The organism is Paenibacillus aurantiacus, from assembly GCF_042431225.1.
In the GTDB taxonomy this organism is placed as follows: Bacteria; Bacillota; Bacilli; order Paenibacillales; family Paenibacillaceae; genus Paenibacillus_Z; species Paenibacillus_Z aurantiacus.
The window spans coordinates 55,472-113,142 of sequence record NZ_JBHMDO010000024.1; the positions used below are offsets into that span (position 1 = coordinate 55,472).

At 54.4% G+C, this 57,671-nt stretch carries 53 protein-coding genes (2 of these 53 running past the window's edge); 9 read left to right on the top strand and 44 right to left on the bottom strand.

Annotated elements, in window-relative coordinates; translation table 11 throughout:
* Window positions 1-1,052: the 5' portion of a DNA polymerase IV gene (locus ACFFSY_RS14720; RefSeq protein WP_377495216.1), read on the bottom strand. Its footprint begins 220 nt before the window's first position; the window shows 1,052 of its 1,272 coding nt (coding positions 1-1,052); its start codon is at window positions 1,050-1,052; its stop codon lies off the left edge, out of view.
* 244 nt (window positions 1,053-1,296) lie between these two features.
* Here ACFFSY_RS14720 and cimA point away from each other — a divergent pair, with 244 nt between their 5' ends.
* Window positions 1,297-2,910 (top strand): citramalate synthase, encoded by a 1,614-nt coding sequence (gene cimA / locus ACFFSY_RS14725; protein ID WP_377495218.1) that lies wholly within the window; start codon window positions 1,297-1,299, stop codon window positions 2,908-2,910.
* 88 nt (window positions 2,911-2,998) lie between these two features.
* Here cimA and ACFFSY_RS14730 read toward each other — a convergent pair whose 3' ends face one another.
* Window positions 2,999-3,541, bottom strand: a complete 543-nt coding sequence (locus ACFFSY_RS14730; protein WP_377495220.1) for a TlpA family protein disulfide reductase — start codon at window positions 3,539-3,541, stop codon at window positions 2,999-3,001.
* A gap of 178 nt (window positions 3,542-3,719) precedes the next feature.
* Here ACFFSY_RS14730 and ACFFSY_RS14735 point away from each other — a divergent pair, with 178 nt between their 5' ends.
* On the top strand, window positions 3,720-4,973 hold the full coding sequence (locus tag ACFFSY_RS14735; protein WP_377495572.1) for an MFS transporter: 1,254 nt from the start codon (window positions 3,720-3,722) through the stop codon (window positions 4,971-4,973).
* A gap of 51 nt (window positions 4,974-5,024) precedes the next feature.
* On the top strand, window positions 5,025-5,501 hold the full coding sequence (locus ACFFSY_RS14740) for a M67 family metallopeptidase (RefSeq protein WP_377495223.1): 477 nt from the start codon (window positions 5,025-5,027) through the stop codon (window positions 5,499-5,501).
* Here the strand turns inward: ACFFSY_RS14740 and ACFFSY_RS14745 are convergent.
* Genes ACFFSY_RS14745 through ACFFSY_RS14755 form a run of 3 tightly spaced genes read right to left on the bottom strand, consistent with a single transcriptional unit; the run spans window position 5,475 to window position 8,721 of the window.
* Complete coding sequence (locus tag ACFFSY_RS14745; protein WP_377495225.1) at window positions 5,475-6,209, bottom strand: 3'-5' exonuclease; 735 nt, start codon at window positions 6,207-6,209, stop codon at window positions 5,475-5,477. The genes ACFFSY_RS14740 and ACFFSY_RS14745 overlap by 27 nt on opposite strands.
* Before the next feature lie 18 nt (window positions 6,210-6,227).
* Window positions 6,228-7,298 (bottom strand): DUF294 nucleotidyltransferase-like domain-containing protein, encoded by a 1,071-nt coding sequence (locus ACFFSY_RS14750; RefSeq protein WP_377495227.1) that lies wholly within the window; start codon window positions 7,296-7,298, stop codon window positions 6,228-6,230.
* A gap of 55 nt (window positions 7,299-7,353) precedes the next feature.
* Window positions 7,354-8,721: an ammonium transporter gene (locus ACFFSY_RS14755; protein WP_377495229.1), complete on the bottom strand. Its 1,368-nt coding sequence runs from the start codon at window positions 8,719-8,721 to the stop codon at window positions 7,354-7,356.
* 384 nt (window positions 8,722-9,105) lie between these two features.
* Here ACFFSY_RS14755 and ACFFSY_RS14760 point away from each other — a divergent pair, with 384 nt between their 5' ends.
* Both ACFFSY_RS14760 and ACFFSY_RS14765 read left to right on the top strand, forming a co-directional pair.
* Window positions 9,106-9,546 (top strand): MerR family transcriptional regulator, encoded by a 441-nt coding sequence (locus tag ACFFSY_RS14760; RefSeq protein WP_377495231.1) that lies wholly within the window; start codon window positions 9,106-9,108, stop codon window positions 9,544-9,546.
* 47 nt (window positions 9,547-9,593) lie between these two features.
* Complete coding sequence (locus ACFFSY_RS14765; RefSeq protein WP_377495233.1) at window positions 9,594-10,277, top strand: zinc metallopeptidase; 684 nt, start codon at window positions 9,594-9,596, stop codon at window positions 10,275-10,277.
* A gap of 71 nt (window positions 10,278-10,348) precedes the next feature.
* On the opposite strand, the gene ACFFSY_RS14770 is transcribed toward ACFFSY_RS14765, so the two are convergent.
* From ACFFSY_RS14770 to cymR, 14 genes are all read right to left on the bottom strand, one after another.
* Entirely contained in the window at window positions 10,349-12,388 is a 2,040-nt protein-coding gene (locus ACFFSY_RS14770) for a methyl-accepting chemotaxis protein (RefSeq protein WP_377495235.1), read from the bottom strand.
* A 332-nt stretch (window positions 12,389-12,720) separates the two neighbouring features.
* Window positions 12,721-13,974: a peptidase U32 family protein gene (locus ACFFSY_RS14775; RefSeq protein WP_377495237.1), complete on the bottom strand. Its 1,254-nt coding sequence runs from the start codon at window positions 13,972-13,974 to the stop codon at window positions 12,721-12,723.
* Window positions 13,975-14,024: 50 nt separating this feature from the next.
* Window positions 14,025-14,987, bottom strand: coding sequence for a peptidase U32 family protein (locus tag ACFFSY_RS14780; RefSeq protein WP_377495238.1), 963 nt, complete (start codon window positions 14,985-14,987; stop codon window positions 14,025-14,027).
* Between the two features lie 21 nt (window positions 14,988-15,008).
* Entirely contained in the window at window positions 15,009-16,136 is a 1,128-nt protein-coding gene (gene mltG, locus ACFFSY_RS14785) for an endolytic transglycosylase MltG (RefSeq protein WP_377495239.1), read from the bottom strand.
* A 154-nt stretch (window positions 16,137-16,290) separates the two neighbouring features.
* Complete coding sequence (locus tag ACFFSY_RS14790; RefSeq protein ID WP_377495241.1) at window positions 16,291-16,590, bottom strand: DUF1292 domain-containing protein; 300 nt, start codon at window positions 16,588-16,590, stop codon at window positions 16,291-16,293.
* Between the two features lie 33 nt (window positions 16,591-16,623).
* The gene (locus ACFFSY_RS14795) at window positions 16,624-16,926 is read right to left on the bottom strand and encodes a DUF1292 domain-containing protein (protein WP_377495243.1); all 303 of its coding nucleotides are present in this window, start codon (window positions 16,924-16,926) and stop codon (window positions 16,624-16,626) included.
* Window positions 16,927-16,934: 8 nt separating this feature from the next.
* Window positions 16,935-17,351 (bottom strand): Holliday junction resolvase RuvX, encoded by a 417-nt coding sequence (gene ruvX, locus ACFFSY_RS14800; protein WP_377495245.1) that lies wholly within the window; start codon window positions 17,349-17,351, stop codon window positions 16,935-16,937.
* Window positions 17,352-17,384: 33 nt separating this feature from the next.
* A complete protein-coding gene (locus ACFFSY_RS14805; protein ID WP_148930240.1) occupies window positions 17,385-17,648 on the bottom strand; it encodes an IreB family regulatory phosphoprotein in 264 nt (87 codons plus the stop codon).
* Window positions 17,649-17,697: 49 nt separating this feature from the next.
* Window positions 17,698-20,334 (bottom strand): alanine--tRNA ligase, encoded by a 2,637-nt coding sequence (gene alaS, locus ACFFSY_RS14810; RefSeq protein WP_377495248.1) that lies wholly within the window; start codon window positions 20,332-20,334, stop codon window positions 17,698-17,700.
* Between the two features lie 577 nt (window positions 20,335-20,911).
* The gene (locus ACFFSY_RS14815) at window positions 20,912-21,982 is read right to left on the bottom strand and encodes an AI-2E family transporter (protein WP_377495250.1); all 1,071 of its coding nucleotides are present in this window, start codon (window positions 21,980-21,982) and stop codon (window positions 20,912-20,914) included.
* 156 nt (window positions 21,983-22,138) lie between these two features.
* Window positions 22,139-22,336, bottom strand: coding sequence for a YrzR-like zinc ribbon domain (locus ACFFSY_RS14820; RefSeq protein ID WP_148930243.1), 198 nt, complete (start codon window positions 22,334-22,336; stop codon window positions 22,139-22,141).
* Window positions 22,333-22,881 carry a PRC-barrel domain-containing protein gene (locus tag ACFFSY_RS14825; RefSeq protein ID WP_377495252.1) on the bottom strand — a complete coding sequence of 183 codons (549 nt, stop codon included), beginning with the start codon at window positions 22,879-22,881 and terminating at the stop codon, window positions 22,333-22,335. The genes ACFFSY_RS14820 and ACFFSY_RS14825 overlap by 4 nt, the downstream gene beginning before the upstream one ends.
* A gap of 16 nt (window positions 22,882-22,897) precedes the next feature.
* On the bottom strand, window positions 22,898-24,052 hold the full coding sequence (locus ACFFSY_RS14830) for a cysteine desulfurase family protein (RefSeq protein ID WP_377495254.1): 1,155 nt from the start codon (window positions 24,050-24,052) through the stop codon (window positions 22,898-22,900).
* A 54-nt stretch (window positions 24,053-24,106) separates the two neighbouring features.
* Entirely contained in the window at window positions 24,107-24,526 is a 420-nt protein-coding gene (gene cymR, locus ACFFSY_RS14835; protein WP_377495256.1) for a cysteine metabolism transcriptional regulator CymR, read from the bottom strand.
* A 245-nt stretch (window positions 24,527-24,771) separates the two neighbouring features.
* Between cymR and mnmA the strand changes: the two genes are divergently transcribed.
* The gene (gene mnmA / locus ACFFSY_RS14840) at window positions 24,772-25,887 is read left to right on the top strand and encodes a tRNA 2-thiouridine(34) synthase MnmA (RefSeq protein WP_377495258.1); all 1,116 of its coding nucleotides are present in this window, start codon (window positions 24,772-24,774) and stop codon (window positions 25,885-25,887) included.
* 101 nt (window positions 25,888-25,988) lie between these two features.
* Here the strand turns inward: mnmA and ACFFSY_RS14845 are convergent, their stop codons facing one another.
* The 15 genes from ACFFSY_RS14845 to ACFFSY_RS14915 all read right to left on the bottom strand — a co-directional run bounded on the left by ACFFSY_RS14845 (window position 25,989) and on the right by ACFFSY_RS14915 (window position 45,478).
* Window positions 25,989-27,302: a hemolysin family protein gene (locus ACFFSY_RS14845; RefSeq protein WP_377495260.1), complete on the bottom strand. Its 1,314-nt coding sequence runs from the start codon at window positions 27,300-27,302 to the stop codon at window positions 25,989-25,991.
* 273 nt (window positions 27,303-27,575) lie between these two features.
* Window positions 27,576-28,886, bottom strand: coding sequence for a replication-associated recombination protein A (locus tag ACFFSY_RS14850; RefSeq protein ID WP_377495262.1), 1,311 nt, complete (start codon window positions 28,884-28,886; stop codon window positions 27,576-27,578).
* A gap of 221 nt (window positions 28,887-29,107) precedes the next feature.
* Window positions 29,108-30,454 (bottom strand): Nramp family divalent metal transporter, encoded by a 1,347-nt coding sequence (locus ACFFSY_RS14855; RefSeq protein WP_377495264.1) that lies wholly within the window; start codon window positions 30,452-30,454, stop codon window positions 29,108-29,110.
* Window positions 30,455-30,704: 250 nt separating this feature from the next.
* Window positions 30,705-31,460 carry a tRNA threonylcarbamoyladenosine dehydratase gene (locus tag ACFFSY_RS14860; protein WP_377495266.1) on the bottom strand — a complete coding sequence of 252 codons (756 nt, stop codon included), beginning with the start codon at window positions 31,458-31,460 and terminating at the stop codon, window positions 30,705-30,707.
* A gap of 100 nt (window positions 31,461-31,560) precedes the next feature.
* A complete protein-coding gene (gene aspS, locus ACFFSY_RS14865) occupies window positions 31,561-33,378 on the bottom strand; it encodes an aspartate--tRNA ligase (protein ID WP_377495268.1) in 1,818 nt (605 codons plus the stop codon).
* A gap of 40 nt (window positions 33,379-33,418) precedes the next feature.
* A complete protein-coding gene (hisS, locus tag ACFFSY_RS14870) occupies window positions 33,419-34,666 on the bottom strand; it encodes a histidine--tRNA ligase (RefSeq protein ID WP_377495270.1) in 1,248 nt (415 codons plus the stop codon).
* A gap of 985 nt (window positions 34,667-35,651) precedes the next feature.
* Window positions 35,652-35,903, bottom strand: coding sequence for a hypothetical protein (locus ACFFSY_RS14875; protein WP_377495272.1), 252 nt, complete (start codon window positions 35,901-35,903; stop codon window positions 35,652-35,654).
* A gap of 21 nt (window positions 35,904-35,924) precedes the next feature.
* A complete protein-coding gene (gene dtd / locus ACFFSY_RS14880; RefSeq protein WP_377495274.1) occupies window positions 35,925-36,368 on the bottom strand; it encodes a D-aminoacyl-tRNA deacylase in 444 nt (147 codons plus the stop codon).
* 23 nt (window positions 36,369-36,391) lie between these two features.
* Window positions 36,392-38,575, bottom strand: coding sequence for a RelA/SpoT family protein (locus tag ACFFSY_RS14885; protein ID WP_377495276.1), 2,184 nt, complete (start codon window positions 38,573-38,575; stop codon window positions 36,392-36,394).
* A 281-nt stretch (window positions 38,576-38,856) separates the two neighbouring features.
* Entirely contained in the window at window positions 38,857-39,369 is a 513-nt protein-coding gene (locus tag ACFFSY_RS14890) for an adenine phosphoribosyltransferase (RefSeq protein WP_377495278.1), read from the bottom strand.
* Entirely contained in the window at window positions 39,366-41,834 is a 2,469-nt protein-coding gene (recJ, locus tag ACFFSY_RS14895) for a single-stranded-DNA-specific exonuclease RecJ (RefSeq protein WP_377495280.1), read from the bottom strand. Before recJ ends, ACFFSY_RS14890 begins: the two co-directional genes overlap by 4 nt.
* Window positions 41,835-41,887: 53 nt before the next feature.
* Window positions 41,888-42,793, bottom strand: coding sequence for a cation diffusion facilitator family transporter (locus tag ACFFSY_RS14900; RefSeq protein ID WP_377495282.1), 906 nt, complete (start codon window positions 42,791-42,793; stop codon window positions 41,888-41,890).
* A gap of 94 nt (window positions 42,794-42,887) precedes the next feature.
* Window positions 42,888-43,817 carry a protein translocase subunit SecF gene (gene secF, locus ACFFSY_RS14905; protein WP_377495284.1) on the bottom strand — a complete coding sequence of 310 codons (930 nt, stop codon included), beginning with the start codon at window positions 43,815-43,817 and terminating at the stop codon, window positions 42,888-42,890.
* Window positions 43,807-45,072, bottom strand: coding sequence for a protein translocase subunit SecD (gene secD / locus ACFFSY_RS14910; RefSeq protein WP_377495286.1), 1,266 nt, complete (start codon window positions 45,070-45,072; stop codon window positions 43,807-43,809). Before secD ends, secF begins: the two co-directional genes overlap by 11 nt.
* 166 nt (window positions 45,073-45,238) lie before the next feature.
* Window positions 45,239-45,478, bottom strand: a complete 240-nt coding sequence (locus tag ACFFSY_RS14915; RefSeq protein WP_377495288.1) for a post-transcriptional regulator — start codon at window positions 45,476-45,478, stop codon at window positions 45,239-45,241.
* 168 nt (window positions 45,479-45,646) lie between these two features.
* Here ACFFSY_RS14915 and spoVB point away from each other — a divergent pair, with 168 nt between their 5' ends.
* Window positions 45,647-47,275, top strand: a complete 1,629-nt coding sequence (gene spoVB, locus ACFFSY_RS14920; RefSeq protein WP_377495290.1) for a stage V sporulation protein B — start codon at window positions 45,647-45,649, stop codon at window positions 47,273-47,275.
* 19 nt (window positions 47,276-47,294) lie between these two features.
* Here the strand turns inward: spoVB and ACFFSY_RS14925 are convergent, their stop codons facing one another.
* Window positions 47,295-47,996 carry a DUF421 domain-containing protein gene (locus ACFFSY_RS14925; RefSeq protein ID WP_446686135.1) on the bottom strand — a complete coding sequence of 234 codons (702 nt, stop codon included), beginning with the start codon at window positions 47,994-47,996 and terminating at the stop codon, window positions 47,295-47,297.
* Between the two features lie 258 nt (window positions 47,997-48,254).
* Here ACFFSY_RS14925 and ACFFSY_RS14930 point away from each other — a divergent pair, with 258 nt between their 5' ends.
* Entirely contained in the window at window positions 48,255-48,635 is a 381-nt protein-coding gene (locus ACFFSY_RS14930) for a TIGR04086 family membrane protein (protein WP_377495294.1), read from the top strand.
* A gap of 113 nt (window positions 48,636-48,748) precedes the next feature.
* Window positions 48,749-49,609 carry a phosphatase PAP2 family protein gene (locus tag ACFFSY_RS14935; protein ID WP_377495296.1) on the top strand — a complete coding sequence of 287 codons (861 nt, stop codon included), beginning with the start codon at window positions 48,749-48,751 and terminating at the stop codon, window positions 49,607-49,609.
* A gap of 127 nt (window positions 49,610-49,736) precedes the next feature.
* On the opposite strand, the gene yajC is transcribed toward ACFFSY_RS14935, so the two are convergent.
* From yajC to ACFFSY_RS14980, 9 genes are all read right to left on the bottom strand, one after another.
* Window positions 49,737-50,045: a preprotein translocase subunit YajC gene (gene yajC / locus ACFFSY_RS14940; protein WP_377495298.1), complete on the bottom strand. Its 309-nt coding sequence runs from the start codon at window positions 50,043-50,045 to the stop codon at window positions 49,737-49,739.
* Between the two features lie 15 nt (window positions 50,046-50,060).
* Complete coding sequence (gene tgt, locus ACFFSY_RS14945) at window positions 50,061-51,209, bottom strand: tRNA guanosine(34) transglycosylase Tgt (protein ID WP_377495300.1); 1,149 nt, start codon at window positions 51,207-51,209, stop codon at window positions 50,061-50,063.
* Between the two features lie 4 nt (window positions 51,210-51,213).
* Window positions 51,214-52,257 (bottom strand): tRNA preQ1(34) S-adenosylmethionine ribosyltransferase-isomerase QueA, encoded by a 1,044-nt coding sequence (gene queA, locus ACFFSY_RS14950; protein WP_377495302.1) that lies wholly within the window; start codon window positions 52,255-52,257, stop codon window positions 51,214-51,216.
* A gap of 8 nt (window positions 52,258-52,265) precedes the next feature.
* Window positions 52,266-54,413 carry a SpoIID/LytB domain-containing protein gene (locus tag ACFFSY_RS14955; protein ID WP_377495304.1) on the bottom strand — a complete coding sequence of 716 codons (2,148 nt, stop codon included), beginning with the start codon at window positions 54,411-54,413 and terminating at the stop codon, window positions 52,266-52,268.
* Window positions 54,414-54,491: 78 nt separating this feature from the next.
* Window positions 54,492-55,514: a Holliday junction branch migration DNA helicase RuvB gene (ruvB, locus tag ACFFSY_RS14960; RefSeq protein ID WP_377495306.1), complete on the bottom strand. Its 1,023-nt coding sequence runs from the start codon at window positions 55,512-55,514 to the stop codon at window positions 54,492-54,494.
* A gap of 20 nt (window positions 55,515-55,534) precedes the next feature.
* Window positions 55,535-56,167 (bottom strand): Holliday junction branch migration protein RuvA, encoded by a 633-nt coding sequence (ruvA, locus tag ACFFSY_RS14965; protein ID WP_377495308.1) that lies wholly within the window; start codon window positions 56,165-56,167, stop codon window positions 55,535-55,537.
* Window positions 56,164-56,667: a crossover junction endodeoxyribonuclease RuvC gene (gene ruvC / locus ACFFSY_RS14970; protein WP_377495310.1), complete on the bottom strand. Its 504-nt coding sequence runs from the start codon at window positions 56,665-56,667 to the stop codon at window positions 56,164-56,166. Before ruvC ends, ruvA begins: the two co-directional genes overlap by 4 nt.
* A gap of 144 nt (window positions 56,668-56,811) precedes the next feature.
* The gene (locus ACFFSY_RS14975; RefSeq protein WP_377495574.1) at window positions 56,812-57,492 is read right to left on the bottom strand and encodes a BofC C-terminal domain-containing protein; all 681 of its coding nucleotides are present in this window, start codon (window positions 57,490-57,492) and stop codon (window positions 56,812-56,814) included.
* Window positions 57,493-57,626: 134 nt separating this feature from the next.
* Window positions 57,627-57,671, bottom strand: the end of a protein-coding gene (locus ACFFSY_RS14980; protein WP_377495312.1) for a LysM peptidoglycan-binding domain-containing protein. Its footprint extends 2,358 nt past the window's final position; the window shows 45 of its 2,403 coding nt (coding positions 2,359-2,403); its start codon lies beyond the right edge, outside the window; the stop codon is at window positions 57,627-57,629.

Genomic DNA, 57,671 nt, shown 5'->3' on the forward strand with positions numbered 1-57,671 from the left:
CGGGGGCTCAAGTTCTGCAGCGTGACACCGAGCAAGCGAAGCGGCGCGCCTTCCCGCCAATGCTGGTCGAACAGCTTCGTCGCCTCCTTGTAGAGATCTGGCGTCGCGTCTGTCGGATTGCTCAATGTCGCAGAGCGCGTGATCGTCGACATATCCGGATTGCGCATCGTGATCTGCACGACCTTGGCCATCAGCTTCTGCCTCCGCATACGCCGGCCGGTCTGATCCGTCAAGTTCAGCAGAATACGATGGGCTTCCTCGCGCTTGGTCACGTCGCGCGGCATCGTCGTCGTGTGCCCGATTGATTTGTTCGGCTCACGCTGCTCATTCACCGGCGCGTGATCGATGCCATGCGCCGCGGCCTTCATCCAGACGCCGACGACGCCGAACTGTTTCGTCAGCAGGCCCTCATCCGCCGCGGCCAGCTGGCCGATCGTCCGGATGTTCAGCTTCCTTAGTTTGTCCGCCGTCTTGCGTCCGATACCGAATAACGTATCGCATGGCTTATCCCATAATAACTGCGGGACATCCCGAATACGCAGCACGGTGAAGCCGTTAGGCTTCTTCATATCGGAAGCCATCTTCGCGAGCAGCTTGTTCGGTGCGACGCCGATGGAGCAAGGAAGCTGCCACTCCTCTCTGATCCGCCGTTGAATTGCGCTCGCGATGTCCAGCGGCGCTCCGAAGCTCGAAGAACCGGTAATGTCCAGGTAGCATTCGTCGATCGAGGATGCTTCTACCAGGGGCGTATACTGTGAAGCGATGCTCAAGAAGCCTCGGGAATATTTGCGGTACAGGTCGAAATCCGGCTTGATCAGCATGAGGTCCGGGCACAGCTTCAAGCCTTCGCGCACCGTCATCCCCGTCTTGACGCCACGCTTGCGGGCTGCGTACGAGGAGGTGACGATGACTCCTTTCCGAAGCTCGGCGCTGCCGGCGACTGCGGTCGCCTTTCCTTTATATATGTCGGGCTGCTCCGCTTCATGAACGGAACAATAGAACGCATTCATATCGACATGGACGATGATTCGCCCCGTTCGTTTTTCCGTCATGATCCGATCCCATACCCTTTCAATTGCTGCTGAAATATATAAATCATACAATTGCCTGTAGTCTGGGTCAACCCGCCTCTATTCGTATAAAAGCGCTCCCATGCCGCTTATTCGCGCATTCGGAAAGCTGATATTTTCGCCGTTTTCGCGGTCGCGGATTCGTTTACGCCTGCTACATCTCATGCTATAATGATAAAATTATGAATTTATAGACAGTTTACATGAGGGAAGGAGCGTCCAAGCAATGGCACAGGCAATCTCCATATTCGACACAACGCTGCGGGACGGAACGCAAGGCGAAGGCATCAGCCTATCGGCCGATGACAAATTGAAAATCGCCCAGAAGCTCGATGCTCTAGGCGTTCATTATATCGAAGGCGGCAATCCGGGCAGCAATAGCAAGGATATCGAGTTTTTCCAGCGGGCGAAGAACCTTCGGATGAACGCGAAGCTGACGGCATTCGGCAGCACAAGACGCAAGAATAGCGTTGCCGAGCACGATACCAGCCTGATTCGCATCGTCGAATCCGGTGTTCCAGCCGCCACGCTGGTCGGCAAATCGTGGGATTTTCATGTGCATACCGCCCTCCAAACGACGCTGGAAGAAAATCTCGCGATGATCTACGATTCGTTCGCTTTCCTGAAGCGCAGCGGTGTCGAGGCGATCTACGACGCGGAGCACTTTTTCGACGGTTACAAGCATAACCCGGAATACGCCTTGGCCGCGCTGCGCAGCGCGCAGGATGCCGGAGCCGATTGGCTTGTGCTGTGCGACACGAACGGCGGCACGCTCCCTTCCGAAATTCACGAGATCGTCTCCCGCGTGCGCGCGGAGCTTACGGCGCCGATCGGCATACATACCCATAACGACTGCGAGCTGGCTGTCGCCAATACGCTTGCGGCCGTTCAAGCCGGCGCAAGACAAGTGCAAGGGACGATCAACGGGTACGGCGAACGGTGCGGCAACGCGAACCTGTGCTCGATCATCCCGAATCTGCAGCTCAAAATGAACTATCCTTGTCTGACGCCCGAGCAGCTCCAGTCGCTCACGGGCACGGCGCGATACATTAGTGAAATCGCAAATGCCCACATGCCGGTCGGCCAGCCATTCGTCGGCAACGCGGCGTTCGCGCATAAAGGCGGCATCCACGTCTCCGCGATCATGAAGGACTCCAAAACCTACGAGCATATCCAACCGCAGCTGGTCGGCAACAAGCAGCGCATTCTCGTATCCGAGCTAGCCGGCCAAAGCAATATTATCTCGAAGGCGCAGGAGCTTGGGCTGGATATTAACGCCAACAACGACAAGACGAAACAAATCATGGAGCAGATCAAGGAACTCGAGCATCAAGGCTACCAGTACGAAGGTGCCGACGCCTCGCTCGAGCTGCTGCTGAGAGACGCATTCGGCGAGTCGAAAGCCGTCTTCACGCTGGATTCCTTCAAAATGATCATGGAGAAATCTGCAGGCCAGATGAATGCCGAAGCAATCGTCAAGGTGAACGTCGACGGGCAATCGGTCTACACCGCCGCAGAAGGCAACGGGCCGGTCAACGCGCTCGACAATGCGCTGCGCAAAGCGCTCGTTCAGTTTTTCCCGAAAATCAACGCGATTCATCTGACCGATTACAAGGTGCGCGTTATTGATGAGAAGGACACCACCGCGGCCAAAGTCCGCGTGCTTATGGAATCGACCGATTTCACGAGTTCCTGGAGCACGGTCGGCGTCTCCAGCAACGTCATCGAAGCGAGCTGGGAGGCGCTTGTGGACAGCTTCCGGTATGCGCTGCTGAATATGGACAAAGTAGAACCGACGCAAGACGAGCCGCGCGAACGTTTCGGCCTAGTGAACCACTAATCGAATCGCCGCTTGAACGAACAACGCCCCGCCAACAAGAGTTATCTTGTTGCGCGAGGCGTTTTGTCATATTGGCAGCCCTTCCGGATTAATTGAGCCACTTCTCGATTTTATCTTTCCATTCTGCCCTCGTAATAACCCCTTGCACCCGCTCCCGCACGACGCCGTTCTGATCGATAATCAGGCTCGTCGGGAACGTATTGATTTTATACAGTTCGGTTGCCACGCCCTCGCGATCCATGAGAATCGGGAACGTCAACTTCTGTTGATCGACGAATTCGCGCGCTTGACGTTCTTTGTCCAGCTTGGTCGAATTGACCCCGAGCAGCACCATGCGATCCGCGTATTTCTCGGACAACTCCTGCAAATCCGGCGCCTCCAGCTCGCAAGGCCCACACCAAGATGCCCAAAAATTCAGCAGCGTCAACTTATCGCTCGTTCCGCCGATTGCGACCGATTGATCGTTCAAATCCGGCAGCGTCAGCGTTGGCGCCGTATAACCCGGCTTCGGCTTCGCTTCCGACGATACGGCCGCGCTGGCTGTCTCCGAGGCGCTCTTCGATTGATTCTGATACAATGCTGCACCGGTCAATACAAGAATGACGGCGAGCAGCAGCAGCGTTCTTCTCATGTCGAGCCTTCTTTCGTCTGGTTAATTGCTTGTTCCATCTTAAGGCCATGTTACCATGGCGAGGATGGAAGCTCAAGTTCGGGGACAGATTATACGATGATGACATTATGATGCGGGAGAGATGAACGTGGGAAATTCGACAACGGCAGCCGGAGGCGGTAATCGGAACAAACTGCGCATGTATGAGCCTGCCAAGGACCTGGCGAACGACGCCAAAAACGGAGGCGGTACAGGAGGCGGGAAGTGGAAAGAATATATCGCGTTTGCTTCCGTCCCACTTGTGCTGGTACTGGGCAATTCCATGCTCGTGCCGATTTTGCCGGATTTGCAGCGGCAGCTTGGCGTATCCGACTTTCAGTCGAGTCTCGTGATCACCTTGTTCTCCGTTGCCGCAGGACTCATTATTCCGATTACGGGCTATTTGTCGGACCGTTACTCGCGCAAGAAGATCATTCTCGCTTCGCTGGCGCTCTACGGGGTTGCCGGCATCGTCGCCGGGCTCGGCGCCTTGTGGCATTCATACGGGGTGCTGATTACAGCACGGGCCGTGCAGGGGATCGGAGCGGCCGGCACCTCGCCGATCGCGATGGCACTCGTCGGCGATATGTACAAGGACGGCGAAGAGAGCGAAGCGCTCGGACTGATCGAGGCATCCAACGGCACGGGCAAAGTCATTAGTCCCATCATTGGCTCTCTGCTGGCGCTGTGGACGTGGTACGCCCCGCTATTTGCGTTTCCATTCTTCTGCGCCGCCTCATTCGTGCTTATGTTGATGATCAAGGAACCGAAGAGCGACAAGAAACCGATGGCCGTCAGGACCTATGTCTCGAACGTCGCTGACGTTTTCAAGCAGAAAGGAAAGTGGCTAATCTCTTCCTTTCTTGCGGGCTCGCTTGGCCTGTTCATTTTGTTCGGCGTGCTGTTTCGTCTGTCGGATGTGCTGGAGAAGAAGCCTTACAATATCGACGGCGTGGCCAAAGGCGGCATCTTGGCGATTCCGCTGCTCGGCCTTGTCATTACGGCGTATATGACCGGTCACCACATCAAGAACAACGGCGTCTTGATGCGTAGACTCATGCTGCTCGGCCTTGCCATATTGACAGCCTCTCTCGTAGCCGCAGCGTTCTTCCATAAGAACGTATGGATCGTCATTGGACTTGCCAGCGTCGGAAGCGTAGGCACCGGCATGGTACTCCCCTGTTTGAATACGCTGATTACCGGGTCTGTCGATAGTCAGCACCGGGGCATGATTACCTCACTGTACAGCAGCCTGCGTTTCCTTGGCGTGGCTTTCGGACCGCCCATCTTCGGCTGGCTGGCCGGCAAATCCGATCTGTTATTGTATAGCGTTGTAGCCGGGCTTGCGCTCTGCGCGTTAGGTTTGGTGGCCGGCTTCGTCCATCCGCCCAAGACTGCAGGCGATGCCGCCTAACACTACTCTTATGTTATACTGGGGGGATATGAAACGGAAGGCGGATGGAATATGTTCGACTCCCCTTTGAAGGAAGATATCGCTCCATTACATCGTATCGTGATACATACTCAGACGTACGATCACATGCTGGACTATGCCAAGGACCGCCTGCCGAACGAAGCCTGCGGCGTGCTCGCGGGCTCTATGCTCGAGGAACATGGCGAAGCAATTATTCGGATATCGGCTATGTATCCCATTGCCAACGATGCGATGAACCCCGCCCGAGCTTTTGCCTTCAATCCGGAAGCTTGGGTGAACGCCTATTATCAGATGCAAAAAAACCGACAATCGCTTGTCGGTTTCTTCCATTCCCATCCTACCGCTCCGCCGTCCATGTCGCAAGCCGATCTCGCCGGGCTGCGGCATTCGGGCGCAGAGACGTATTGGATTCTCTCTTTTGAACAATCCGGACCGCCTTCGGTCTGCGTCTATCGCCAACGCCATGGATGCTGGACCGCCTCAATGTTTGCTCAAGTATGCGTATAAGTCGCCTAGCGTCTGGATGTTCCGCGACAAGATTCTTCGCAGGTAATGCTGCCACAGCCGCCCCGTCATCATGGAGTCTTCCAGGGCGTGATGCCGCTGCGTGATCGGAATGCCGCTCTCGATCAGCAGTTCGTCCAGTCCGTAACCGTCCCGGTTTGGCTCCAGCCACTTCGCTACCATCATCGTGTCGAGCACGCGATGCGTCAAGTTCACTTTCGACGTGCGCCACAGCGCCGCATTGAGAAATTGCTTGTCGTGGCCGCTAGCATGCGCGACCAAGATTCGTTTGCCGACGAACTCCATGAAATCATGCAGCACCTGCATGAGATCTGGAGCATCCTCCGCCATCTCGTTCGTAATCCCGGTCAGCTCCGTAATATGTCTGGGTACCCGCCGCTTCGGATTGACGAGACTGTAGAAGACGCGATCCTCGAACACTTCTCGCCCCTTCATCATAACGGCCCCGACAGAGATAATCTCGTCTCCGTTATAGGGATAGAAGCCCGTTGTCTCCAGATCGAATACAATGTACTCCGTCTCGTCCAACAGCTTTTCCATGGCGGACTGCTTGCGCTGCTCCTTGGACATGGAGCGGATAAACGCCATTTGCTGGGCATTCTGTGCCCCCAGCATCGAAGCAATCGCCGGCGTAATGCCCCCCATTTTGTACAAATGCCACATCCGCCCGACGCCCTTTTGCTCTTTCATGGTGTCCCCCCTTTCACGCTACGTTCTCCCGTCCATCTCCTTATGCACCCGGCGCTGAAGCTTCTTGCCGACACGCAGTCCGACCTTGAGCTCCTCGATCAAGTCCTTGGTCAACCGCCGCTTGGCGAGCTTGCCATTATTCGCGTAGATCGAACCTGTGAATCGTTCGGTCGTCATCAGCCGCAGCCGAAGGAAAAGCTTGAATGCTTCACGGTAAACCCGCATGTCGCCGTCCACAAATTTGCCTAGCCGGTGCAGCGCATCAATCCGGTCCAGCGTTGACGTCTCACGGAGCTCGGCTTGGATCGCCATCAGCCGGATCGCGTTAACCATAGGAATATAGGCGCCATATTTGACGTCCAGACTACCCGCATCCTCCCCATACTGCTCCTTTAACAGCTGACCGAATACACCGATGAGCACTTTATGCCGCATCGTGTTGCTCAGCATATGGACAGCCACCGCAGGATTACGCAGCAAATCGGAATAAAAATGATTTTTCAGCTCGTCCGCAAGCACACCTGCGCCGTAGACGCACCGGCCGTCCGCGATAATGAGCAAATAACGGACACGCTCCCAGTTCGGGTCCTCGAACCAGCCGTTCAACTTCTCTTTCCATTCAGACAATGGCATGTTCCAATCCGCGTTCGCACTTATGACGTTACCGTCGCAAGGCGGATAACCAATCTGCACCAACGCCTGGGTGATCACGCTCGCTAAATCAAAAAAGTAACTCCGAACGGCTTCCTGCTGCATGGAATTCGGTGGATCTTGATAAATGAGTCCGCTGTCTTGGTCGCTGGATAACGTCTGCTCTTCCCGACCGCCGCTGCCGAACAATAGATATGCATAAGGCACGGGAGGGGAACTGTTCCCCATCCGTGCCAATTGCAGTTCCGAAAGGACGACTGCGCGCTGGATCAGCGCGTCGTGTACGCCGTTCAGATGTTCATAAAATTGTTCGACCGGTTGTTCGAAGAGCAGCGATTCCATGTGCTCATGGAATTGATCGCGTAATCCGCGCAGCGTCTTGAAATCGTCGGCTTGACTGATCAATGTCAGCAATTGTGCGCAGACCGGATCGTTCATACTGCTCGCTCCCCTTTGGCCATATATCTCTACTTTCCCGATTTTACCATGGGAGTTACAGGTTTTGCTGCGCTTTCTTCATTTGCTCCGGATAGCCGTATGTGCCATGCTCGGAAAGGTCGAGACCGATGATTTCTTGCTCTTCCGTAACGCGGAAGCCCATGATCAGCTTCATCACGCCGAGGACCAGGAACGAAGCCGCAAGTACGAACGCGCCGCAAACGACAACAGATTCGAATTGTACCCACAGTTGATGCCAGTTGCCCGTGTCGATCAAGCCGCCGCGTCCGACGCCTACTTGCTCGGCAAGCGTCTGAGTAGCGAAAATTCCGTTAGCAAGCGTACCCCAAATACCGGCAACGCCGTGCACGGACAGCGCGTAGATCGGATCGTCGACTTTGATTTTCTCGAAGAACTTCACGCTGAATACGACAAGCACGCCGGCAACCAAACCGATTACAACAGCCGCCCAAGGATCAACGAAGGCGCAAGATGCAGTAATGGCGACCAAACCGGCCAATGCGCCATTCAGCATGGATGTAATATCCGCCTTACCTGCCACAAGCCAGGAAATCAACAGCGCCGCAACCGCTCCGCCTGCCGCACCAAGCTGGGTATTAAACGCAACATAGCCGAAGAAACCTTCGCCAACGCTAACTGCGCTGCCTGCGTTGAAACCAAACCAACCCACCCACAGAAGAAGAACCGACAATGCGCTGTATACTTGGTTGTGACCGAGAATTTCGTTCGCGGAGCCGTCTTTGTTAAATTTGCCAATGCGCGGTTTAAGAAGAACTGTAGCCGCGAAAGCCGCCAATGCGCCCGTTAAGTGTACGACTGTGGAGCCTGCATAGTCCTGCGCGCCGTCTTTCGCCAACCAGCCGCCGCCCCAGATCCAGTGCGCGACAACCGGATAAATAACCGCCGTGAACAGAACCGTGAATACGAGGTAGGAAGACAATTTCGCGCGTTCTGCGAATCCGCCCCATGCAATGCTGAGCGAGATTGCGGCAAACGCCAACTGGAATAGGAAGAAAATCGTCGACGGATAGCTAGCCCCTTCGTCCGCTACGATAGAAGGATTGAAGAAGAAATCGCCGATGCCGATGAACTTGCTTAAGCCAGTATCCGCATTGTCTGCACCGAACGTGAAGCCATATCCGACAGCCCAGTAAATCAAGGAACAAAGACCTAACGTAAAGATCGTCTTGCCAGCAACGTGACCGGCGTTCTTCATGCGGGTCGAGCCGGACTCGAGCAATATGAATCCGCCTTGCATCAGAATAACCAGCACCGCCGAGACCATGATCCACAGGGCATTCAGCCCCATATTTAGTTGTGCTGCTGATGGATCATCCGCATACGATAATGCCGGGAATAATAAGGCTAAAGCTCCTAATGATACTAATGTTTTTTTGACCACGACGACCACTCCCTTAATGTAATGTTACCTGACACATGAGGAAAGACTTAATGTCATTATAGTCAGAACAGTATATTTTGACAATAACCTTTTTGACAAAGTGCAAATAAATTCTAACGTTCGTGTCTTTTTTATTTGTTAATGTTAAGTTATTTCTCACAAATAGCTAAAAAATCAATCGAGTGGACAAAGATCTTTCGTCTTTTCCTGCTTGATTGGGTTGTTGTACATCCCGATAGCATCTTTATAGATGATGTAAACAGGGTTTACATGTTAGGTTTTTAAGTTGTAAATCGTTCCAAAAGCATCACGTTTGACTGTATGGTTGATTTTTCGGTATCATAATATAGATAAGTAATCATGTGCCTGAAAGAAGGTGAGGACATGGCAGAGAAACCGCTATACCGTATTGGCGAATTATCCAAGCTCGCTGGCGTAAGCGCGCGTACCATCGATTTTTACACATCATCCGGTCTTATCGCTCCCGAATCCCGTTCCGCCAAAAACTACCGCTTATACAGCGACGACACGTTAGAGCGACTCAAACGTATCGAACAAATGAAGAAGGACAAATATTCTCTAGATGAGATCAGAGCCAAAATCGACAGCTGGCAAAAAATTTCGCCGGACGAACATGTCTCGAGTAAGCTTACAGACCTCCAGCTTCGTCTAGAGCAGCTGCAGCGCGAAGTGAAGGAGCTTGAACCCGTACTTAATCAATTGAAGCCGAAACAAGCGCAGCAAGTGTTTAAACGGATCGTCCCTTCGACCGCCGCATGCGTTGAAGCACTCATGCTGTTGATGAACAAGAGCGGATTCATGTAACGTCTGGGTAGGCACAGCTGACACTATCATAATGGAGGTATACACGCATGTTCTTTCATCCAATGGACTTCCTCATCCTTATTGCCTTTGCCGTCTCCATATGGGCTCAATTTCGCGTACGCGGCACATTTAACCGCTGGTCCGAAGTCCCCGCTTCAAGCGGGCTAACCGGCTACCAAGCCGCCAGACGCATGCTGGACAACAACGGACTTCATCACATTCCGGTAGAACCGGTGCCCGGCACACTTTCCGATCACTACGACCCGATTCATCGGGTTGTGCGGCTGTCGGAACCGGTATATTACGAGCATTCCATCTCAGCGATCTCTGTTGCCTGTCATGAAGTCGGCCACGCCATCCAGCACAGCGTGAGCTATCCAATGCTAGTGCTTCGTCACCGTATTTTCCCGGTCGTTAACATTGCTTCCGGTATCGCACCATTCTTGCTGATCGCCGGCTTTCTCTTCCAGGCAACAGGACTTCTCGGCCTGGGGATCGTGTTTTTCTCCGTCGCGGTCGCGTTCCAGCTGATTACGCTGCCCGTTGAATTTAATGCCAGCAGCCGCGCAAGAGAGCTGATGGTTTCCGAAGGCTTCATTACGAACCAGGAAGAACGCGGCGTGGCCAAAGTTCTCAACGCCGCCGCATTGACGTACGTTGCTGCCGCGCTCATCTCGCTGCTCGAACTGCTCAAGTATGTGATGATCTTTACTTCGAACCGCGAAGAGTAATGACCCATGCATCTGCAATACAAAGAGGAAGGCCGTCATCATAATCGACGGCCTTCCTCTTTGTCATTTATCTATTGGGTTTTGAAGCGCGATAACGATTCGCCAAGCGCTTTGGAGACGGTCTCCAGCTTCTCCGACAGGTTCACAAGCCCTGCAGCAATGTTCGTCTGCTCGCTGCTTAACGATGCGACTTCTTCCGATGTCGCCGAGGACTCCTCCGCGACCGCGCTCACATTGCTCATCGCTTCATTGAGTACCTGCTGCGAATGCTCCAGCTTACCGATCGCTTCAGTCACGTCGTTCAGACTCCCGATGAATTGCGCCATTTGCCCATGAACGCCCGTGAATATCGCATCCGCTTCTTTAACGGACACAATCTGCTCTTGGAACATCGGGTAGGCGGTAGATAACACGCTTACCGTTTGCTCGATTTCGTTCTGGATTGTCACCGTGATTTGTCCGACGACATCGATCGACTGTCTGGACTGATCCGCCAATTTCCGAATTTCATCCGCGACGACCATGAATCCTTTACCGGCTTCGCCGGCTCTCGCCGCCTCGATGGCCGCGTTAAGGGATAGAATGTTCGTCTGCTTCGTCAAACTTTGCAGAACCTCGAGAATCTTGCGAATGGAATCCGTGCTTTCTTGCAGCTTCTCGACCTTCTCGACCATGGAACGCGTCATCTCTTCAGTCGTGCTCGTCTTATCGATGAGCAATTTCATATGGTCGGTTCCCTGCATGCTGGAGAGCTCTACTTCGCGCGCCGCCGACGACATTAGGGAATTGCTCGCTAATACTTGCTTCATCTGAATCTCGATTTCGCCGGTCAAATCCGTCCCCCGCTCGGCTTCGATCGCGAGACTTGTCGCGCCGCTGGCAATCTCTTCCGTAGCTGAAGCGATTTCCTTCGCCGAGGTGGACGTCTGACGAGACGCTTCTGCAAGCTCACCAGCTGTCATTAACACATCCTGCGCAGATTGTGTTGTCTGATGGACGAGCCCCGTAATTTGGGTCATCATTTGATTGAAGCTGTTCGAAAGCTGCCCAATCTCATCCTTGCTCTTAATCGAGGAACGAACCGACAGGTTGCCGCGCTCTCCTTCATTCATGAGATTGCGAAGCTGGACGAGTGGTCTTGCAACAATGCGAATGACGAACAAACCAATACCGATCGCCAGCAGTGCCGCGACAGCTGCAATGATCCACGTCGTCGTACGAATAGTTCCCGCATCTTTCACCAATTGTTCAACCGGAACCGTGCCGAGCAGCCTCCAATTATCCACTGCATCGAATTGATCATAGATGGCAAGCACTTCATGGCCGGCATGATCCGTACCATCCATGGAGCCGCCCTTCGCGGCTTGTCCTTCCGCAGGAAGCTTAACCGCAGAAGCTTGTCCCACTAGGGTAATGTCGCTGTCGTAGACGATCGCGCTATTCATATCCACGATGGAGATTCGGCTTCCATCTCCGATTTTCAGGTCCGCTAGCTGAGCCGCCAAGTGATCCACGCTGTATTCCATGACAAGAACGAAATCACCTTTGCTGGTGATCGTATTTTTGATTAACCGGGCTGCAGCGAATGTGGGCACATTTCCTTGCTGACTAAGCCCTTTCGGCTGAACCGGCAGCCATTTCAGCTTGCCATCTAACTCGACCACTTCTTTAAACCAAGCCTCACCCTGCGACTCGGACAATGAAGCACCTACCGAGATCGGCGGAATATCGCCCTTAATGGCAACCAGATTCGTGTTCACGATCGAATCGTTGCCAACCACGTACATTTGCAGCACTTTGCTGATCTCTTGCGTCGCTTGGAATCGCTCGTATGTATCTTCGGAATTGATCATGGCGTCGATGTTTCGCTGCACCGTTGTATCGAGCATGATCTGCATCGTCATATCTTCATAGTTCTGGAACATCAGGTCGAGCTTGCCCGCCGCTTGGTTGATCGCGACTTCTGTCGACTCCGACACTTTGTCTTTGATAATCGATTTGGATGTGGAATAGGAGAACAAACCAACTGCTAACACACATACGACGATCGCAATAAAGATAATTAAAAACAACTTCAATCCAACGGATTGCAAACGAATACGGTTTCTCATAATGGCCCCCTTGTTCTGATTGAGGTTGCTGTATAAGTAAAGCGTTTACAAGAACAATTCTTCTGTAAACCGACTGCTTATCTGCAATTACACAACCGGGAAATGTTCGCGCTGTTCATCCTTCCGTCCGTGATCTTTAGTTGTGGTCGTTCAGCGGTCGCTCCTCTTGTCTGTAGAATCGGTAAGGATAGTCCTTCCTTACCGTACAAAGTTATCCTTATCCATATTTGTCGGCTTTGTTGCGTTAAAACTTTATAGCAAAAACAATTAGCACGAAAAAAACTCCTCTCCGGTTAACTACGACCGGAAAGGAGTATGCTAAGGTGTACAGACTACGGGCGTATCCGTTTGCGCATCATATCCATCGGTTGTACCGGGTGATCGCATTTCATGACGATCGGCTGCAGCGGATGGCGCGCCGCATCCAACTTGTTGCCTTCTTCGTCGGTAATTTCGCCGACGAGTTGCTTGAAGCCCGTACCGTTCGGACCGAAAAATTCAATCTCTTGGCCCGGCTTGAAATGGTTGCGCTGCTGAATGACCGCAAGACCTGTCGCCTCGTCATAAGACAGCACGACGCCGGCAAAATCATAAGGCGCCGCTTTATCCTCCGGTCCGTAAATATGATCCTCCGCGCCAGGCGTGTCGTAGAAAAATCCCGAGTTGAGCGGACGGTTGGCAGCTTTCTGAATATCGTGCAGCCACTCTTCCTTTAGCTCGTAATTGTCTGGATCAGCCATATACGAATCGATTGCTTGACGATAGGCATGTACAACAGTCGCCACGTAGTGCAAACTTTTCATGCGGCCCTCGATTTTGAAGCTGTCGACACCGACCTCGATAAGATCCGGAATGTTCTCCAGCATGCACAAGTCTTTGGACCCCATTGTAAACTGGTCTTCGTCCATGCCATACACTTGAATATCGTCCTCATACAGGTCATACTTCCAACGGCAAGATTGGCAGCAGCCGCCGCGGTTCGAATCGCGATCCGTGAAGTGGTTCGAAAGCACGCAGCGCCCGGAGTACGACGAGCACATTGCCCCATGGATAAACGCTTCGATCTCAACATCGACGTTCGCTTTAATCTCGGCAATCTCTTCCAGACTAGCTTCGCGCGCGAGTACGACGCGTGGCATGCCTTCGTCTTTCCAGAATTGCACGGCCTGCCAGTTCATTGTCGATTGCTGCGTGCTGACGTGTACCTCCAGCTTAGGCGCGACGCGTTGAGCCGTCTCCATAATAATCGGATCGGCCGCGATAATCGCCGCGATCCCGGCCTCTTCCAGACCACGCAAGTAGTCTTCAAGCCCTGCCAAGTCTTCGTTATGGGCATAAATATTCGTCGCAACGAACACCTTCGCTCCGTAACGAGCGGCGAATTCTACGCCTTCTTTCATTTCGTCGAACGTAAAGTTGTCCGCATTCGAACGCAGCCCGTAATGCTGGCCGCCGATATATACCGCATCCGCCCCATAATGGACGGCGAATTTAAGTTTCTCCAGATTGCCTGCCGGAGCAAGCAGCTCAGGCCGGTCCAGACGGTGACGTTTTCCCGTGAAACGCGGTTTCGTCTTCGTTGCCATGGCCGTGCACCTCCTGATTGTGTTTCGCGATGGTGTCGGATCGTCGCCGATCAATACACTTGTTCTTTATAGAAGAACCCATAGGATAACTCGCGATTCGGATCTTGTAAAGCTTGAATTGCTTCCAGCAACGACTCATTAAAGCGATAACCTGCCGGGTCAGCCGAATAAGCATCGATTGCCGCTCGATAAGCCCGAATCACCGTTTCGTTATATTCGCTCGATTTGAGCAATGTTTCGATGCTGAGGCTGTCGATACCCGCTTCCATGAGCTCGTGCAAATTCTCGATCATGCACAGATCATCGGAGCTCATGATATGCGTTCCGTTGTCGTCTTCGTAGATGGGATACCGCTCGTTTGGACGCTCGGCTTCCATGAGGTAAAGCCCTTCTTCGATTGTGCCTTGCGGAACGCCGTTCCCAGGCAAGTGGACCGGTTGCTCCGCCAGGCCTTCTTGCTGGTGTTCGACATAGTTGCGCACGAGCGGACGTTTCGAATGATAGATGTTCGTCAAGCCATGAACCTGCACCTGAACTTCAAGCGTCGATTTGGCCTTTATCTCCAGCACCTGCTCCATGTTAAGCTCCCGCGCAGTAATAAACCGCGTGGCGCCGCGTCTTCCCCAGTATTCCGCCGTGGCGTAGTTCGTGGATGTCATCTCCGCGTTCCAATGCAGCGGCAATCCAGGGGCTTCGGTACGTGCCGTCATCAGCACAGCCGGGTCCCCGAATACGATCGCGTCGACGCCTGCTTCTGCAACCTGTTTGACGTAGGCAGGGAGCGTTCGAACCGTATTATTATCCATAACGTTATTCAATGCCGCATATATCTTAATATCGCGGGGTTTCGCATATTCCACCGCTTCCGCTATCTGTTCTACCGTGAAATCGCCCGGGAGGCGAACGCCGTAACGGGATTCCCCGATGACGAATGCGTCAGCCCCGGCATCCGCGAACCGCTTCAATTCTTCCAGTGAAGTAGCGCTTGCTAATAGTTCGGGTTTCGTTGCCATTGTGCGCCCTCCTTATCTCTTTTACTTCTGCGCCATCTCGTTGCTCTTGCGAATATTTCGATTATGCTCGTTGAAAGTGCGCGCGAACAAGTGCTCGTTGGAACCGTCTTTCTTCGTGACATAGAACAGGTATTCAGAAGTCTCCGGATAGAGCGCAGCCTCGATCGACTTCAAGCTTGGCGACGCGATCGGTCCGGGTGGCAGCCCATTCACCTTGTATGTGTTGTACGGACTTTCCACTTCAAGGTCTTTCTCCATCAAACGTTCTTTTTGCTTATCGAGCAAATATTGGACGGTCGCATCGATCTGCAGCGGCATTTTGGCCTTAAGACGGTTGTAGATCACGCCCGCTACCAGCCCGCGCTCCTTATCCACGACGACTTCACGTTCGATCAGCGATGCGATGGTCATCAGTTCATGGAAATTAACCCCCTGCTCCTTCATGGCCTCTTCCCATTCTTCCGGCAAGGCGACCAGCTTGCGATCGAGCTCCTTCAGCATGCGGTCCATAATCTCTTCCGCTGTGCTCCCCTTCTCCATCTCGTAGGTTTCCGGGAAAAGGTACCCTTCCAACCGATGCTTCAAGTTCTTGTTGTCCGGGATGGCGCGAATCGCTTCGACATCCTCCCATTTGCTTGTCCCGTCCGCCAGCGCGAGGAATGCGTCCCGATTAACAAGCCCATCCTTGCTCAGCGTGTCCGCGATCTGCTCGATCGTGAATCCTTCCGGTATGGTAAAGCGAATCGTCTCGGCTTGCACCGTTTCGCCTGCATTCAATTTCGCGATAACCGCGTCGATCTCCATGCCGGGAGCTAATTCGTACGTTCCCGCTTGGAAACGCGATCCTTCATCTTTATAACGCAGATAATATTTGAAAATAAACCCGTCCCGGATAATGCCCTGATCTTCCAGTACTTGCGCAAACTCGAACGGCGACATCCCGTTCTCCAAGACCACTTCTCGAACGTCGCCCGTTGAAGTCGGACGCAAACCGTTCCAAATATAAAAAGCAATGCTTGCTGCAATTAGAATAAAGAGTCCAAAAAGCGAAGTAATGACCCACAGCGTAATCCGTGCTTTCGACGGACCTCTGCGTGCGTTACGTCCCCTGTCTGGCGCTCCTTGAATAGGCTGCTTCTGATAATCCAAGCTTAGGTCCTCCATTTCGGATGCGGTACGGGTAGCAAAAGACTGAAGTGGCTTCAAACACCGTGGAAAAGGGACGGCCTTAGCCGCCCCTGCTTTCCAAGCATGTTCAAATCACAGATCGATCAGATCGCCGTGCAGCGAGCTCCCCATGATCTTAGGGCCGCTCTTCTCCGGCGAACAGTAAATCGTCATAAGCTTCGGCTGCTTCTTCCCATTCGTCCTCGTCGTCGATCGACTCGAGCTCAGGCTCTCCGCCTTCTTCCTGGACGATCCGGAAAAACTCAACCTCGTCTTCTTTACGCATCGCCGCAGTCTGAAGACCGGCATACATACGTTCGCCGAGTCTAAATTCAGCCGCGATGAAAAATGGTTCCGCTCCGCCGTCCTCGCCGACAAGCTCGACCTCTCGGCCGTAGATTGGACCCAAAACGGATATGCGCTCAATGGTGTTCAAACGTTCAATGCTCCTTTCGGCCAACGCAAAACGTTAGTCGTTCTCGTCGATCTCGGCGAGCAGCGTGTTAAACGTTTCCTCGACCATATTCCATTCTTCCTCGTCGTCGATCGTGTACAGCTTCAGGTCATCGCCATCCTCTTCATACCGGAAAGCATATACCTCGTCTGCTTCTTCGTCTTCTTCCTCGGCATTGAGCGGAACGACCATCATATATTTTTGATCGGAGCCATCTACCTCAAATTTCATGACAACCTCGAACTCTTCCTCATTGCCGTCTTCGTCCGGAATGTAGATGATTTCTGGTTCTTCGAACTGCATGTCGTCCTTTGTCATCGTAACCCTCACCTTTTCGTTTTAGAATCGAGATAATTTTGCAAAATGAGCGTTGCCGCCATTTTGTCCACCACTAATTTTCGCTTCTTCCGGCTGACGTCTGCTTCGATGAGCGTTCGCTCGGCTGCGACCGTCGTCAACCTTTCGTCCCAAAGGTGAACGGGTAAGTTTAGCTTTTGCTGCAAGGTTTGTGCGAATGCGATGCAAATTTCGCCACGCGGACCGACGGTGCCATTCATATTTTTCGGCAAACCGACCACGATCTCGCTTACTTCATTCTCCTTCGCCAGCGCGGCGATCTCATCGAGCTCGCCGTCGTCACGCCGTTTCTGTACGACCTTTACCGGTTGCGCGGTCCAGCCGAACGCGTCGCTGACGGCGATGCCGATGTTCCGGTCGCCGTAATCAATGCCCATGACGCGCATGCGGCTTTCATCCCCTTATCGTGCTGAATGGTTTTATTGGCGGTGCTGACTTAAATACGAGCGGACGAGCTCCTCGATCAGCTCATCGCGTTCCTTCCTGCGGATGAGACTTCTGGCATTGTTATGCCGCGGAATGTATGCGGGGTCTCCGGACAATAAATAGCCGACGATCTGGTTGATCGGATTATAGTCCTTCTCCTGCAGCGCATTATAGACGGATAACAAAATGTCCTTCGAAGAAGTTTCGAGCCCCTCTGCCTTAACATCGAACTTCATTGTCCTGTCCATGGAATTCATCGCCAGCACCTCACTTTCCAAGCCGCTTAACAGCCGTTTGATATTCTTATCATATCACATTTGCCTGCGAGAGAACCAGTTCTTCGGCAATTCGGAGCGCTTCTTCCAGCTTCGACGGGTCTTTGCCTCCCGCTTGGGCCATGTCTGGTCGGCCGCCGCCGCCGCCGCCGCACACCGCCGCGGCTTCCTTGATGATTTTCCCCGCATTGAAGCCCTGCTTCACAAGTTCAGGCGATACGGATACCACCAAGTTGACCTTGCCCTCTGCAGCCGCGCCAAGTACGATTACGGCGTTCGTCACTTTCGTCTTGAGCTCATCTGCGATGCCGCGAAGCGCATCCATGTTCGGTGCGCTAACTTTGGCGGCCAGCACGCTGACGCCGCCTACCGTCTTCACCGACGACTCCAGCGAACCCGCTTCGATTCGGCTCAGCTTGCCCTGCAGCGACTCATTCTCGCGGCCGAGCTCCTTCACTTGTACATGAAGCGCTTCAATCCGCTTCGGCACGTCGGCAACATTCGATTTGAGCAGTCCAGCCGCTTGCTTGAGCAGGTCCAGCTGGCTTTCGATATACTCGTACGCATGCTGTCCCGTTACCGCCTCAATCCGGCGCACGCCAGATCCGATGCCGCTCTCGCCGAGCAGCTTGAACAACCCGATCTGAGCTGTATTCGTCACGTGACATCCGCCGCACAGCTCGATGCTGTAATCCCCGACGCGCACGACGCGCACGGATTCTCCGTACTTCTCGCCGAACAGCGCCATTGCGCCCATCGCTTTTGCTTCGCCGATCGGCATCGTGCTGATCTGAAGCGGCGTTCCGAGCCAAATTTGCTCGTTCACGCGGCGCTCGATGTCGGCTAATTCCTCTGGGCTGATCCCGCCGAAATGCGAGAAGTCGAAACGAAGACGGTCCGGTTCAACGAGCGATCCCGCTTGGTTGACATGTTCGCCGAGAACATCCTTCAGCGCGCGATGCAGCAAGTGCGTCGCCGTATGGTTCTTGATGATCGCTTCACGTGTTCGTGCCGTAACAGCCGCGCGCACGGTCGCTCCCGTCTGAAGCGTGCCGCTTTCGACGATGCCATGATGAACCGTTTGACCGTGAGGGGCTTTGGTAACATCCTCGACTTGCAGCACGAATCCGTCGCCGACGATCGTGCCTTTGTCCCCGATCTGACCGCCGCTCTCCGCGTAGAATGGCGTGCGGTCGAGCAGCACGAGCACGCGTGCACCTTCTTCGGCAGTGTCGACGAGCGCGTTGCCGTCCACGATTGCTTTCACGACGGCACCGTCTAAGATTAGGTCGTTATAGCCGACGAATTCAGACTTCTCCGTATAGTCGGCTAATGGACCGCCTTGGACGTTCATGCTGCCAGTATCTTGGCGTGCCGCGCGGGCGCGTTCACGCTGCGCGTCCATGGCTGCATCAAAGCCTGCGCGGTCGACCGTGAATCCTTGCTCTGCCGCGTAATCTTCGGTCAAGTCGAACGGGAACCCATACGTATCGTATAATTTGAACGCATCTTGACCGCCGATTTCCGTTTGACCCGCTTGACGGGCAAGTTTGACCAGATCCGCCAGAAGCGCCAATCCATCGGACAACGTCTCGTGGAAACGCTCTTCTTCCGTGCGGATGACCTTCGCGATAAATTCGCGCTTGTCCACCACTTCCGGGTAGTACACGCCCATAATGTCGCCTACGATGCCGACAAGTTCGAACAGGAACGGACGGTCTACGCCCAGCGTTTTGCCGTAACGAACCGCACGGCGAAGCAACCGGCGAATGACGTAGCCGCGTCCTTCGTTGGACGGCAGGACGCCGTCGCCGACTGCGAACGCCACGGTGCGGATATGATCGGCGATGACTTTGAACGCCACGTCGTGGTCTGCGTTCACTTTGTAGCGAACGCCTGCAATCTCGCACGTCCGCTCGATGATCGGCATGAACAAGTCCGTGTCGAAGTTCGAGTCCACGTCTTGCAAAATCGAAGCCAAACGTTCGAGACCTGCGCCCGTATCGATATTCTTGTTCGGAAGCGGCGTGTAGCTGCCGTCTTTATTATGATTATATTGCGAGAACACGAGATTCCATACTTCCAGGAAGCGCTCGTTCTCGCCGCCCGGCCAGCATTCCGGATCGTTCAGATCGCCATATTTGTCGCCGCGGTCGTAGAAAATCTCGGTACACGGACCGCACGGACCTTCGCCGATATCCCAGAAGTTCTCCTCGAGCTTGTAGATGCGCTCCGCGGGCAGGCCGATTTTCTCGTTCCAGTACCGGAAAGCCTCTTCATCTTCTGGATATACGGTTACGGACAGACGGTTAGGATCAAATCCGATGTACTTCGGATCGGTCAGAAACTCCCATGCCCACGTGATGACTTCCTCTTTGAAATAATCGCCGATCGAGAAATTGCCGAGCATCTCGAAAAACGTATGGTGACGGCGAGTCTTGCCGACGTTCTCGATATCGTTGGTGCGAATGCATTTCTGCGAGTTGGCGATTCGCGGATTGTCCGGAATAACCCGGCCGTCAAAATAGGACTTCAGCGGCGCCATACCCGCGTTGATCCAAAGCAGAGACGGATCGTTATGCGGCACAAGCGACGCGCTCGGCTCGATTTTGTGTCCCTTGCTCTCGAAGAAAGCAAGCCATTTGGAACGGATTTCAGCAGCTTTCATGTTCTTCATGCCTCCAGTGACGTAAATAGTTACGGTGACGCGCAAAAAGTAAAGGAAAATTAAACTGAACGCGCTACGCAAGAGTGAAGCTCTTCCGATCGCTGTTGTTCACGGATTCCTAGATTGAATTGAAAGCTGATGGAATCCGTTCACAAAGGCGAACGCTTCGCTTCTCCAGACGCCTCACTTTTTCTCCGCTTTAGTTTTAATTTGTCTCTATTACTTGTTTGCTTGAATGATGAAAAAACAAAAAACGCCCCTGTCTATAACAGGGACGATCATTCGCGGTACCACCCTGGTTATTGCCGTCTCCACCCCACAACGGGAAGGAGGAGGCAATCTCCTCTATGGACGCTAACGGGTCCAGCCGGTGGAGTTCTTCCACTCTCCGAAACGAGCTTTCCGCCATTCTTCTTCATTGAAACTTTCACAGCCAACGCGGTCGAATTCATGCCGCGAAGAAGTTTCATCTCTGGTTGAAGGGCTATGACGTACTTCATGTTTCATCGCCGATTTAACGCTATGAACGACAATCGTCTACTTTTTAGTATATCGGTATTTCATCCCAGCTGTCAAATCATACGATCTTCCGCCTGACGTAGTAGGCGAACATATGCTGGACGACCACTTTAGCCGCTGCAAAAATCGGAACCGCCAGGATCATGCCGACAATGCCTGCCAACTCTCCCCCGACGAGCAGCACGAATATGATCGAAAGCGGATGCATATGCAAAGTTCGGCCGACCACCTGGGGCGAGATGACATTCCCCTCTAGAATCTGGCAGAGGGTATTGATCACGGCTACCAGCAGCATCATTTTGAACGAGATTGTAGAGGCTACCACGAGCGCTGGCGCCGCGCCGATGAACGGCCCCAAGTACGGAATAATGTTCGTGACCGCCACAATGCTCGCGAGCAGCAGCGGGTACGGAAGGCCAATGATCCAATACCCCAAGTAGGCTAATCCCCCGACGATTACGCAGACGAGAAATTGTCCTCGAATATAGCTGCCGAGCGCGGCGTCGATATCTTTGAGCATGCGAACGGCGTGCTTTCGATGAGGCTTGGGCACGTACGTCAAAATCGTTCGCTCGAACACTTCGAAATCCTTCAAAATGTAGAACGCCAAAAACGGAATAATGAACGCGATGAAGACAACGTTCAACATAGCTCCGATATTGTTGATGAAAGAAAATACGGCCTCCGTCGCCATTTTCTCCAACTTGTATAGTGAATGATTGATGCTCCCTCGGAAGCTCTCCGGTAGATAGGAGGAATTGTTTAAGTCGTTGACCAAACTGTGCGCCCGCATCGTCAAATCCGGCATATGGTGGTTCAATTCCTGCAGCTGCTCCATGAACATCGGAATGGCGTTGATCAGTATGACGGCAAGCGAGGCGCAGAACACGGCATAGATGAGCAAAACGGCGACCGTTCGGGGCACCTTGCGCTCATGGAGCAGGCTTACGATTGGATTGAGAACGTAGGAGATGATCATCGCGATCAAGAATGGCGCAAAGATCGCCTTCAGGAACGAGTATACGTGCACGATGATCGGCTTCACGAGCAGCAGCAAATAGAGGGCGACCAGCCCCAAAATCAAAAACACGAGCCCCCGGAACATACGGCTGTTCGTCAATCGTTCCATCGCTTTCCCTCACCTCTTCCCGCACACGCAGTTTGTACAAGTATATGTACATCCTTCCGGTTTCATCCCCTATCGAGAATGCGCGGCCTTGAAAGCGGGAAACGGCAAAAAAGGCGGTCTCCGCCAAAGGGAAACCGCCTCTTAGGTTCATCGTTATTAATTCGCGTGCACTTGAGTGATCTCGTCTTCGAAGAAGAGATCGTCGAGCGAGCTCAGCGTGCCGTCCTCTTCTACTTGAAAGACGGACATTTTGTCGCCATTCACAGTCAGTTCGATAAAGCAGCCCCAGCAATAGAACTGGTGGGAACCGATTTTGCCAATGTCTTTCGAGTTGCAGTTGGGACATCTCATCATACATTTCTCCCTATATCCGAATCAGAAGCTGCGACGGGCTCCAGCAGCAGCTCGCTGCCGGCCGGAACGATGATCGCATCATTGCCGAGCATGACGGTGTCGGGATCCTTCGGAACGGGCAGCCACTTGCGGCCATCCATAATATCCGCTATAAAACCGTCGGTTAGCTCATAGCCTACTATTTGTGTACCCTGTAAATCACTAAAATAAACATCGGAGACGCGTCCAAGCTGTTCGCCGTCCACCGTGACGACCATCAGGTCCTTCAAGCGAACGGGTCCGTTATGAAAAGAACGGCTTACATCGGCTTTGCCGGCATGGCTGACGGCCGCAATGCTTGCAATCAGCACCGCATCTTCGCCGCACTTGACGACGTCCGTCCACAAGACGGATTTCATGGCGGTCAAAAAGCGCCGGCCCGCGTCGAGCACGATCCCGGAAAGCTGCCAATGTTCGTCGAACCAGGCATCCTTCACGTGACCTACCTGCTTACCCGATTGAAGCTCCAATACGGGAAGACCGATGACATGTTGAAGTTTAATCACGGCGACTGGAGTCCTCCTAGGCGTTAGTACGGGCGCGATTCAGAAAAGTTGCAATTTTCTCGCTTGCCCGCTCGAGTTCCTCCAAAGTATTCCCCAAACCGAAACTAAACCGGACGGCGGACGTTAAACGCGCTTCGGGAAGTCCCATGGCGATCAGCACGTGCGACGGCTCAATTGCCCCAGCCGTGCAGGCCGAGCCTCCGGATACGGCAATACCAGCCAAATCAAAATTCATGAGCAAAGTCTCGGTGTCAGAGCCGATAAAGCTGAGATTCGCAATGTGAGGCAGCGTCTGGGACAGGTGGCCGTTCACCGCGATCCGTTCAGCGCCATAAGCGGTTTTCATACGTTCTATCCAATTAAGACGAAGCATGTCCAGAAAAAGTTTCTTCTCCGTCAAGGAATTCACAGCAAGCTCGGCGGCTTTCGCAAAACCTGCCGCACCAGCGAGATTCTCGGTTCCCGCCCGGCGCTTGCGCTCCTGAGAGCCGCCGAATAACAGAGGTTCAAACGGAAGGTGTTTCGCTATATACAAAGCGCCAATCCCTTGCGGACCGTTGATTTTGTGCGCGGAGAAACTCATCAAATCCACAGGCAGCGTCTTCAGATCGATCGGAATCGAACCGAGCGCCTGCACCGCGTCCACATGAAACGGGATACCGCGTTCGCGCGCAATCGCTCCGATCGCTTCGATCGGCTGTATCGTTCCCGTCTCGTTGTTCGCGTACATGACGGTAATAAGCGCCGTATCCGGACGAATCGCAGCCTCGACATCGGAAGGCGATACGAGACCGAATGCATCGACCGAAAGCACAGTAAGCTCAAATCCTTCCTTCTGCAGCGATTCGCATGTCCGTAATACGGCATGATGTTCGACCGAAGAAGTAATGATGTGAGCTTTTCCTTGTTTATCCATCGCCCTTGCCACGCCGGTGATCGCGGTGTTATCGCTCTCGGTACCGCCTGACGTAAAATACAGCTCATTCGGCGCGCAGCCAACCACAGCGGCGATCCGCTCTCTCGATCGGCCAAGCAGCGCTTTGGCCGCGCGTCCAAAGCTATGTGTACTCGAGGCGTTCCCGAATGTCTCTTTATAGACAGTCATCATCGCATCGGCTACATCGGGATGAAGCGGCGAGGATGCAGCATGATCGAAATAGATACGTTCCATAAACATTCCGTCCTTACAAAAGGCCCGGCTGGATACCGGACCGCTGTTAGTTTGCTAGATGTAGAACATATAGGAGTCCTGCGATCCTTCTTCTTTGTACTTGATCAAATCCTCGAGCGTCGTCGAGTCAAGCACTTCGGCAATACTATCGCGGATACGCAGCCACAGATTGCGCTTGGCCGGATCGTCCTCTTCCGTAAAATCCACAGGCGATATCGGCCCTTCCAGAATACGGATGACATCCCCTGCCGTGATCGACTCCGGCGTCCGCGAGAGAATATAGCCGCCATACGCCCCGCGAATGCTCTTCACTAATCCCGCATTGCGAAGCGGCGCGATCAATTGCTCCAAATAATGCTCCGATAAACCGTTACGCTCAGCAATGCTCTTGAGCGAGGTCGGGCCTTCGCCGAACTTGGCGGCAAGCTCCATCATAATCGTCAATCCGTAACGGCCTTTAGTCGATATCTTCAACTATGACACCTCTTCTTTCGATCCCGAACATGCAGATGTGGAGATCAATTCATGTCTTCACCATAACCATCATAAAACTTGGTATTCCCATATCATATCTATGTTAACATATCCTCGAGCGTTTTGGTTAAAAAAGCATGACATTCTCATGAAAAATACGTTTCAAGTATGCTACAATAGAGAAACTTGCGGCGCGGGGCGAAAGTCCCGCCCGTTTTATCATAGAAGGTGGTGTGCATTGTACGATGAGTCAAGATAACAGCAAAATCCGGATCGTCGTCGGCATGTCCGGCGGCGTCGATTCTTCCGTGACCGCCCTATTGCTGAAACAGCAGGGTTATGACGTGATCGGCATATTCATGAAAAACTGGGACGACACCGACGAGTTCGGCCACTGCACGGCCGAAGACGACGCGGAGGACGTGCGCCGCGTGTGCGAACAGATCGGCATTCCCTACTATACGGTTAACTTCGAACAAGCCTATCACGACAAAGTATTCGCCTACTTCCTGGATGAATACCGCCGCGGCCGCACCCCGAACCCGGACGTCATGTGCAACCGCGAAATCAAATTCGGCGATTTCTTGAAGAAAGCGCTCGATCTGGGCGCCGACTATTTGGCTACCGGCCACTATGCCCGAGTAGAGCGCAATGCCGACGGAACGACCCGCCTGCTTCGCGGCGTGGACGGCAATAAGGATCAAACTTACTTCCTTCACGCGCTCGGACAAGACCAGCTGGCCAAGGCCATGTTCCCGATCGGTCATCTGCCCAAGCCTGAAGTTCGCCGTCTGGCGGAAGAAGCCGGACTTGCGACGGCCAAGAAGAAAGACAGCACCGGCGTGTGCTTCATCGGCGAACGTAATTTCAAGACATTCCTTAGCGGATATTTGCCTGCCCAACCTGGCCCGATGATTGATCTGGTGACTGGCGAGGAGAAGGGCCGACACGACGGTCTCATGTACTACACGCTGGGTCAGCGTCAAGGTCTCGGCATTGGCGGATCTGGTACGGGCGAGCCCTGGTTCGTCGCCTCCAAAGATTTGAAAGAAAACATTCTGTATGTCGTACAAGGCGACAAGCACCCTAGCCTTTACTCCTATGCCTTGACTGCAACCGGCGTCAACTGGATAGACGGGGCGCTGCCGGAAGGCTCCATCCGATGTACGGCCAAATTCCGTTACCGTCAGCCGGACCAAGGCGTCACGATTACGTTCCGCCCGGACGGCGAGACGGCCGACGTTGTCTTCGACGCCCCGCAGAAAGCGATCACGCACGGACAAGCGGTCGTCTTTTATGACGGCGATGTCTGCTTGGGCGGCGGTACGATCGATCAAGTGCAATTCGAACCGCAAGCTTAATTGCTGCATAACGAAAGGCAGATCCTTTTGAGGGATCTGCCTTTTTTTGGTTTGAAGTCATATGATCGATGAACAATGAATGCCGGTTCCCATCAGCTTGCTCAGCCGGTCTCCGCCTGCAGCCCGCCAGAGCCGGTGTCAAGTCGGTTGCCCTGCTTGCGAAGCAGGATACGGGATATTCGCAGATGATCTGTCTCTTCGATAATAAATTCCAAGCCGTTCGGCAGCCCGATCCGCTGATTGCGTGTCGGCGGAATCTCGATCTGCGAGTACAGCCATCCGCCGATCGTATCGTAATCGTCGGTCTCGATATCCAGACCGAAATAGCTGTTCACTTCCTCGATCAGCATCAAACCGTTGATCGAATGGGTTGAATCGTCGCGGCGCTCGATATCCGGGCGTTCTTCGTCGAATTCGTCCTGAATCTCGCCGACAATCTCTTCCATAATGTCTTCCAACGTAACCAGACCGCTCGTTCCGCCGTATTCATCGATAAGAATCGCGATTTGCGTCTTCTTCTTCTGCATTAGCTTGAGCAGCGTGCTGATCTGCATGGATTCAGGCACGGTCGTGATCGGCCGCAGAATCGAGTGCACGTCCGTCACACCCTGGGCCGCATATTTCAGCATATCTTTGATATGGACGAAGCCGACGATATTGTCCTTGTCTCCGTCGCACACCGGGTAGCGCGTATGCATCTCGCGCAGCGCGATTTCTTTGTTCTCCGCGAACGGGAGATTCGTATATAAGCAGGTCATTTCCGTGCGCGGAATCATGATTTCCCTTGCGTTCGTCTCCGCGAAATCGAAAATATTGTCCACGAGCGTTAGTTCCGTATTATTGATGAGACCGGACTTGTGGCTTTCTTTCATGAGAATTCGGATCTCTTCTTCTGTATGAGCCGAGTCATGTTCGCCCGCAGGCTCGATCCCGATCAGCTTCAATATCCTGTTAGCGGTGCCATTGAGAAACCATATGAACGGATACATGATTTTGTGAAAAACGATGAGCGGCATAGCGGTCCACAGTGTAACCTGTTCCGATTTGCGGATCGCAACCGTCTTCGGCGCCAATTCTCCCAGCACGATATGCAGCAGCGTAATGACGGAGAACGCAATAATGAACGCGATGGTGTGAATGAGCGCATCTCCGAAATTCAACTTCCGAAGAATCGGTTCGATTGCATCCGCGATCGCGGGCTCCCCGATCCAGCCAAGGCCGAGCGAAGCGAGCGTGATGCCTAACTGGCAAGCGGACAGATACGCGTCCAAGTTCGTAGTTACGTTGGATGCGAACCGCGCGCGCTTGTTGCCGTCCAATACGAGCGTATCGATTCGGCTGATTCGAACCTTCACCATCGCAAACTCGGCCGCGACGAAAAAGCCGTTCAAAAAGACAAGCACGAAAATCAACATTCCATTCAACCATATGGGTAACGGGTCACTCAAGAAACTCCTGCCAACCGAGTGCCAGATGCGTGCGGCGGTCGGTGACAGGTACACCTCCTTTTGGATAAAAAAATGTAGGTTAGGGCCATAATATAAGATTAGACGAATCCAGCATCCCGCGTCAAACCGCGGGAACGGTGCGTCTGCCCCGAAATCGGTTCGTAACCTATGTTTATTCGGTAAAGGTCGGCCATTATGCGCCGATTACTCCCCTTTGCTCACGTTTATGTCCCGCTCCTGCTACTTACCGACGCGTTTCGCTTGATTTTGCCGGATCTTGTCCTCTGTCCCCTGTGCGGTCGCCTTGTAGAACTGCTTGCCATCAAGTCGGTCCGGCAAATATTGCTGTTTCACGTAATGACCCGGAAAATCATGAGGATATTGATAGCCGACATGGCCAAGGCGCTGTGCACCGCTATAGTGCGCGTCGCGAAGATGAAGCGGCACTTCCGCTGTGCCGATTGATTCGATCGCGGTCATAGCGCTCCCGATGGCTAATGCGGCGGCATTGGATTTGGGACTCTCCACGGCGAACAAGATTGCCTGGGCGATATTGTATTTGGCCTCCGGCCAGCCAATCTTGTGGTACGCGTCCATTGCCGTTACCGCCTGCACCATCGCTTGCGGATTCGCAAGGCCGATATCCTCGCTGCATGCGACGATCAACCGTCTTAAGAACGTCATCGGGTCCATGCCCAGCCGCTCAACGGCATATAAGAACCAGAACAACGCCGCGTCGCTCGAACCGCGGACGCTCTTATGGAATGCGGAGAGCACGTCATATTGCGTCGACTCGTCCGCGCGAATCGTCGGCTTGCGAATCGATTCTTCGGCGACAGCCAGCGTCACATGCACCGATCCATCCGGCTGCGACGGCGTCGTGACCGCGGCCAGCTCAATCGCATTGAGCGCGCGGCGGATATCGCCACCGGCCATATTTGCGATATGCTCGAGCGCTTCCTCTTCAACCGTGATATCCATGAAGCCCAATCCCCGGCTCTTATCCGCAATCGCCCGTCGCATCGCAGTCATCGCGTCATGACGCGTCAACGCCTCGAGCTGAAATAAGGTGGAACGGGACAAGAGCGCCCCGTTGACATAATGGAACGGATTCTCCGTCGTCGCCCCGATAAAAATGATAATGCCTTGTTCAACGGCCGGCAGCAGCGCGTCTTGTCTCGAAGCATTGAAGCGGTGAACCTCGTCGAGGAACAAAATTGTCTTGCGGTCGTACATCGCCTTGTTCGTGCGAGCGGCCTCAATAACCTCCCGCACGTCTTTGACGGAAGCATCCACCGCGTTCAACTTCACGAAGATGCCCTTCGTCCGCTTGGAGATAATGTGCGCGAGCGTCGTTTTCCCGCAGCCCGGCGGGCCGTACAAAATAACTGACGACACTTGATCCGCTTCAATCGCCCGCCTGAGCAGTTTACCTGGTCCTACGATATGTTCTTGTCCGATATAATCTTCAATCGTCTCCGGTCGCATCCGATCGGCTAGCAGCTTGGCTCGTGGCGCTGCCGTTTCCTCTTGATAGGAGAATAAGTCCACTGTCTCTCACACCTGCCCGCAAAAATAGTTCCGAATCCCATTTCTATCGTACTGTTCATCATAGCACACTCGCACAGATGTTCGCCAATGGCCGAATAACGCCAAAAAGCCCTTCTTTACCCGCTTTCGCTCCGTACAAGGACGGCACGATCGGTTATCAGAAAGGCTTCTATCGCTGTTCATCTTGCAAATCGAAAGATGTTATTATCGCTTGCTTCGCTTTATTGCGTAAAGGTCTGCACTAACAAGATGACGTTCAACACGGCGATAATGACAGCCGCACTCCAAGCGAGTACCTTCATCCATAGCGGATTGACGAACGATCCCATCTTTGTACGATCACTCGTGAATTTGACCAGCGGGAAGACCGCGAAGGATAGCTGGAGGGACAAAATGACTTGGCTGAGAATGAGCAGATCCGTCGTCCCCTTCTCTCCATAGAGCGCGGTCACGATAACAGCCGGGATGATCGCGATCAGACGCGTGACTAGCCGGCGCAGCCACGAAGGGATTCGAATGTTCAAGAACCCTTCCATGACGATCTGACCTGCCAATGTACCCGTCAGCGTCGCGTTCTGGCCGGCTGCCAGCAACGCGACCCCGAATAGGATCCCGGCTATCGTCGTACCCAGCAGCGGCGACAGCATGTGGAACGCTTCCTCGATGTCGGCGATCTCCGTGAACCCGTTAGCGTGGAAGGTCGCGGCGCTAATGATCAGGATGGCTGCATTGATGAACAATGCGAAGAACAAGGCGATGCTCGAATCCCACGTCGCAAATTGGATCGCTTGGCGTTTGCCGAGCTCAGTCTGCTCGAACTTACGCGTCTGTACGATGGATGAATGCAAATACAAATTATGCGGCATGACCGTTGCGCCTAGTATACCGATCGCGATATAAAGCATCGATGGATTCGTAACGAGCTCGCTTGTCGGGATAAACCCGCGCGCGATGCCGCCCATATCCGGCTTCGACAAGATCAGCTCGACGAGGAAGCAGCCGCCGATCGTTACGATCAACAGCACGACGAGAATTTCGATATAACGAAACCCTTTATTCTGCAGCATCAAGACGATAAAGACGTCCACGACCGTGATGATGACGCCATATATAATCGGAATGCCGAACAGCAGATGAAGGGCGATCGCCGATCCGATCACTTCCGCCAAGTCGCAAGCCGCGATCGCAAGCTCCGCCAGCAGCCACAATCCGATAACGACGGGTTTGCTAAAATGATCCCGGCACGCCTGCGCCAAATCGCGTCCCGTTACGATCCCTAACTTGCCGGCGAGTGCTTGCAGCAAAATCGCAATCAAGTTGGATAATAAAATAACCGACAACAGCGTGTAACCAAACATGGAACCGCCTGCCAGGTCGGTTGCCCAGTTGCCTGGATCCATATAGCCGACTGCTACCAAATACCCAGGACCTGCAAAAGCAAGAAATTTGCGGATCCAAGGTCCCTGGGATGGAATGTTCATGGAACGATGAACCTCCGCCAGAGAAGGCTGACCGCCCTCCTGCCGCCACCCTTGGGTACTTGCATTCGGTAAAGAATGATTCGCCATTATGACTCACCTCGCGTTTCTTCTACAAGGGTATTACCGTGAATACCGTTGGATCTACCGTTCTGTAGTTAAGGATATGCAGGAAAATATAAAATGATTTCAATTTCATTGTACTCCTCCAAGAAAGTTTGTCAAAGGCAACTTTTATTACGCAAGGCAAGTTTATATGCAAAAAAGACACCCAAGCGAGCAAATGCTCCTTCTCAGGCGTCTTTTCATCAATTAATGCGCAGGATAGGCTGGTGGTCGTCTAAATGTCGACGCCACCCGATGCTAATAGGTCTTTCACCACTTCACTGACCATGATCAGACCGGCTACAGGCGGCACGAATGCATTACTCGCCGGCGGCTGCTGCGCTTTGCGAATCTCCGGCGCGTTCTCCGGCACGATGCGCTGCGTCACGTCCTCGCGCGGCTTCTTCGGCTGCTCGGTTGAGAAGACAACCTTTACGCCTTTCTTGATGCCGTCTTTGCGCAGCTTCGTCCGCACGACACGGGCGATCGGGTCCATCGACGTTTTCGAGATATCGGCAATCTGGAATTTCGTCGGATCCATTTTGTTCGCGGCGCCCATACTGGAGATGATTGGAATTTTGCGATCGAGACACTGCTTGATGAGATGAATTTTGTACGAAATCGTATCCGATGCGTCGACCACGTAATCGAGCGGGTATTCGAAGAGCTTCTCGTACGTCTCCTCGGTATAGAACATGCGCAGCGAAATCGCCTCGCACTCGGGATTGATTAATTGGATTCGATCGCGCATGAGATCAGCTTTGGGCTGACCGACCGTCGTTGTGAGCGCATGGATCTGGCGGTTAACGTTCGTAATATCGACCACGTCTTTGTCAATCAGGATGATGCGGCCGACGCCCGTGCGCGCGAGCGCCTCCGCGGCAATCGAGCCCACCCCGCCGATACCGAGCACGGCGATGGTGCTTCGCTTCATGATATCAAGCCCTTCGGGACCGATCGCCAGTTCCGTTCGGGAAAATTGATGCAGCATCTAGAGTGCCTCCTTAGTCGGCTTCTTTATGTACCTTCGTGCTTATTACGGAAAAGAGAGCGGCCCGGCCGCTGTTGCCTGGCCGAACCGCCTTCAAGGATTAGGATTGTACTGTCGGCGCAGCGCCCGCGGCCGCCTGCTCCGGTTGTTTGCTCGGCTTCGGCAGCGTGCGGATATGGAGCTGCTGCAGCAGCGAGATGTCGACTTCCGTCGGCGCGTCGGTCAACAAGTCGGTCGCGCTGGCTGTTTTCGGGAAAGCGATCGTCTCGCGCAGGTTCGTGCGACCCGCCATCAGCATGACAAGACGGTCGAATCCGAACGCGATGCCGCCGTGCGGTGGCGTGCCGTATTCGAATGCATCGAGCAGGAAGCCGAACTTCGATTGGGATTCCTCCGGCGAGAAACCAAGCGCCTGGAACATTTTCTCTTGTACATTGCGGTTGAAGATCCGCATGGAACCGCCGCCCACTTCATAGCCGTTCAGGACGAGGTCATACGCTTGCGCGCGAATTTGGCCCGGGTCGGTGTCGAACAGGTGCACATCTTCTTCGTTCGGACGCGTGAACGGATGGTGCTCCGCGACGTAACGTTTCGCTTCTTCGTCCCAGCCAAGCAGCGGGAAGTCGACGACCCAAGCAAACTTGAACGCGGACTCGTCGATCAAGCCAAGTTCCTTGCCGATCTTCAGACGCAGGTTGCCCAGCACGTCGGCCACGACTTTCTTCTTGTCCGCTGAGAACAGGAGCAGATCGCCTTCCTCGACGCCGAGCTTCTCCGTCAGCGCCGCGATTTCTTCCGGCTTGAAGAATTTCACGATCGGACCGCGCCACTCGCCTTCCTTCACCGTTACCCAGGCCAGACCTTTGCCGCCGTAGCGCGCCGCGAACGGCTGCAGGTCGTCAAGCTCCTTGCGGCTCCAGCTCGCACAGCCTTTGGCGTTGAGCGCCTTCACGACGCCGCCGCTCGCTGCAACGGATGCGAAAACTTTCACTTCGCTTGCGCGCACGATGTCCGTAATGTCTTCCATCTCGAGGCCGAAGCGGAGATCTGGCTTGTCGGAACCGTATTTGTTCATCGCGTCCGCATATGTAATGCGTTGGAATGGCGTCGGAATCTCTACGCCGTTCGTCTCTCGGAACAAGCGGACAACGAGCTGCTCCATCATCTCCAACAACTGGTCTTGCGACAAGAAGCTGGTCTCGATGTCGACTTGCGTGAATTCCGGCTGGCGGTCAGCACGCAGATCCTCGTCGCGGAAACAGCGGGCGATTTGGTAGTATCGCTCAAGGCCGCTAACCATGAGCAGCTGCTTGTAAATTTGCGGCGATTGCGGAAGCGCGAAAAATTCGCCTGGCTGCACGCGGCTCGGCACCAGATATTCGCGCGCACCTTCCGGCGTGCTCTTCGTCAAGATCGGTGTCTCGACGTCGATGAAGCCTTCGCCGTCAAGGAAGTCGCGGAATACTTTAGCCGCCTTCGAGCGCAGTATCAATGTTTTCTGCATTTCCGGACGACGCAAGTCCAAATAACGGTACTTCAAGCGAAGCGATTCGTCGACCTCGACGCCGTCTTCGATCGGGAACGGAGGCGTTTTGGCCGCGTTCATGATTTCGATTTCGGTTACGCGCACTTCGATCTCGCCCGTAGCTAGGTTGGCGTTCACCGTCTCGGCGTCGCGCTCGACGACCGTGCCGCGTACGGCGAGAACGTATTCATTGCGCGCCCGGTCGGCGATGGCCAGCGCGTCGCCCGAGAAGTCCGGGTTGAATACGATTTGGATGATGCCGGTGCGGTCACGAAGATCGATGAATAGGACTCCGCCTAAGTCGCGGCGGCGCTGCACCCAACCGTTCAATGTTACAGTCTGGCCCACGTGGGCTTTGGAAAGCGTTCCGCATGCGTGCGTTTTGAGCATCATATAGCTTCGACTCCTTTAGCATTCGTAGAATGGGTGGTGCCTATTTCAACAATTCGTCCGCCAATTGAGAGATCGGAACGAAGCGCTGCTGACCTGTTGCCATTTCCTTCAGCGCAATCTCGCCGCGCGCGAGCTCATCGTCGCCGAGTATCGCGGTATACCGGGCTTGCAGCCGGTCGGCCGATTTCATTTGCGCTTTCATTTTGCGTCCTTGGTAATCGCGTTCCGCCGCAATGCCTTTAGAGCGAAGCGTATGGAGGATGCGCGTGATTTCCTGCTCGGCCGATTCGCCAAGCGCGACCATATATACGTCGATCGCGTGCAAGGTCGGCAGCTCAACCTGTTGGTTCTCCAGCAGCATGACGGTGCGTTCCAAACCAAGTCCAAGCCCGACGCCCGGCTGATCCGGTCCGCCTATCTCCGCAACAAGGCCGTTATACCGGCCGCCGCCGCCGATCGTGTCGATCGCACCGATACCTTCGCACTTGTATTCAAAGGCAGTCAGCGTATAGTAGTCGAGTCCGCGCACTAGCCGGGAATTGACCCGGAACGGAACTTCCATCGCCGTCAAATGGCGCTGAAGCGCTTCAAAATGCTGCTGACAGTACTCGTCCAAGCTGTCCAATATCGACGGCGCATCTTCGAAGTGCTTCTGATCCGTTTTGCAATCGAGCACGCGAAGCGGGTTGCGGTCGATGCGTGACTGGCAGTCTTTGCAGAGCAGCTCGCGCTTGGGATTCAGAAATTCGAGCAGACGCGCGCGGAACGCTGCGCGAACTTCCGGCGTTCCGACCGAGTTGATCTCGACAGTCACGCCTGTCAGTCCTACTTCTTTGTAGAAGGTGTAGCCCAGCGCGATTACTTCCGCGTCTAACGCCGGATCAACCGCACCGAGCGCCTCGACGCCGAATTGATGGAATTGGCGGTAACGGCCAGCCTGCTGACGCTCATACCGGAACATCGGCCCGATATAGTAAAGCTTCGTCAGGTCCGGCTCCCCGTACAACTTGTTCTCCACGTACGCCCGAACAGCCCCGGCCGTGCCTTCTGGCCGAAGCGTTAAGCTGCGGTCGCCGCGATCGGTGAACGTGTACATTTCCTTCTCGACGATGTCAGTCGTCTCGCCGACGCCTCGTTGAAACAACTCGGTCGATTCGAACATCGGCGTCCGAATTTCGCGGAAGTTGTATCGGCGGCAAATCTCTCTCGCTTTACTTTCGACGAACTGCCATTTCTCGACCGAGCCCGGCAGAAAATCCTGTGTGCCCGGTGGTTTCTGAAAGCTCATCGCAACCCCTCCTTCTGCTTGTTGAACATCCTGCGACAGTTGGCCAATGACCATCCGCGCTTCGTTAGGTATCAAAAAGAGCCCTCGCCCCGTCTGAATATCAGACATAGGGACGAGAGCTCGCTTGAATCGCTGCTACCGTGGTACCACCCACATTCCGAACTAGCGAGAAAATCTCGGCAGTTCGCTTGAATCGGTTAACGCCCGACTACGCACACCGGCTAATGAGCGCCGCTATCTGCAGCCGTTCACCGATTGTCCTCCGGAAAGTCTGTTCGTTCGCGCATACTAAGGATTCTTGCAGCCGGGGAATCCCTCTCTGGGTAGATGTCATCGAACGACGCGGTTCCATCACTGGATCGACAATATATAACTCGTATTGTATCGACGGCAATGCCGCCTGTCAAGGGTTTACATCCTCATGTCCAAACAATGTTACTCACATTATAGCCCAAGCGAGGACATGCTATAACCAATAAACCGCAATCAGCGCCGCCGCACATCACCAAATAGACAGAAAAAAACCTGCAACAACGCTGCAGGTCCAAAGTATTTGTATTCAAAAAAGGGGGTCGAAATCTATTATAGACAGGTCATGTTAAAGCAACATTGAAAACAAATTACAGGAAGGTTACAAAAATTGAAGCGTTTACGCAAAAATGTTGCGCCATCGAAGATGGCTTGCAACAATGTGCTGACGACGATTGGCTTGCATTCGTCGAGGATTCGTTTGCGGGCCATCGAAGATGGCATGCAACATTCAGGGAGCGCCAATTGGCTTGCATTCATAATCGGAGATTTTGAATGCAAACCAATTGGCGAGCTTCTTCGAGTGATTGGCTTGCGGGCCATCGGAGATGGCTTGGTTGCGCCGATTGGTTTGCTAGCCAACTGTGATGGCTTGTTACACTGTGCATGCGTCAAATTGGATTGCGTTCGGCGCCTTACGCAAAACAAGCGGACAGCACTCGCTGCCCGCCCGCTCCTACACCGATCCGTTCTCGCCTCGCCTAGGCGCTACGCCCCCGACCGCCCATTCCGAAGCTGCTTCGATGTCCTCTTCGAGCTCGGAGAAAATAAGCGCTTCTCGCCGATCCGGCTGAAGCAGCCGTCTGGACGAGCGCTCAACGCCTTGTTCTTTTCGAGACTGATGCATGACCGCGCGTACCCCTTCCACGTCGATATCGCTGCTGAAACTAAAGCAGTCGTACGTGTCTAGTGTTGCCCGTTCGATCATTCTTAATCGCCCGAAAATGTCCTATCCCCGACTGTCGACGATCAACGTAACCGGTCCATCGTTAACGAGCGAGACGTCCATCATCGCGCCGAAGCGGCCCGTTGCTACCGTCAAGCCCATGGTACGCAGCAGGTCATTGAATGCTTCGTAGAGCGGCTCTGCCTTCTCGGGGCGTGCAGCCGCCATGAAATTAGGCCTCTTGCCCTTCTTGCAGTCACCATACAGTGTAAATTGCGATACTGACAAGATGGAGCCGCCTGCATCGATAACGGAACCGTTCATTTTCCCGTTCTCGTCTTCGAAAATGCGAAGACCCGCGATTTTGTCAGCCATCCACTTCGCGTCGGTCTCGGTATCTTCGTGCGTAATGCCGACCAGCAGCACTAAGCCGCTGTCGATCGCGCCGACAATCGCGCCGTCTACCGTAACGGACGCGGCTTTGCTGCGTTGTACGACCACTTTCATGTCCCTTTGCCCTCGCTTTGTACCTACTGCATAATGCGCTGTACCGTATAGACGTCCTTCACCCGCTTGATCTTCTCCACGACCGCGTTCAAATGCTCGATATTCCGAATGAGAATCGTCATATGGATCAAAGCCAGCTTGTTCTTATCGGAACGCCCCGTAACTGCGGCGATGTTCGTCTTAATCTCGTTCACAGCCTGAAGAACTTCGTTCAGCAAGCCATTGCGGTTATAGCCGGTAATCTCGATATCGACGCTGTAATTCGCCTCGACGGACTGCTCCCATTCCACCTCGATGACGCGCGCCGCTTCCTCGCCTTCCGTCTCGGCTTGAATGTTCTGGCAGTCGATTCGATGGACGGATACGCCGCGTCCTCTCGTAATATAGCCGACAATTTCGTCCCCGGGCACCGGATTGCAGCAGCGCGCGAACCGTACAAGGAGATTGTCTACGCCTTTGACCGATACGCCAAGCGTCGGGCGAGTCTTGCGCAGCGCGGGAGCCGTCTTTACTTCCCGCTTCTCCGTCGTCAGCTCGAGCTGGTTCGCTTCCTCGGCCTCTTTGCGCAGCTTCTCCGTCAACTTCGTGACGATCTGTGCAGCCGTAATACCGCCGAAACCGATAGCGGAAAGCATGTCGTCAATGTCGTTGAACGTAAATTTGTTGGCCGCTTCCAACAGCTTGTCGTCCGCCATGAACGATGGCGCCTCCAAGCCGAGACGCTTCAGCTCGCGTTCAAGCATATCACGGCCTTTGGCCACGTTCTCTTCGCGCTTCTCCTTCTTGAACCACTGCTTGATTTTGCTGCGGGCATGAGAGGATTGCGCGATTTTGATCCAGTCCTGGCTCGGTCCGTACGAATGCTTGGACGTGAGAATTTCCACGATATCCCCGGTTTTAAGCTTATGATCCAGCGGAACGATGCGGCCGTTGACCTTGGCGCCGATCGTCCGGTTCCCGACCTCAGTATGAATGCGGTACGCGAAATCAAGCGGAACCGATCCCGCGGGCAGCTCGAACACTTCGCCCTTCGGCGTAAACACGAACACGAGGTCGGAGAAGAAATCCATCTTCAGCGATTGAACGAATTCGGAAGCATCGCTGGCTTCGTGCTGAAGCTCGATAATTTCGCGGAACAGCGTCATTTTGTCCTCGAAATTGTTGCCTGGCACGACCGCGCCTTCTTTGTACGCCCAATGCGCCGCGATCCCGTATTCGCTCGTCCTGTGCATGTCCCATGTCCGAATTTGCACTTCGGTCGGTTCGCCCGTCGGACCGATAACCGTCGTATGCAGCGACTGGTACATATTCGCCTTCGGCATGGCGATATAGTCCTTGAACCGGCCCGGCATCGGCTTCCACAGCGTATGGATTATGCCAAGCGTCGCGTAACAATCTTTAATATTGTCGACGATGATGCGGATAGCGAGCAGATCGTAAATCTCGGTGAATTGCTTGTTCCGGTCGTTCATTTTCTTGAAAATGCTATAAATATGCTTCGGCCGCCCGGAAATATCGCCTTCGATGCCCATCTCTTCAAGCTTCTCCGTGATCCGCCCGATGACGTCGCTAATGTACTGCTCGCGCTCGACCCGCTTCTTCTTCATGAGGTTCGCGATCCGGTAATATTGCTGCGGATTCAAATAACGAAGCGCAATGTCTTCCATCTCCCACTTAATGGCGGAAATACCAAGGCGGTGCGCGATCGGGCAGAAGATCTCGAGCGTCTCGTACGCGATGCGTCGCTGCGCTTCCTCGGATTGGTACTTAAGCGTTCGCATATTATGAAGCCGGTCGGCCAATTTGATCAAAATAACGCGGATGTCCTGCGCCATAGCCAGGAACATCTTCCGATAGTTCTCGTTTTGCTGCTCTTCTTTCGAGCGGAACTGGATTTTCTCCAATTTCGTCAATCCGTCGACAATCATCGCGACCGTCTCGCCGAAACGTTCCCGTACTTCCGCCAGCGGAACTGTCGTGTCTTCGACAACGTCATGCAGCAGCGCAGCTATGATCGACAGTACATCCATTTGCATATTAACGAGCACTTCGGCAACGGCAACGGGATGCAAAATATAAGGTTCTCCCGATTTGCGAACTTGGCCGTGATGCGCCGCTTCGGCAAAATCGTAAGCCTCTTTAATGCGCGTAATATCTTGTTCCTTCAGATATGTCGACGCCTTTTCAAGTAACTGCTCTATGCCCATGAAACGTCCCTTTCGGATCCTGTCAAACCAACGCCTTCGTCATGCAGAAAAACGCGGCCGCAGTTCGTATTTCTCCTATTATGCCCTCATAGGACGCATGACGTCAACTATATCGGCCACCACGGTCGACGAAGCCATAGGCTGGGTTGGACTCGAATCGGAGTCGAAACAAGAATACCTACTAAGACGCACTTTCGACATATAACTACAATTAATGACAGGTTGAGTACATCAAAAAACCGCTCGACCCCGAGAGTCGAGCGGTTTGGCCGCAGCTTGTCTTAATACGTAACGAGAGAAAACGTATCGATACCTTCGAGCTTCTCGCGTCCATCCAGATACGAAAGTTCGATCAGGAAAGCCGATCCAACAACCTCGCCGCCCAATTGGCGGATCAGGTTGATCGTTGTCGAGATTGTGCCGCCCGTTGCCAGCAGGTCGTCCGCAATCAGAACGCGTTGTCCCGGTTTGATCGCGTCCTTGTGAATCGCCAGCTTGTCTTTGCCATATTCGAGGTCATAGCTTGCTTCCACAACTTCGCCCGGAAGTTTGCCGCTCTTGCGGATCGGCACGAAGCCGACGCCGAGCGCGACCGCGAGTGGAGCGCCGACGATGAAGCCGCGTGCTTCAGGCCCGGCGATAAGATCGATGTCCTTGTCCGCTACCGCTTGGCGAAGCGATTCGATCGCCGCTTTGTATACTTCACCATTGTTCGTTAAGGTCGTGATATCCTTGAAGCGGATGCCCGGTTGCGGATAATCCGGGATGACGCGAATGTAGTCTTTGAAATTCATGTTACTGCCACTCCTTCTTGTTGTTGACTCGATTTGGTTTGATGATGAATGGATGATGTCTGATCTCTTCGCGTCGCCAGCCACTCGGCGTATTGCGCCGTATTGGCGTAACGTATCGCGCCTTGCTCCGCGTCGGCTTGCCTTTGCCTATAGGATGGCGCCTCCGTCAAATCCCGCTTCGACGGCGGGGTTGTTAGCCGGACCATACCGTCTGAGAGAGCAACCAACTCCAGCTCCCCGAAGACGGCGAACATGAATCGGATTGTCTCGACCGGCCAGCCGAGCATGACGGACAATCTCTCGCCAGCACCTTCCTCGGGCATGTCGCCCAAGCGGCGAAGCGTCTGATAAAGCTTGCCAAAATGTTCCCGGCTCGGATGAAAAGAACGATTGCTTGCATGACCATGACCATTCATTTTGGGCTGACTATATAAAGCATACACGCTTTCGATCGTAACGCAACCGCGAATTGCTTCTTCGATCGCGGAAGCCGAAGGCGGCGTCCCAAGCAAGACGAGCGTCTCATATTCTGTCTGCGGCTCCGCCGGCCAGTCCGTATGGGTCACGACATGCATTCGTTCCCGAATAGACGAATGTTCCACCGCCTCTTCCGCGGCACGCTTCCACGCGTCTGACGGTACGACGACACACGTTCTAGCATGGCCGATTCTCGCCTCATCCATGAGTTTCCGGAACCCTTGCATCGGGGATGGCTCGGAGCGGTAATCGAACAGCTGCACGTGCTCGACGCATAAATCTTGGATCATGAACTGCGCCTTTCGCTGCCCGTTCCATTCATTCGCGGTCAGTTCGCCGATCAATCGGATGCGCGCGCCGTCCGACAGACGATCTGCTAGCGGCCCGTACCCGAATCCGACCGCATCGAGCAGTTTCTTGCTGCCGGCAAGCGCAAGTTTCAGATGTTTGCGATCCTTGCCCATAATCCGTCGGTCGGCAATAACAGCTTGCTCGAGAAGGAGCCGTGGCGAACGGTTCTCCACACCGAACGGCTCCAGTACAGACAATTGTTCTAGAATATCGAGAGTCGCTTCTTCGATATGACAGGTCAAATCGATCGTCGTCTTCGGCACCCAGTCATCGGGCGTCAACCACTCGTCCGCCAAGCGGCCAAGCCGTTCTTCGAATGCATCGAGTTGATCGCGGTGCAGACTCATGCCCGCGGCCGCCTGATGACCACCGTAATGGTCAAGCAGATCGTCGCAAGCGGTCAGCGCAGCATGCAGATCATAGCCGTCGATCGAGCGAGCGGAACCTTTACACATACCGGTGTCCGCGTCGATGCCCAATACGAGCGTCGGTTTGTAATAACGCTCGATAAATTTCGAAGCTACGATGCCGACCACACCGGCGTTCCAGCCTTCTCCGGCAAGCACGATTACGCTCGGCTCCGCGTTCCCTGCATTGCGTGCTGCGGAGCACTTGGCTTCCCAGAGCAGGCTGGCTTCGGCCGTGATGTTCTCCACCACCTGCTGCCTTTCCTTGTTCAATACGTCCAGCTCGTGCGCGAGCCCGGCAGCGGTCTCCTCGTTGCCGGCTGTCAACAGCTCCACCGCCGCGTTAGCATGGGCCAACCGGCCAGCCGCATTGATGCGCGGCGCCATACCGAAAGCGACGTTCGTGGAAGTTGCCTTGGCAGCATCAATGGACGCCACTTCCATCAATGCGCGAAATCCCGGTTTATCCGTCTGCCGAAGGCGGTCGATGCCATGCTTCACCAACACTCGATTCTCGTCCGTCAGCGGCATCAAGTCCGCGATGGTCCCGAGCGCGACAACGTCCGCCCATTCCATCGGCGGGCGGTCAAGCACCGCTTGCGCCAGCTTGAAAGCAACGCCCACCCCAGCTAACCCTTTAAACGGGTATGGACAGTCCTCTTGTTTGGGATTAACAAGCGCGTACGCATCCGGCAGTGTCTCGGGCGGCTCATGATGATCGGTGACAACGACGTCGATACCGAGCGAATTCGCATGGGCGATCTGATGAACGGCGCTAATGCCCGTATCGACCGTGACGATCAGCGTCACGCCCGCTTCGTGCGCGGCATCGATCGCTTTCTCATTCAGCCCGTAGCCCTCCAGCGTCCGATGCGGAATGTAGTGATCGAAGCGCAAGCCGAGCTCGCGGAACAAATAAATCATGAGGGTTGTGGAGGAAACGCCATCCGCGTCGTAATCGCCGTAGATGCGGACGCGCTCCCCGTTCTCTACCGCCTGCCGAATCCGCTTCGCGGCCTTATCCATATCCTTCAGCAAGAAAGGATCGTGCAGGCATTCTTCACCGCCGTAAAGAAAAGTTCGCGCCGTCTCCACGTCACTAGCGCCGCGCTGCACGAGCAGCTTGGCCACAAGCGGCGGCAGCTTCAAAGCCGTCGCCAGCCCCTCAGCCTGCCGTTCTTCCTCCGCGCTCAGCACGGACAGCTTCCAGCGAGTCTTTGACCGTATCAAAAGACGCATCTTCCTTCCTCGTAAATGCTTCCAACAAAAACAAACCGCCGCTGCTATTGCAGCAGCGTCGGCATATGTTCCTGATTCGGATCGTGGTTTGATTTGTAAGGGTATCCCGGATCGTAAGGCTCGACATGGACATTCACGTCGGTGACATGACCGAACCGTTTCATCAAGAAATATTTGACCCGTTTGGCTACCTCGTTGCCTTCCAGCACCGTAATTCTCGGGTTGACGCTAATCACGAGATCGACGACGACATAGTGGCCATGCTCTCTGGCCCGAAGCTCCTCGACCGTCACGACGCCTTCAATCCGCTGCACGGCGGCTTTGAATTCATGGATGTCGGCAGGTTGTTCTTCACAATAGCTGCTTCTTAACACCGAGGCGGTGGCAATACGATAACTGCTGGCAAACACGAGTACGACAATGAGCAGCGATGATGCCGGATCGAAATAATACAGAACCGGAAGCTTCAGCGGTTCTCCTAAAGCAGCGGCGCCAGTGCCGACGAAAGCAGCGAGCGAAGCGTATAAATCCATCCGCCGTTCCTTGCCGGAAAAGAATAACTCCTTCAGCAAGAAGGCCGCAATAACCGTAACGACAGCTGGCCAGCCCGGCCCCTCGTCAACGCCGTCAGCAATCGATTTGATCGCCGAAATACCGACTTCAAGTCCTACAATCATTAGCATAATCGATACGATGACGCCCGTAAAGGCTTCAATTCGGCCTTTCGCCGACTTGAGCCCAGGATCAGCCGTGCCTTGCCGGCTGCGGCGCAGCGCCGTCAGCGTGACGAAAGCCGCCGCCGCGTCCGAAGCGCTGCGGCAGGCATCGGCGAGCAGCGCCTTGCTGCCCATCAACCCGACGCCTGCCTTCACGATCGCAATCCCGGCATTGCCGAGCAAATTCAGCCACGCGGCAGACTCAGCTTTCGCATATCGTTCATTCGGTGTCATGAAACCTAATCTCCCCCTGAATCCCCCGGTTCAGCAAGGGGTCATACGTGTGAAAATCCGTCGCGTCAAGCCGACCGCAGCCTTTGTCAGGCGATTATGAAGTGGCTGGCGTTTTGGCAGCAGTCTTTGGCTTCTCTCTTTTCTTCAGCAGCAGCCAGAACGGGCTCGCGATGAAGATTGACGAATAAGCGCCGCATACCAAGCCGAACAAAATGGCCAACGAGAACATTTTAATCGATTCGCTGCCGAAAATAAACAAGCACAGCGCAGCGACGACTACAGTCATGACCGTATTGATCGAACGGGTAAGTGTTTGCCACACGCTGTCGTTGACGACTTTGGCCAAATCGGCGTGCGATTTGATCTTCGAGAATCGCATATTCTCCCGGATCCGGTCGAAAATGACGACGGTGTCGTTGATCGAGTACCCGATGATCGTCAAGATCGCCACGATGAACGGCAGGTTGACCTGCAGCCGGAAAATCGAGAACAAACTGATGACGATGAACGCGTCATGCAGAAGCGCGACGACCGCCGCGATCGCGAAGCGCCATTCAAACCGGATGCTGACGTATATGATGATCCCAATGCTGGCGATCAGCACCGCTTTCAACGCATTATACTCCAACTCGCGGGCCATCTCAACGTCGACGGTATTGACCTCGAACGAAGCGGACTTATCGAATTTCTCGGTAAATCCAGCACGGAGCGCCTTCTCCTGCGCATCCGTCAAAATCTCATCGAAGCGCATCGTCACCCGCGTCGCGCTAATGGTCAAGTGCGGATCGTGCAAGCCGCTGTCTTTGATGTACGACACAATCTCGTCTTTCTTCGCGCTCAGATCGGTTTTGACGACGACGTCGACATTCGAACCCGCGCTGAAATCGACGCCGTAATTTAACCCCAACGCCGCCAGCACGATTATCCCGAAGATCGTGATCGCGATAGAGAAGATAAAGAAATATTTACTCTTATCGACGAAACTAAATGAGCGGTTGTTCTCGCCAAAATAATTAAAGCGCACGGATTTCACTCTCCTTCACGCCAAGTAAAGTCGTTTTCTTAATGATGTTGCTGCGAATCAGGAGAGAAAGAATGAAACGCGAGAAGAAGACGTTCGTAATAATACTGACGACTTCTGTGAGAAGCAGCACGACCGCGAACCCTTTGACCGCGCCCGTCCCGATGAAGAACATGACGAGCGCCGCGATAATGGTCGTAACGTGCGCGTCGATGATCGTCAAGAACGAACGCTTCGAGCCGGCGCGGTGAGCGGATAGAATGCTCTTACCGCTGCGAATTTCTTCCTTGATCCGTTCCGCCATAATGATATTCGCGTCAACCGCCATTCCGATCCCTAGAATAAACGCGGCGATGCCCGGCAAAGTCAGCGTCGCGTTAATGAGCTTGAAGCCCAGCAGGAGCAGCCAGATGAACGAGATAATAGTGAAGCTGGCGACAAGACCCGGAATACGGTAGAACACGATCATGAAGATCAGGATCAGCACGGTACCAAGCCCGCCGGCGAACAGCGTTTGCTGCAGAGATAGCTTACCCAGCGAAGCGCCGACGCTCTGCGTATATTTCTCCGTCAGTTTAAGCGGTAGCGCGCCCAGGTTGATTTTGTCTGCCAAGTCCTTCGCTTCCTCGCGCGTGAAGTTGCCTGTGATGACGGCTTCACTGCTGTTAATCTCTTGCGAGACCGCCGGAGCGGAGATTTGTTCTTCGTCCATATAGATCGCCAGCTGGTTCTTGCCCGAAGGCAGCGCGGCGATTGCTTTCGTCACGTCGCCGAATTTGGAAGAGCTCTTCAGTTTGATCGTAATTTCGTAGCCGCCGAGCGTCGTCATCCGATAGCCCGCGCCGCCTTCCACGAAATCCGTGCCCGTCAATTCGGTTTTGCAATAGCTCGTCCCTTCCGTACAGCCCACCATGCTTCGAAACGTCAAGGTAGATGGCGTTTTCAAAATTTCGCGCACGTGCGCCTCGTCGGTGACGCCCGCGATTCTGACCCGGATGCGATTTGCGCCTTCCGGCGTAATTTCCGGTTCCGCAACGCCAGTCTTGTTCGCACGGCGTTCGAGACTTTTGGCCGTCTCGCGCAGGGAGTCCTGCGTGACTTTCCCGCCTTCGTTGAGCGGTTGCGCTTCGTACAAAATCTCGAAGCCGCCCTTCAGATCGAGGCCGAGGTTAACCTGTTTGACGAGCCATGGGCTTGTCGCTGCCACTACGCCGAGCGTAAGCACGACGGTGAGCACTAATGCCAGCAGACGGTTCATAATACCTGTGTTCCCCCTCTTATGTAGTGAATCGTCCGGCATTGCCGCACGATTCTATCCGCGATTGCGAGCAGACGCGCGTATTCGAACCACGCGCCGGTCGCCGCCATTTCACCACTTATTATAGCCCTGCAGGAAAATCGAGTCAAAAAAAGAGCCCCATCTGTTAAAAATGGGTCCCCTTGTACGCGCTGATCGTCAGGAAGTTCATGAATTTCGTCACCTTAAGCGATAAAATATCGTTCACGACCTGATGCATCGCGGGCTCCCCCGTCTTCGCGTATTTCTCACTGACACACTCCCAAATCTCTTTCCCCGTCACATATTCATATCCGATCATCCGAAACTCCGCCGCCTTGCTCTCGCATAGCGATTCAATGGAACGCGCCCACTCTTCTTCGGTCATCTATTTGCCCCCCTGCCTTTTGACTCTTGACTGTTCATTTCGTCAGCCATCCAACATATTCCTGCCTTTTTCGCGAAAAGCCCGCATCGCAATTTCGAAGACATGGAATTGGACATCCCCTGCATAGCTTAGAACACATGGACATGTTCGCAAAGCGAGGGAATCGATGTGACGAAGCAAACTTTTATCAAAGGCGCACTGATCTTGCTGGCGGCCGGCGTGTTGAACCGCATACTCGGCTTTGTGCCGCGCATTGCCCTGCCCCGGATTATCGGCGCTGAAGGCGTGGGGCTCTACCAACTCGTGTACCCTTTCCTGATCGTGCTATTGACGATCATTACGGGGGGTATCCCGCTCGCCGTCGCCAAATGGATCGCGGAGGCGGAGTCCAAGGGGGACGTTCGCCGCGTCAAGCAAATTTTCCGGGCGGCAATGGGGCTCTCCGTTCTGCTCGCGCTTGGCTTGACGCTCGTATTCGCGCTGCTCATCCCTTGGATCTCGACCAACCTGATGACCGATTCCCGCGTTTATCGCACCTTGCAGGTCACGACTCCGCTCCTCCTGATCATTGGCATCGGATCTGTATACCGAGGTTACTTTCAAGGCATGCAAAACATGATTCCGACGGCTTTGTCCCAAACAGTTGAGACGATCATTCGGATCATCGGGTCGCTGCTGTTCGCCAGTTGGCTGCTGCCCTACGGCATCGAGTGGGGCGCAGCAGGCGCCATGCTGGGCGTCGTCGCAGGCGAGATTGCCGCGCTGGCGGTCCTGCTGTGGAATTACAAAGCCAACCGCACCAAGGATGTCGGCGCCGTACAATCGGCAAGCGAAGCCGTTACAAACGGAGACAAGCAGCCGTTAACGGATGCGAAGTCCACGCTTTCGACGCGCAGATTGCTCAAGCGTCAACCGATACTGCGACGTCTAATCGGACTGTCCGTCCCCGTAACGGCGAGTAAATTAATTGGGTCTTTCTCCTATTTGTTCGAATCCATCTTGACGGCCCGGGCTCTAGCTGCCGCCGGCTTGCTTGCCGCGGAAGCGACGGCGCTCTACGGCGCGCTGCAAGGCATGATCATCCCGATTCTATTGCTTCCCACCGCGCTCACATATTCTTTAGCCGTCTCGCTTGTCCCCAATTTGTCGGAAGCGGCCGCGAAGGGCGACCGGGTAACGATTCACAAGCGGCTGCACCAATCGATGCGGTTGTCGCTGGTCACCGGGGCGCCGTTCATCGTAGTAATGGGGTTGTTCGCCGAGCCCATCTGTCTGCTGTTATACGATCACGCGGACATCGCGCCGATGCTGAAATGGATGGCACCGATTGGCCTATTCATTTATTTGCAGGCGCCGCTCCAAGCCGCCCTTCAAGCACTGGACAAACCAGGCACTGCCCTCATGAATACGTTAATCGGCGCGATCGTCAAGCTGGTCCTGATCACAGAGCTTGCTTCCCAGCCCGAGTTCGGTATTTACGGCGCTCTCATCGCCATTAACGTCAATATCGCTCTCGTGACGTTGCTGCACTGGTTCAGCGTCATCCGCGCGGTAGGTTTTAAAATGCAGCTGCTGGACTTCGTGAAAGTCGGCGCTGCCATGATCATCATGGGCGCAGCCTCGCTATGGGTGATGAATCGGCACCTGCTTCCGGCTTCCTGGCACAATTTACTGCTCGCTTCGTTCTTGGGGATGCTGCTCTACATCGGATTGATGATCAAGATGGGCATTGTGAACAAAGACGATGTCGCCCGGATCCCCATCGTGGGCAAATGGATTCGTCCGCGCACGCCCTGACGCACGACTCTCGTCTCGATTATGTGCGCGGACGCCGCATCGGATCGATGAACAACTTCCCTTTGTGATCGATTGTACAAAGAAACACCTGCTTCGCATCTTGCACCCCGCGCTGTTTCAGCTGCGTATTGAGCCAGAAGCGGTCCTTTCCGATCATCTGAATGTTGTCCTCTACGATTTTGCCGTCCATTATGAGCGGAACCGGCAGCGACTCGAAGCGGAAATTTTTCGGAAACGGCTTCGCAAGCGGCGTCTGGGCGATTGCGCCCTGCGCGGGTTCCGCTTCTTGCGGCCCGCTGCCTTTCTTTTTCTCTTTCGGGAAAATAGATAGCTTGCCCGTCGTCTCCAGCACGGCAAATTCCACGTCTGCGACGGTAGGCAGCTTGTTCTCCCTCAATTGAAGCAGCAGATCGTCCAGGTTGTACCGCTGCTTACGCATGGCGTCCCGGTTCAATTTGCCGCGCTCGATGAGGACCGTCGGCTTCCCGTCGAACCACAATCGAAGCTTACGGCTTTTCAGTGTAATGAAAGCCAGAAACACCTGGACGACGACAAGCACCGCCATCGGCGTGATCCCATCGATGAACGGGCGGTCCGTATCTTCGATAACGATAACCGCAATCTCCGCAACCATGATGGAGATGACCATGTCGAACACGGACAATTTTCCGATCTCCCGCTTGCCCATCAGTCGTATAACGATAAACACGACAAAGTACATTCCAAAAGTTCGGATTGCGTTGTCCCAAATGTCCAAACTTCAGCGCCTCCTTCGTATTACCGTGCGGCGGCAGGCGAAGCTGACCTCCTTCTATCCGCTGCGTACAGCTATTGTCACCGGAGGCAAATGAGCTAATACGAATGCACCTTTTCGAATTTATGGGAACATCGGGACGCGTTGTACTAATCGCGGCAGCTTGGCCATATGGTGTACTAACCGCATTTGGTTCTAGGTCTAATGACAAGGAGGAGTCGACGAATGAAACATGTTGCGAAAGTTCGGATTCCATCGCCTATGCTCTCCGGCATCGTGTATGCCGCAGTCTGGCTTGCGCTGGGCGCGCTCGCGCTATCGCTGCTGCTGCGCTTCGGGAACATGGAAGAGAATCAGCTTGGCCTATACAGCTTAATCGTGCACGGCATTGCCGCGCTGTGCGGCGGATTTGTCTCCGGCAGGCGTTCCGGTAAACGGGGCTGGTATAATGGAGGGGCGCTTGGTTTTGCTTACGGCGTTCTCGTGCTGCTCGTCGGTTTCCTGGCCACGAACGCTGGTCTTACGCCCAGCACGCTCACGATGATGGGGATTGCGCTTGGGAGCGGCGCGCTCGGCGGCATGTTCGGAGTCAATACGAGTAAATAATAGGAAATGCCATTCCCTCTCCCTTAGATTGTAATCCCCCTGGTCATTTGTGCTATACTAGATCGAGTTGCTTCCTTGCAATTTCGGTAAACATTTAGGGGGATATCAATACGATGGTTTTGTTTCAAAATATGACAACGGTCACGATCTACACGACTTTGACCGTCATTGTGCTGCTCTGGTATGCCGGGAAAGCCAATCCGTTCCGCATTGGCGGACATTTCCTTCGCGAGCTGGCGACCTCCCGCTCCTATCTGCTGCATTTCGTCGCGCTGCTCGGCATTTTGTTCCTCAATAAAATCGAATTGACGGTAGAACAGAAATATTTTCAGAATACCGCCGATTACGCAGGTTTCTTCCAATCCATTGAAGGCAGCTTCGTAAGCAACCTTCAGCATACTTTCGAGAATCCGATCTTGACGACCGTTCTTGCTTTCATTTACGTCGTCGTCTTCCAGTCGCTGCTCATCACGTCGATCGGCGTCTATACGTTCAAAGACACTACCAAACGGATGTTTTATGCGACCTGCTACGCGATCATGATCAACTATTTGGTCGCGATACCGTTCTACCTGTTTCTCCCCGTCAATGAGGTGTGGTATCACGATTCGAGCGTCCGTTTCTTAATGCTGGACGTGTTCCCGACGTTCGAGAACGAATATCGCGCATTGTCCGGATTGAACAACTGCTTCCCGAGTCTGCATACGTCGATTTCCGTCACGCTGGCCGTATTGGCTTTCCGGTCCGGAATTAAGCGTTGGGCGTGGTTCTGTGGCATTATCGCAGCTTGCGTCATCTTCGCGATCTTCTATCTCGGCATTCATTGGTTGATCGATATGTGCGGGGGAATGCTGCTTGGCCTGTTCGCCTCCACAATGGGCTTGCGGTTAAGCCAAATGACTGTACGTCTGCGCACGCGCCGCATCGGCCACATCGCTGCAGCCAGAACCCTAACAAGAGAAGAAGCCAATTAATTCGGTTTCATGTCCATAAGCCAGCTTCCGATTCCCGGGGTTGGCTTTTTTGGTTCGGCAGTATGCCGGGCTTTATCGCATGCTAAAAACCCCGGCGCTTCCGCGCCGGGGTTCTTGTCATAGCCGATTACGCCTTCACTTCTTCGGCTTCCTTCTTCTCTACCGTTTGCGTCGAGCTTGCGCTCGATACGTTGTTGATCGCGCTGCGATCAAACGTGATCTTCGTCGCGTCGTTCACGCGAAGTACGACGGTGTCGTCCGTAATCTCGTGAATCGTACCGTGCATGCCACCGATCGTCACGATCTTATCGCCTTTCTTCAACTGGGACAGCATCGTTGTACGCTGCTTCTGTTTGCGCTGCTGCGGGCGAATAAGCAAGAAATAAAAGACCGCAAACATTAGCACGAAAGGTAAAATAGAACCAAGAGCTCCCATTGCAAAAATCCTCCTTTAAAATCCTTTATCATTGTCAAACAGGCCGTACTTGGCAAAGAAGGCATCCCGGAAATCGAGCAGCCGGTCGTCCATAATTGCTTGGCGTACGTCTCGCATGAGCTGAAGCAAGAAGTGCAAATTGTGATACGTTGTCAGACGGAGGCCAAACGTCTCATCAGCTTTAATGAGATGGCGGATATACGCTCTCGAATAGTTCTGACATGTGTAACACGAGCATTCCGGATCCAACGGGCCGAAGTCTTCCGTAAATTTCGCGTTCTTGATGACCAGTCGGCCGGAGCTTGTCATGGTTGTACCATTGCGCGCAATACGGGTCGGCAATACACAATCGAACATATCGACGCCGCGGATCGATCCTTCGATCAAGGCATCCGGCGATCCGACGCCCATCAGATAGCGTGGTTTGTTGGAAGGAAGCAGCGGGACGGTAACGTCCAGCATGTTGAACATCAGGTCTTTAGGCTCACCTACGCTTAGTCCTCCAATAGCATACCCCGGGAAATCCATGGAAGTCAAATCGGCCGCGCTCTGCTTGCGCAGATCCTCGTACATGCCGCCCTGCACGATTGCGAACAGCGCTTGATCATGCGGTCTGGCATGGGATTTGAGGCAGCGTTCCGCCCAGCGCGTCGTCCGCTCCAGCGACTGCTTCACGTATTTGTGGTCCGCTGGATAAGGCGCGCATTCGTCAAAGGCCATCATGATGTCCGGACCAAGGGCGTTCTGGATCTCCATCGCTTTCTCTGGCGAAATGAACAGCTTGTCGCCATTCAGATGAGAGCGGAACTCGACCCCTTCTTCCTTAATTTTGCGCATGTTGCTCAAGCTGAACACTTGGAAGCCGCCGCTGTCGGTCAGGATGGGCCGATCCCAGTTCATGAACTTATGAAGACCGCCGGCTTGCCGGACAATCTCATGACCGGGACGTAGGAACAAATGGTACGTGTTGCTCAAAATAATATGCGCGTCCATCTGCTTTAATTCTTCCGGACTCATCGTCTTAACCGTCGCCTGAGTACCGACCGGCATAAACGTTGGGGTATCGATGACGCCGTGCGGCGTATGTACGCGTCCGAGCCTTGCTCCCGATTGCTTGCAAACTTTAATCAATTCGTATTTTATCGCCACTGTGCACTCTTCCATTCCGTTAGTAGATAAACATTGCGTCTCCGAAGCTGAAGAACCGGTATTCCCGTTCGATCGCTTCCTTATAAGCATTCATGACCGCTTCTTTGCCTGCCAAAGCGCTGACAAGCATGACGAGCGTCGACTTCGGCAAGTGAAAGTTCGTCAGCAGCGCGTCGACTAGTTTGAATTGGTAGCCTGGATAAATAAAAATATCCGTCCATCCGCTGCATGCAACCGGACCTTCATGGAACCGTCCGGCAACCGTCTCGAGTGTCCTTGCGGATGTCGTACCGACGGCGATGACTCGTCCGCCGCGCGCTTTCGTCGCCTTTAGCAGTTCAGCCGTCTGTTCGCTCAGCTCGTAATATTCGCTGTGCATCTCATGCTCTTCGATTCGCTCCACCGACATCGGACGGAAGGTGCCTAGTCCGACATGTAGTGTTACGTAAGCGATATCGATACCGTTGCTGGTAAGTTGTTCCAAAAACTCTTTCGTGAAGTGAAGACCCGCAGTCGGCGCCGCCGCTGAACCGGCGTGCTTGGAGAATACGGTCTGATACCGTTCACGGTCGGACAATCGCTCCTTGATATAAGGCGGGAGCGGCATCTCCCCAAGCTGATCGAGAATCTCTTGAAAGATACCTTCATACCGAAACTCAACCTCGCGCGCGCCCATCTCGCCTTCGCCCGTCACGACGGCCCTCAGCAGCGGCTTACCGCTACCGTCATCACCGAACACGAGCTCCGTTCCGATCTTAAGCCGCTTGGCCGGCTTGGCGAGCGTCTCCCATCTGTCTCCGGTCGTCTGCTTCAGCAGCAGCAGTTCCGCTTTCGCGCCTGTATCGGCTTTGGCGCCGAGCAGCCTAGCCGGCAGCACTCTCGTATCGTTGAGGACGAGCGTATCGCCTGGACGCAGCTGCTCGGCCAAATCCGTAAACCGGCCATGCCGGGTTGCCCCCGTTGTCTTGTCCAGCATCAGCAAACGCGAAGCGGTGCGATCCGCCAGCGGCGTCTGAGCGATCAGACGCTCTGGCAATTCAAAATCAAAATCCTGTACATTCATCCGTTAGCTCATTCCTTACCGATCGTTACGTCTTTATAGTAGTATTTCAAAATATATTGATAGTCATACCCGGCTTCTGCCAATCCACGGGCGCCGTATTGCGACAGCCCTACGCCATGTCCATATCCGGTGCCGACGAAGCGGAAGGATGGTTCTTTGGTCGCCGCCCGGATGTCGCCTTTGCCGTTCAGAATGTAAAGCTGGCTGCCGCCGGCCTCCTCAGCTTTCCCTTCCGCGCCTTGCACAATGAACCCGGTGCTGCCCGACGTGCGCTCCGTCGTGCTGCCTGCACCCGCGATCGTCATGCGCGACGTCTCATCAATGCGAAAATTCGTGCTGGGCAGGCCGCCGAACGCCGAGCGGAATGTGTCCGGATTCCCAACCGTAAGCGGCAATCCGTTGGCATTAATCTCCGTCGGTCTACCGGATGGTCCCGACTTGCTGATCTCAAGCGTGCGGATCGGACCTTGGACGGCCGTCTTCACTTTGCCTTTAATCGTTGCAAGCAGCTCCGAAGACGTAAAGGGTCCGCGTACCCACGACATTTCGTTCGACTGGGTTACCTTCTCGAGCACGACGACGCGCGTCCCGTTATTCACCTGCGCGACCGGCGTTACCGTATCCTGAACGAGCGGGATCGGCCTCACCTTGACACCGTTGCTTCTCACGCTCATAATCGCAGACCCGGCCGCCGTCTTCTCTTCCGTCGCGGTAAGCAAGTCTTCGCGGATGTATCCGTTGACACCGCTCGGAAGCACGACGCGATACCACTTATACAACCCCTTCTCCGACACCTCATCGGGGCTTACGACCGTCTTAAGATAAGGAACGGCGCTTCCCCAAATCTCTTGCGCCTCGGCCGTTGCGCCGCCGGCGCTAGAAGAAAACACAGTTTCGATCACTTTGCCGTTATACATGGCTACTTCGCCTTTCGTCGCATCGACGGCTTTGATCGTCGCCGGTTTCTCCGCGCTGATCCCGCCGTATGCTTGGCTCAATACCGTGTCGACAACGTGTGCGACTTGAAATCCGAAACCTTGATACAAGGCGTATGTTCTGGCCGCCACCGCCTGCGCCTTCAACGCTTCGGCATGCCAGGATGACGGCATCTCGGCGCCGACGACCGAGTGCAGATACTGTTCGAACGGAAGTTCATTGATGATCGTCAATTTGCTGTTCAAACCGCTAATTTCGAACTGGCCGCGATAGCTGCGGCCGTATCGTTCGGCGAACTTGATGCCGCTGTCCGATGCGGTACTCAGCCATACTTTCGTACCGGTAGCAGGTACCGCGTACAACGCTTGTGGCGCGTTCGACGTTCCGGTGACGGCATAATCCTCTTGCATAAGGAGATAGGCTGACGAAGCATCGGTCGCTTTCAACGCCGCTCCCTCCGGAAGTGTCGCCGCCGCTGCCTTCACGGTCGCAAGCGCCGCGTTATCCGCAGCCGATCCGACAAGCACGGTATAAACAGCCGCCTCCGAACCGGACTGCTTCATGGCGACATATGCATCCAAGCCTGCAGCGCCGAACTTAGCAGCTGCGGCCTTTGCTTCCTCACGCGAAGCATACACGCCCGCCTCGAGACGCATCGGCCCTGTGACGGACGCGGTTGCTTGGCCGATCATCGTCGCTAACGTGCCGTCCCCAGCCCACTTATCCGCTGCCGTCTTGGCCGCAGCCGCGTTCGGGTAACTGCCCTCCTGCACTTGATAGACGACCCCCCCTTTGGAAGCCGACGTAATAAACGCGGCACCTCCGGCTGCCTTGACACGCTTGGCCGCAGCAAGCGCCTTCGTGAAATCGGCGGTCTCGACTATCCGAACCTTATAATCGTCCAGCGTAAAGCGCATCGTCTCGCCCGCTCCCGCCTTAAACAGCGGCTGTACACCTGAAGGCTGGCGTATGCCGACTTCAAGCCCCCCCGTTGCCGTGAACGTTCCCGTTGCCGTGTTCAGCTTATACTTGGGCAGATCGATGAAAATCGCAACCCGGATCGTATCCAGCTTCGGCACGGCCCCGTACGAAGGCCCCGCCGTCCAAACCGATACCAGCAGCAGCGCGGCCGAAATCGAAACCGCTATGCGCCGCCACGACAGCGGCGGCAAGGCGCCGATGATGGGCAACCGCCGTTCGCTCCTTGTTTCGTTCTCCATGAGCTGCTCCTCTCCATATTCTCAGCAACAACCGCGCGGCTCGTATTGCGCGATCACTGCTTCCATGAACGTTAATTGCTACTTGCTGCCTTCTCCGCCGAACTGTTCGGGGATCGGAAGCCCCAAATGAACGTAGGCTTGCGGGGTGACGATTCTCCCGCGTGGCGTGCGCTGCAAGAAGCCGATCTGCATCAAATACGGCTCGTAAACGTCTTCGATTGTTTGACTCTCTTCCCCAATCGTCGCGGCAAGCGTATCCAGTCCGACCGGGCCGCCCCGGTAGCTCATGATCATAGCTCGGAGCATTTTGTGGTCGATTTGATCCAAGCCAAGCGGATCGACCTGTATCAACTCTAATGCATAGCGGGCCAGCTCGTGCGTAACGATGCCGTCTCCCCGTACTTGCGCGAAGTCGCGCACGCGCTTAAGCAAACGGTTCGCGATCCGCGGCGTTCCCCTCGAGCGCATGGCAATCTCTCTGGCCGCTTCCCCCACGATATCAACGCCGAGTATTTCGGAAGCGCGGGAGACGATAAAAGCCAGCTCATCCACCGTATAGAACTCCAGCCGGCTTACGACGCCGAATCGGTCGCGCAGCGGCGCGGACAAGAGACCCGCCCGCGTTGTCGCTCCGATTAACGTGAAAGGCGGAAGCTCAAGGCGCACCGACCTCGCGCTAGGACCTTTACCGATCATAATGTCGAGCGCGAAATCCTCCATCGCCGGATACAGCACTTCCTCCACCGTCCGGTGCAGTCTGTGAATCTCGTCGATGAACAGCACGTCGCCTTCTTGCAAATTCGTCAGCAGCGCGGCCAGATCGCCGGGACGCTCGATGGCCGGTCCGCTCGTCGTCCTGAGATTAACGCCAAGCTCGTTGGCGATAATATTGGAAAGCGTCGTTTTGCCCAGCCCCGGAGGCCCATATAGCAGTACGTGATCGAGCGCTTCCTTGCGCAGCTTGGCCGCCTCGATAAACACTTTCAAATTTTCTTTCACTTGTGTCTGACCGATATATTCGGCCAAATAACGGGGACGCAAGCTAAGCTCCACCGCTTGGTCTTCCATCATCAGGTTGGCGGAGATAATCCGGTCGTCCATTCGCAAATCCCCTTTCCCACTCAACCTTTAAACAATTGCTGCAAGGCGCGTTTCATTAACGCATCGACGCTCTCGTCCGCCTGAACCGACTCTTTCATCGCATGCCATGCACGGTCCAGCTCCGCCGATGTATACCCGAGCGCCGTCAGTCCTTCCTTCGCTTCGCGCCAGGCGACGCCGCCCTCAATCAATTCAGGCGGTATAGAAGGATTATCGAACGCAAGGCCATCCGCCGTTAATCCGAAACCGCCAGTGAGCGCTTCCAGCTTGTCCTTCAAGTCCAAAATCATGCGCTGCGCCGTCTTCTTCCCGATGCCTGGCAGCTTCGTCAAGAACGAAATGTTCTCCTGGCGGATTGCCGCCGCTACCGCCTCGGGCTTGCCGCCAGCCAATATTCCCAGCGCGACGCGCGGCCCGATCCCGGACACTTCGAGCAGCTTGCGGAACATATTCTGCTCCTCTCGCGTCTCGAAACCGAACAGCAGCGCTGCATCTTCCCGCACGTGGTGGTGCGTGTAGACGATTACCGGCTCGCTTGTCTTGGCGAATGCATACGGGTTAGGCGTGTAAATCTGATAGCCGATATCGCGCACGTCCACGACGATATATTCGACGTCCCAATGGACGACCCGGCCTTTCACGTAGTCTATCATGGCCTGGTCACCTCGTTGATTTTTTGCGATAGAACGGACGAATGGGCATGGCAAATCGCCACTGCCAGCGCATCCGCCACGTCATCGGGCTTCGGAATTTGCGACAGCTTCAGAAACATCCGCACCATTTCTTGCACTTGCCGCTTCTCCGCTTTGCCGTATCCGACGACGGCCTGCTTCACCTGCAGCGGCGTATACTCCGTTACCGGAAGTCCGCGCTGGGCGGCGGCCAAGATGATCACGCCTCTTGCCTGCCCGACGGAAAAAGCGGTCGTCACGTTCTTGTTAAAGAACAGCTTCTCGACCGCGACGGTGTCCGGTTTGTACTTGTCCATTAAGGCGCACGCCGATTCGTACACCTGAAGAAGTCTCGTTTCCTGGGGCGTGTGGGCTTCTGTCTGAATGCAGCCATACTGGACCGGAACGAGTTTGCTGCCGATTTTATCGATGAATCCGAACCCGACAATCGCGATTCCCGGGTCAATGCCTAATACGCGCAACCTGCTCTCTCCTCACGCATGCAAAATCCTTTTGCCCAAATGGCTCCCCCCATTATAGCAAATGTTCGCCTTCATGAGAACACGCTTTCGACATGGCGCCAATCGAAAAGGGAGGGGCTTCATCGCCTCCTCCCTGTATTCGTTTCAGTAGGTTCGCTTCATCACTTTCTCGCTGCGGTCTGCCGCATAATCGCTGAACGTGGATAACACGCTGTTGTACTCGTCTTTATCCGTGACGCGGATACCGGCCGTTAATTGATCCAGCTGTTCGCGCGGCAGGCTGCTTTCCATGAAATTGACGTCTAATTGGAAAAAGGTGCGAAGTACTTTCTCCTTCTTCGGAGGTCCGTCGAACAACGATAAACGGCCGGATTTGTCCATGCTGAACGTAGCCGTCTTCTTGCACGCGTCTGACAAATCGTCAATCCTCTCTTCCATTACGACTTGGCCGTCCGCCCCCAGCAGTGCCGTCCACTGCGGATGTTCCCGCAGCAACCCCAATATTTGCTGCGAGCCCATCGTGCCAAGCGTCTGCCTTTCGTTCCCGCACAAATAAATTCGACGAAGCTCTACAGCTAAATCGCCAGCTTGGTTGGCCAGCGTCTCGATAGCGCTTCGGCTTTGCAGCGGAGCCCCGACCGCCCCGTGATTGTTCGACTGTTGATCCAGCCAAGTCTCCGAATCCGGAAGTTGCGCGGCATTAACCTGTACATTGTGCGAGCAGACAGCCCAAATGATCAAAGCAACGATACTACCAAGCTGCCAAGACGGCCTTCCTCTGCGGCGAAGCCGCTTCTTCAACTGCTTCCAGAGGCTAAATTCCATCACCCGGAAAGCACCCCTTTTTACCTTTTTTGCTAGTGTTTCTCCGCATATGGGGGAATATGCATGCTTGCACGCGTATTCAACGCACAATCTAAAGAGCCCGCTCGCGTTTGGCGGGCAGGCTCTTTCTCATATCAACGATTAATCCATGGAAGGCTAGGGCCGCTTCGTCTCGGCTG

Bases quoted from the DNA above. Each gene is read 5' to 3' on its own strand.
- cimA (WP_377495218.1), top strand. From the start codon at position 1,297: ATGGCACAGGCAATCTCCATATTCGACACAACGCTGCGGGACGGAACG.
- ACFFSY_RS14730 (WP_377495220.1), bottom strand. From the start codon at position 3,541: ATGAGAAGAACGCTGCTGCTGCTCGCCGTCATTCTTGTATTGACCGGT.
- ACFFSY_RS14735 (WP_377495572.1), top strand. From the start codon at position 3,720: ATGTATGAGCCTGCCAAGGACCTGGCGAACGACGCCAAAAACGGAGGC.
- ACFFSY_RS14740 (WP_377495223.1), top strand. From the start codon at position 5,025: ATGTTCGACTCCCCTTTGAAGGAAGATATCGCTCCATTACATCGTATC.
- ACFFSY_RS14745 (WP_377495225.1), bottom strand. From the start codon at position 6,209: ATGAAAGAGCAAAAGGGCGTCGGGCGGATGTGGCATTTGTACAAAATG.
- ACFFSY_RS14750 (WP_377495227.1), bottom strand. From the start codon at position 7,298: ATGAACGATCCGGTCTGCGCACAATTGCTGACATTGATCAGTCAAGCC.
- ACFFSY_RS14760 (WP_377495231.1), top strand. From the start codon at position 9,106: ATGGCAGAGAAACCGCTATACCGTATTGGCGAATTATCCAAGCTCGCT.
- ACFFSY_RS14765 (WP_377495233.1), top strand. From the start codon at position 9,594: ATGTTCTTTCATCCAATGGACTTCCTCATCCTTATTGCCTTTGCCGTC.
- ACFFSY_RS14770 (WP_377495235.1), bottom strand. From the start codon at position 12,388: ATGAGAAACCGTATTCGTTTGCAATCCGTTGGATTGAAGTTGTTTTTA.
- ACFFSY_RS14775 (WP_377495237.1), bottom strand. From the start codon at position 13,974: ATGGCAACGAAGACGAAACCGCGTTTCACGGGAAAACGTCACCGTCTG.
- ACFFSY_RS14780 (WP_377495238.1), bottom strand. From the start codon at position 14,987: ATGGCAACGAAACCCGAACTATTAGCAAGCGCTACTTCACTGGAAGAA.
- ACFFSY_RS14795 (WP_377495243.1), bottom strand. From the start codon at position 16,926: ATGACAAAGGACGACATGCAGTTCGAAGAACCAGAAATCATCTACATT.
- ruvX (WP_377495245.1), bottom strand. From the start codon at position 17,351: ATGCGCGTCATGGGCATTGATTACGGCGACCGGAACATCGGCATCGCC.
- ACFFSY_RS14805 (WP_148930240.1), bottom strand. From the start codon at position 17,648: ATGAATTCCATGGACAGGACAATGAAGTTCGATGTTAAGGCAGAGGGG.
- alaS (WP_377495248.1), bottom strand. From the start codon at position 20,334: ATGAAAGCTGCTGAAATCCGTTCCAAATGGCTTGCTTTCTTCGAGAGC.
- ACFFSY_RS14815 (WP_377495250.1), bottom strand. From the start codon at position 21,982: ATGGAACGATTGACGAACAGCCGTATGTTCCGGGGGCTCGTGTTTTTG.
- ACFFSY_RS14820 (WP_148930243.1), bottom strand. From the start codon at position 22,336: ATGATGAGATGTCCCAACTGCAACTCGAAAGACATTGGCAAAATCGGT.
- ACFFSY_RS14830 (WP_377495254.1), bottom strand. From the start codon at position 24,052: ATGGAACGTATCTATTTCGATCATGCTGCATCCTCGCCGCTTCATCCC.
- mnmA (WP_377495258.1), top strand. From the start codon at position 24,772: ATGAGTCAAGATAACAGCAAAATCCGGATCGTCGTCGGCATGTCCGGC.
- ACFFSY_RS14845 (WP_377495260.1), bottom strand. From the start codon at position 27,302: ATGTTGATTTTCGTGCTTGTCTTTTTGAACGGCTTTTTCGTCGCGGCC.
- ACFFSY_RS14855 (WP_377495264.1), bottom strand. From the start codon at position 30,454: ATGGCGAATCATTCTTTACCGAATGCAAGTACCCAAGGGTGGCGGCAG.
- ACFFSY_RS14860 (WP_377495266.1), bottom strand. From the start codon at position 31,460: ATGCTGCATCAATTTTCCCGAACGGAACTGGCGATCGGTCCCGAAGGG.
- aspS (WP_377495268.1), bottom strand. From the start codon at position 33,378: ATGATGCTCAAAACGCACGCATGCGGAACGCTTTCCAAAGCCCACGTG.
- hisS (WP_377495270.1), bottom strand. From the start codon at position 34,666: ATGAGCTTTCAGAAACCACCGGGCACACAGGATTTTCTGCCGGGCTCG.
- ACFFSY_RS14875 (WP_377495272.1), bottom strand. From the start codon at position 35,903: ATGATCGAACGGGCAACACTAGACACGTACGACTGCTTTAGTTTCAGC.
- dtd (WP_377495274.1), bottom strand. From the start codon at position 36,368: ATGAAAGTGGTCGTACAACGCAGCAAAGCCGCGTCCGTTACGGTAGAC.
- ACFFSY_RS14885 (WP_377495276.1), bottom strand. From the start codon at position 38,575: ATGGGCATAGAGCAGTTACTTGAAAAGGCGTCGACATATCTGAAGGAA.
- ACFFSY_RS14890 (WP_377495278.1), bottom strand. From the start codon at position 39,369: ATGAATTTCAAAGACTACATTCGCGTCATCCCGGATTATCCGCAACCG.
- ACFFSY_RS14900 (WP_377495282.1), bottom strand. From the start codon at position 42,793: ATGACACCGAATGAACGATATGCGAAAGCTGAGTCTGCCGCGTGGCTG.
- secD (WP_377495286.1), bottom strand. From the start codon at position 45,072: ATGAACCGTCTGCTGGCATTAGTGCTCACCGTCGTGCTTACGCTCGGC.
- ACFFSY_RS14915 (WP_377495288.1), bottom strand. From the start codon at position 45,478: ATGACCGAAGAAGAGTGGGCGCGTTCCATTGAATCGCTATGCGAGAGC.
- ACFFSY_RS14925 (WP_446686135.1), bottom strand. From the start codon at position 47,996: ATGTACTTTGTCGTGTTTATCGTTATACGACTGATGGGCAAGCGGGAG.
- ACFFSY_RS14930 (WP_377495294.1), top strand. From the start codon at position 48,255: ATGAAACATGTTGCGAAAGTTCGGATTCCATCGCCTATGCTCTCCGGC.
- ACFFSY_RS14935 (WP_377495296.1), top strand. From the start codon at position 48,749: ATGGTTTTGTTTCAAAATATGACAACGGTCACGATCTACACGACTTTG.
- yajC (WP_377495298.1), bottom strand. From the start codon at position 50,045: ATGGGAGCTCTTGGTTCTATTTTACCTTTCGTGCTAATGTTTGCGGTC.
- tgt (WP_377495300.1), bottom strand. From the start codon at position 51,209: ATGGAAGAGTGCACAGTGGCGATAAAATACGAATTGATTAAAGTTTGC.
- queA (WP_377495302.1), bottom strand. From the start codon at position 52,257: ATGAATGTACAGGATTTTGATTTTGAATTGCCAGAGCGTCTGATCGCT.
- ACFFSY_RS14955 (WP_377495304.1), bottom strand. From the start codon at position 54,413: ATGGAGAACGAAACAAGGAGCGAACGGCGGTTGCCCATCATCGGCGCC.
- ruvB (WP_377495306.1), bottom strand. From the start codon at position 55,514: ATGGACGACCGGATTATCTCCGCCAACCTGATGATGGAAGACCAAGCG.
- ruvA (WP_377495308.1), bottom strand. From the start codon at position 56,167: ATGATAGACTACGTGAAAGGCCGGGTCGTCCATTGGGACGTCGAATAT.
- ACFFSY_RS14975 (WP_377495574.1), bottom strand. From the start codon at position 57,492: ATGGAATTTAGCCTCTGGAAGCAGTTGAAGAAGCGGCTTCGCCGCAGA.